General features: G+C 71.9%; 36 protein-coding genes, 1 tRNA gene and 1 pseudogene. 22 read left to right on the top strand and 16 right to left on the bottom strand.

What is annotated here, in order from left to right; all coding sequences use genetic code 11:
* Positions 1-45: 45 nt before the first annotated feature.
* Positions 46-5,079: an SdrD B-like domain-containing protein gene (locus tag ACWGPF_RS12805; protein WP_452333182.1), complete on the bottom strand. Its 5,034-nt coding sequence runs from the start codon at positions 5,077-5,079 to the stop codon at positions 46-48.
* A gap of 592 nt (positions 5,080-5,671) precedes the next feature.
* Between ACWGPF_RS12805 and ACWGPF_RS12800 the strand changes: the two genes are divergently transcribed.
* The gene (locus ACWGPF_RS12800; protein ID WP_452333181.1) at positions 5,672-6,922 is read left to right on the top strand and encodes a hypothetical protein; all 1,251 of its coding nucleotides are present in this window, start codon (positions 5,672-5,674) and stop codon (positions 6,920-6,922) included.
* 34 nt (positions 6,923-6,956) lie between these two features.
* On the opposite strand, the gene ACWGPF_RS12795 is transcribed toward ACWGPF_RS12800, so the two are convergent.
* Entirely contained in the window at positions 6,957-7,451 is a 495-nt protein-coding gene (locus ACWGPF_RS12795; RefSeq protein ID WP_452333180.1) for a MarR family winged helix-turn-helix transcriptional regulator, read from the bottom strand.
* Between the two features lie 94 nt (positions 7,452-7,545).
* On the opposite strand from ACWGPF_RS12795, the gene ACWGPF_RS12790 reads away from it, so the two are divergent.
* Positions 7,546-8,337, top strand: a complete 792-nt coding sequence (locus ACWGPF_RS12790; RefSeq protein ID WP_452333179.1) for an SDR family NAD(P)-dependent oxidoreductase — start codon at positions 7,546-7,548, stop codon at positions 8,335-8,337.
* A gap of 169 nt (positions 8,338-8,506) precedes the next feature.
* Positions 8,507-10,126 carry a glycosyl hydrolase family 28 protein gene (locus ACWGPF_RS12785; RefSeq protein ID WP_452333178.1) on the top strand — a complete coding sequence of 540 codons (1,620 nt, stop codon included), beginning with the start codon at positions 8,507-8,509 and terminating at the stop codon, positions 10,124-10,126.
* 68 nt (positions 10,127-10,194) lie between these two features.
* Here ACWGPF_RS12785 and ACWGPF_RS12780 read toward each other — a convergent pair whose 3' ends face one another.
* Genes ACWGPF_RS12780 through ACWGPF_RS12765 form a run of 4 tightly spaced genes read right to left on the bottom strand, consistent with a single transcriptional unit; the run spans position 10,195 to position 15,757 of the window.
* Positions 10,195-11,472 (bottom strand): ABC transporter substrate-binding protein, encoded by a 1,278-nt coding sequence (locus ACWGPF_RS12780; RefSeq protein ID WP_452333177.1) that lies wholly within the window; start codon positions 11,470-11,472, stop codon positions 10,195-10,197.
* Positions 11,473-11,527: 55 nt separating this feature from the next.
* On the bottom strand, positions 11,528-12,352 hold the full coding sequence (locus ACWGPF_RS12775; protein ID WP_452333176.1) for a carbohydrate ABC transporter permease: 825 nt from the start codon (positions 12,350-12,352) through the stop codon (positions 11,528-11,530).
* Complete coding sequence (locus tag ACWGPF_RS12770; protein ID WP_452333175.1) at positions 12,352-13,287, bottom strand: carbohydrate ABC transporter permease; 936 nt, start codon at positions 13,285-13,287, stop codon at positions 12,352-12,354. The genes ACWGPF_RS12775 and ACWGPF_RS12770 overlap by 1 nt, the downstream gene beginning before the upstream one ends.
* Positions 13,280-15,757 (bottom strand): hypothetical protein, encoded by a 2,478-nt coding sequence (locus ACWGPF_RS12765; protein ID WP_452333174.1) that lies wholly within the window; start codon positions 15,755-15,757, stop codon positions 13,280-13,282. The genes ACWGPF_RS12770 and ACWGPF_RS12765 overlap by 8 nt, the downstream gene beginning before the upstream one ends.
* A gap of 91 nt (positions 15,758-15,848) precedes the next feature.
* Between ACWGPF_RS12765 and ACWGPF_RS12760 the strand changes: the two genes are divergently transcribed.
* The gene (locus ACWGPF_RS12760) at positions 15,849-16,853 is read left to right on the top strand and encodes a LacI family DNA-binding transcriptional regulator (RefSeq protein WP_452333173.1); all 1,005 of its coding nucleotides are present in this window, start codon (positions 15,849-15,851) and stop codon (positions 16,851-16,853) included.
* Positions 16,854-16,860: 7 nt separating this feature from the next.
* Here the strand turns inward: ACWGPF_RS12760 and ACWGPF_RS12755 are convergent, their stop codons facing one another.
* Positions 16,861-17,850 carry a hypothetical protein gene (locus tag ACWGPF_RS12755; protein ID WP_452333172.1) on the bottom strand — a complete coding sequence of 330 codons (990 nt, stop codon included), beginning with the start codon at positions 17,848-17,850 and terminating at the stop codon, positions 16,861-16,863.
* Positions 17,850-19,076 carry an enolase C-terminal domain-like protein gene (locus tag ACWGPF_RS12750; RefSeq protein ID WP_452333171.1) on the bottom strand — a complete coding sequence of 409 codons (1,227 nt, stop codon included), beginning with the start codon at positions 19,074-19,076 and terminating at the stop codon, positions 17,850-17,852. Before ACWGPF_RS12750 ends, ACWGPF_RS12755 begins: the two co-directional genes overlap by 1 nt.
* A gap of 171 nt (positions 19,077-19,247) precedes the next feature.
* On the opposite strand from ACWGPF_RS12750, the gene ACWGPF_RS12745 reads away from it, so the two are divergent.
* A complete protein-coding gene (locus ACWGPF_RS12745) occupies positions 19,248-20,156 on the top strand; it encodes an NAD-dependent epimerase/dehydratase family protein (protein ID WP_452333170.1) in 909 nt (302 codons plus the stop codon).
* Positions 20,157-20,517: 361 nt separating this feature from the next.
* On the opposite strand, the pseudogene ACWGPF_RS12740 reads toward ACWGPF_RS12745, so the two are convergent.
* Positions 20,518-21,430, bottom strand: a pseudogene (locus tag ACWGPF_RS12740) (ISL3 family transposase); the annotation flags it as partial.
* Between the two features lie 384 nt (positions 21,431-21,814).
* Positions 21,815-21,888: transfer RNA gene (locus ACWGPF_RS12735), tRNA-Gly, on the bottom strand.
* A gap of 618 nt (positions 21,889-22,506) precedes the next feature.
* Here ACWGPF_RS12735 and ACWGPF_RS12730 point away from each other — a divergent pair.
* From ACWGPF_RS12730 to dcd, 4 genes are all read left to right on the top strand, one after another.
* Positions 22,507-22,833 (top strand): hypothetical protein, encoded by a 327-nt coding sequence (locus tag ACWGPF_RS12730; RefSeq protein WP_452333169.1) that lies wholly within the window; start codon positions 22,507-22,509, stop codon positions 22,831-22,833.
* Positions 22,834-22,861: 28 nt separating this feature from the next.
* Positions 22,862-23,947 (top strand): fatty acid desaturase family protein, encoded by a 1,086-nt coding sequence (locus ACWGPF_RS12725; RefSeq protein ID WP_452333168.1) that lies wholly within the window; start codon positions 22,862-22,864, stop codon positions 23,945-23,947.
* Between the two features lie 2 nt (positions 23,948-23,949).
* A complete protein-coding gene (locus ACWGPF_RS12720) occupies positions 23,950-24,120 on the top strand; it encodes a hypothetical protein (RefSeq protein ID WP_452333167.1) in 171 nt (56 codons plus the stop codon).
* Between the two features lie 457 nt (positions 24,121-24,577).
* Positions 24,578-25,183, top strand: coding sequence for a dCTP deaminase (dcd, locus tag ACWGPF_RS12715; RefSeq protein WP_345438250.1), 606 nt, complete (start codon positions 24,578-24,580; stop codon positions 25,181-25,183).
* Between the two features lie 4 nt (positions 25,184-25,187).
* Here dcd and ACWGPF_RS12710 read toward each other — a convergent pair whose 3' ends face one another.
* Positions 25,188-25,961: an SDR family NAD(P)-dependent oxidoreductase gene (locus tag ACWGPF_RS12710; RefSeq protein WP_452333166.1), complete on the bottom strand. Its 774-nt coding sequence runs from the start codon at positions 25,959-25,961 to the stop codon at positions 25,188-25,190.
* 74 nt (positions 25,962-26,035) lie between these two features.
* On the bottom strand, positions 26,036-26,575 hold the full coding sequence (locus tag ACWGPF_RS12705; protein WP_452333165.1) for an NUDIX domain-containing protein: 540 nt from the start codon (positions 26,573-26,575) through the stop codon (positions 26,036-26,038).
* A 28-nt stretch (positions 26,576-26,603) separates the two neighbouring features.
* On the opposite strand from ACWGPF_RS12705, the gene ACWGPF_RS12700 reads away from it, so the two are divergent.
* The gene (locus ACWGPF_RS12700; RefSeq protein ID WP_452333164.1) at positions 26,604-27,845 is read left to right on the top strand and encodes an MFS transporter; all 1,242 of its coding nucleotides are present in this window, start codon (positions 26,604-26,606) and stop codon (positions 27,843-27,845) included.
* 18 nt (positions 27,846-27,863) lie between these two features.
* On the opposite strand, the gene ACWGPF_RS12695 is transcribed toward ACWGPF_RS12700, so the two are convergent.
* Together ACWGPF_RS12695 and ACWGPF_RS12690 are read right to left on the bottom strand one after the other, a co-directional pair.
* Entirely contained in the window at positions 27,864-28,517 is a 654-nt protein-coding gene (locus ACWGPF_RS12695) for a biliverdin-producing heme oxygenase (protein ID WP_452333163.1), read from the bottom strand.
* 40 nt (positions 28,518-28,557) lie between these two features.
* A complete protein-coding gene (locus ACWGPF_RS12690; protein ID WP_452333162.1) occupies positions 28,558-28,863 on the bottom strand; it encodes a DUF2470 domain-containing protein in 306 nt (101 codons plus the stop codon).
* Positions 28,864-28,933: 70 nt separating this feature from the next.
* Between ACWGPF_RS12690 and ACWGPF_RS12685 the strand changes: the two genes are divergently transcribed.
* The 11 genes from ACWGPF_RS12685 (at position 28,934) to ACWGPF_RS12635 (ending at position 42,474) form a co-directional block, all read left to right on the top strand.
* Positions 28,934-30,031 carry a heme/hemin ABC transporter substrate-binding protein gene (locus ACWGPF_RS12685; RefSeq protein ID WP_452333161.1) on the top strand — a complete coding sequence of 366 codons (1,098 nt, stop codon included), beginning with the start codon at positions 28,934-28,936 and terminating at the stop codon, positions 30,029-30,031.
* Entirely contained in the window at positions 30,028-31,188 is a 1,161-nt protein-coding gene (locus ACWGPF_RS12680; RefSeq protein ID WP_452333160.1) for a FecCD family ABC transporter permease, read from the top strand. Before ACWGPF_RS12685 ends, ACWGPF_RS12680 begins: the two co-directional genes overlap by 4 nt.
* Positions 31,185-32,033: a heme ABC transporter ATP-binding protein gene (locus ACWGPF_RS12675; protein ID WP_452333159.1), complete on the top strand. Its 849-nt coding sequence runs from the start codon at positions 31,185-31,187 to the stop codon at positions 32,031-32,033. Before ACWGPF_RS12680 ends, ACWGPF_RS12675 begins: the two co-directional genes overlap by 4 nt.
* A complete protein-coding gene (locus tag ACWGPF_RS12670; RefSeq protein WP_452333158.1) occupies positions 32,030-33,190 on the top strand; it encodes a hypothetical protein in 1,161 nt (386 codons plus the stop codon). Before ACWGPF_RS12675 ends, ACWGPF_RS12670 begins: the two co-directional genes overlap by 4 nt.
* Positions 33,187-34,461: a hypothetical protein gene (locus ACWGPF_RS12665; protein WP_452333157.1), complete on the top strand. Its 1,275-nt coding sequence runs from the start codon at positions 33,187-33,189 to the stop codon at positions 34,459-34,461. Before ACWGPF_RS12670 ends, ACWGPF_RS12665 begins: the two co-directional genes overlap by 4 nt.
* Positions 34,462-34,547: 86 nt before the next feature.
* Positions 34,548-35,675: an HtaA domain-containing protein gene (locus ACWGPF_RS12660; protein WP_452333156.1), complete on the top strand. Its 1,128-nt coding sequence runs from the start codon at positions 34,548-34,550 to the stop codon at positions 35,673-35,675.
* A gap of 73 nt (positions 35,676-35,748) precedes the next feature.
* Positions 35,749-36,786 (top strand): WxL protein peptidoglycan domain-containing protein, encoded by a 1,038-nt coding sequence (locus ACWGPF_RS12655; RefSeq protein WP_452333155.1) that lies wholly within the window; start codon positions 35,749-35,751, stop codon positions 36,784-36,786.
* 203 nt (positions 36,787-36,989) lie between these two features.
* The gene (locus tag ACWGPF_RS12650) at positions 36,990-37,574 is read left to right on the top strand and encodes a hypothetical protein (RefSeq protein ID WP_452333154.1); all 585 of its coding nucleotides are present in this window, start codon (positions 36,990-36,992) and stop codon (positions 37,572-37,574) included.
* An 80-nt stretch (positions 37,575-37,654) separates the two neighbouring features.
* Positions 37,655-40,543, top strand: a complete 2,889-nt coding sequence (locus tag ACWGPF_RS12645) for an HtaA domain-containing protein (RefSeq protein ID WP_452333153.1) — start codon at positions 37,655-37,657, stop codon at positions 40,541-40,543.
* A gap of 341 nt (positions 40,544-40,884) precedes the next feature.
* The gene (locus ACWGPF_RS12640; RefSeq protein WP_452333152.1) at positions 40,885-41,646 is read left to right on the top strand and encodes a lytic transglycosylase domain-containing protein; all 762 of its coding nucleotides are present in this window, start codon (positions 40,885-40,887) and stop codon (positions 41,644-41,646) included.
* 33 nt (positions 41,647-41,679) lie between these two features.
* Positions 41,680-42,474 (top strand): hypothetical protein, encoded by a 795-nt coding sequence (locus ACWGPF_RS12635; RefSeq protein WP_452333151.1) that lies wholly within the window; start codon positions 41,680-41,682, stop codon positions 42,472-42,474.
* Here ACWGPF_RS12635 and ACWGPF_RS12630 read toward each other — a convergent pair.
* On the bottom strand, positions 42,447-42,815 hold the full coding sequence (locus tag ACWGPF_RS12630; RefSeq protein ID WP_452333150.1) for a YchJ family protein: 369 nt from the start codon (positions 42,813-42,815) through the stop codon (positions 42,447-42,449). The genes ACWGPF_RS12635 and ACWGPF_RS12630 overlap by 28 nt on opposite strands.
* 328 nt (positions 42,816-43,143) lie before the next feature.
* Complete coding sequence (locus tag ACWGPF_RS12625; protein ID WP_452333149.1) at positions 43,144-44,043, bottom strand: hypothetical protein; 900 nt, start codon at positions 44,041-44,043, stop codon at positions 43,144-43,146.
* A gap of 133 nt (positions 44,044-44,176) precedes the next feature.
* Here ACWGPF_RS12625 and ACWGPF_RS12620 point away from each other — a divergent pair, with 133 nt between their 5' ends.
* Entirely contained in the window at positions 44,177-44,746 is a 570-nt protein-coding gene (locus tag ACWGPF_RS12620) for a MarR family winged helix-turn-helix transcriptional regulator (protein WP_452333148.1), read from the top strand.
* Positions 44,747-44,948: the final 202 nt, after the last annotated feature.

Raw genomic sequence — 44,948 nt, 5'->3', positions numbered from 1 at the left:
CCGCAGATCTCTCTGCGGCGCCCACGTCTTCTCAAAGGGGACGGGTCAGCCGACCCTCTGGCGGCGGCCGAAGACGATCAGCACGCCCGCGATCGCGATCAGCAGACCGAGTCCGAGCAGCAGGGGCGCGATGGCGGCGCCCGTCGCCTGCAGTCCGTCGGTCGGGGCCGGTGTCGCCTCCGCCGTGGGGTCGTCCGCGGGTGCGGGCGCCTCGGCGGGCGTGGGCTCGTCCGTGGGCGCCGGGGTGGGCTCCTCGGTCGGGGCCGGCTCCTCCGTGGGCGCCGGGGTCGGCTCCTCGGTCGGGTCCGGCTCCTCGGTCGGGGCCGGGGTCGGCTCGTCCGTGGGTGCCGGGGCCGGCTCCTGGGTCGGGGCCGGGGTCGGCTCGTCCGTGGGCTCCGGTGTCGGCTCGTCCGTTGGTGCCGGGGCCGGCTCCTGGGTCGGTGCCGGCGTGGGGACCGGAGTCGGCTCGTCCGTGGGAGCGGGCGTCGGCTCGTCCGTGGGAGCGGGCGTGGGCTCGTCCGTGGGAACCGGGGTCGGCTCCGGTGTCGGCTCGACCGGAACGGGGGCGTAGCCGGCGTCGATGGTGGGGTCGTCGGCCTGGCCGGGCTCGGTGGAGTTGTCTCCGGTGTCGGGGGCGGTGAACGAGTACCGTCCGTCCGCTCCCGGGTTGGAGTCCGCGGCCGTGTCGTCGCCCGCGCCCTGCTGGGTGAGCGGGTAGGTGCGGCCGTCGACCTCGATCGTGGTGGGGAACGCGATCGTGTACTCCGCACCCGGGGTGAGGTCGGGGAACACGTAGTACCCGTCCTCGTCCGTCGTGGTGCGCGCGATCTCCTCGCCGTCGGCGTCGTAGAGGATCACCTCGACACCCGGAACGGGGGTTTCGCCCTCGTCCTGGATGCCGTCGCGGTCCTGGTCGATCCACACGTAGTCGCCCACCGACACCAGGTCCGGCACGAAACCGAAGTCCAGGGTGTCGTCACGGTCGCCGTCCTGCGTGAGGTCGGTCGACTCCGCCGAACCGTTCGAGGAGTCCTCGCCCGGCTCACCCTGACCGGGCGTGGTGGGGTCGTAGCCCGCGGGAGGCGTGACCGTGACCGTGTAGTGCTCACCCGCAGGAAGAGCCGGCAGGTTCTCGAACGAGTAGAACCCGTCCTCGTCCGTCACCACGGGCTCGACCGGGTTGCCGAACACGTCCGTCACCGGCTCACCATCCGGACCCGTCAGAGTCAGCGTCACACCCGGGATCCCCGGCTCGCCCTCCTCCTGCACACCATCACGATCCGAATCCAGCCACACGAAGTCACCCACCGACACCGACGCCAGACGCACACCTGCGTCCCACGTGGGGTCGATGCCCTCGGTCGCCGAGAGCTCGCGGTCGTACTCGGTGGTGAGAGCGGAGTTCGATCCGTCGAGCACGATGACCGTGGTGAGGCCCGTCGCCGGATCGGCGTCGGAGTCGGTCGCGTCATCGCCCGCGTTCGCGGAGGTGAACACGTAGGTCGCGGCCTGCTCGTCGGTCAGGGTGAACCGCACCCGGTACTCGCCGGCCGGCAGGCCGTCGAACAGGTAGCGGCCGGCGTCGTCGGTGGAGACGACGAGGGGCTCGCCCGTGCCGTCGAGAACGGGCGCGCCGTCGCCGTCGAGCAGCTCGACCGAGACACCCGCCAGGGGGGTCTCGTCGTCGCCCTGGAGACCGTCGCCGTCGGCGTCGATCCAGACGACGTCGCCGATCGCGTAGGTCTTGCGGACGACGCCCGCATCCCATGTCGGGTCGATGCCGTTCGTGGCCTTGACGACGGAGCCGTCGAGGTAGTCGGCGGCTCCGACGAGAGCGGCGTTCTCATCGTTCAGGACGATCGGACCGGTCTCGCCCGTCAGGCGGTCGGCGTCCGAGTCCACCGCGTCGGCGTCGCCGGCGTCGGCCGTCGTGAAGGTGTACTCGGACGACTGTTCCTCCGTGAGGACGAAGCGCACCGAGTAGACGCCCTCGAGGAGCAGATCGAAGAGGTACCGGCCATCGGCATCCGTCGTCGTCGTGTCGACGACCTCGCCGTTCTCGTCGAGCAGCTCGACCGTCACGCCCTCGAGCGGGGGCTCGCCCTCGCCCTGTACTCCATCGCGGTCGTCGTCGATCCACACCACGTCGCCGATCGCGTAGGTCGCGGCGGGGGTGTTGTAGAAGGTCGCGGCGTTCGACGTGCCGTCCTCGGCGATCGTGACGAAGACGGCCGCGTCGGAACGCTCGTAGCCGGCCGGCGCCTTCGTCTCCGTCACGGTGTACAGGCCGGCGGGGACGGCGTCGCCCTCGGCGGCTGGGACGACGATCGCGACGTCGGCACCGTCGGATCCCTCGACGACGAGCTGGCCGTCGACGACGTACGCCTCGTCGGTCACGATCGAGCCGTCGGGCGCCGTCACCGTGAAGCGGGCGTCGCGGTCGGTGATCACGACGTCGTCGTTCGTCGCGTCGGCCTTCGCGATGCTGAGGGGGTATCCGTCGGACGGCGTGATGGTCGCCGTCGCGCCTGCGATGGTGTTGCGGATGGGCACGTCCTGCGTGAACGTGTCGATGCGCACCTTGAAGTTCACGTACGGCGATGACGACGCGTTCACGCGTCCGCTCGCCTGCGTGATCGTGATCGTGCCGGCCTCGAAGTCGGCCGTCGCGCGCACGCCGCTGCCCATGTCGGCCGTCGTCGAGGCATGCGTGCTGCCGGACTCGAGGTCGTCGTCGCTCACGAAGCCGAGGAGCGTCGTGCCCTCGGGCAGCAGGTCGACCATGTCGAGGATCGACGTGTCGAAGCTGCCGTGCGGAAGCAGCTGCACGCGGTAGATGAACTCGTCGCGGACGAGGTCGCCGTTCTCGTCGAGCTCGACCCGGAGGTTCTTCGTCCACGAGCCGGAGCCGTTGTAGATCGTCTTGGCGACCTCGAGCTCGTCGCCGTACGACGTCGCCGTACCGGAGGTCTCGGACGTCCAGACCCAGTCCTGCTTGGTGGCGCCCTCGACGCGCGCGTTGTTGACGATGCTGATCGTCTGCTTGCCCTCGATCACGACGGTCGGAATCTGGACCGTGATCTGCAGACGTCCGGTGAGGGCCGCGCCCTCAGCGGGCTTCGCCCACGTGAGGTTCGATCCGAAGGTGTCGGATGTCGTGAAGACGAGCTCGCCGTCCTCGTTCAGAGCCAGGTCGAAGTCCGAGCCGCTCAGGCCGGTCTCCCAGGCGTACGAACCCGTGATCGACTCCCTGATCGCGTCGAGGTCGCTCACATCGAAGATCGTCTGGTCGATGTCGTCGATGATTCGCGACTGCGCGAGGTCGAGGACCGAGCCCTCGGCGATCGTGAAGGTGAAGGGCACGAGGTATGCCTCGCCCGTCGTCATCCGTCCGAGCGCGCCGATCGACTTGTCGAACGCTGCCGGGTCGTCGATCTCGCTGCCGGGCGCCTTCTGCGTCGTGAGCTTGTTCTCGGCGTTCTTGTCCCAGTTGCGGGTCTGGCCCGCCTGGTCGTATGTGAAACGCGCGGTGTTCTTCGCGGTGTAGACGGCGTCGATCTGCGGCTGGCTCTGCCCGGGCTGCGTGGAGGCCAGGCCGTCGACGCTCGAGATGACCGCACGCGCCGTGATCGCGACGTCCTGCGTCGTGTCGTGGCCGACGTTGATCGACAGGGTCTTGCCGTCGGCGGAGAGCCGGTAGAAGCCGATGTAGGCGTCGGTGCGGAAGTCGGTGTCGGAGACCGATGTCGGGGCCTGCTGCAGCACGAGGTCGCCCGCAGTGACAGCGAGGAAGTCGCCGTCCTGCCAGTCGATGCCCGCGACGAGGGTGTCGGTGACGATGACGTTCTGCGTGAGCTCGTAGGTCGTCCCGGCGAACTCGGCGAGCCTGGTCAACTCGGCACCGAGAGTGTACGTGACGTCGAGAGGCTCGGCGAGCTGCCCGTCGGCGTCGAGCACGACGGCCGTCGTGCCGGGCAGGCTCGACGACTTCTTGAACACCGAGCCGTAACCCGGCTGCGCCGCCGCGGCGACGCTGCCGCCGATCGAGATCGACCCCGTGCGCGTCGTGCCGTCGATCACAGCGGAGTTGCCGAGCGAGACCGAGTAGCTGCCGCCCGCGACGGGGTCGACGGCGTCGGCCTTCTGCTGCAGGGCGGCCTCGAGGGCGTCGACCTGGTCCGCGCGCACGTTCGCGGTGTAGGAGATGGCGAGCCGGCTGCCCGCGGGCACCTGGACGCCGTCGAGGGTGAAGGTCTGGCCGTCGATCGCCACGGCGGGCAGCGCGTAGGCCTCCGTCGTCTTGTTGAGCCCGTTGTCATCCCAGGTCGTGAGCGTCGCGGTGAAGCTGCCCTCGTCGTAGGCGAGGTAGTCGCTGAGCGTGTCGGACAGGGTGATCTCCCGCGCGTCGGCGGAGTCGATCGTGATCGTGTAGGGGATGTCGGTGTCGACGACGCCCGGTGCGAGAGTCACGACGCCGTCGGCCGAGCGCGTGACGGATGAGTTCAGCCGTGCACTTCCGACAGACTTCGAGAAGGTGTCGACGAGATCGGGTCGGAACTCGTCACCCGGCTTCTTGACGATGACCGTGGTCGTCGTCTCCTCGCCGTCGAGAGCCCAGGTCAGCTCGCGCTCCTCGGAGTGCTCGGCCGGCTCTTCCACGGTGAACGCGAAGCGGATGTAGCCCTGCGCGATGTTCTCCGGCTCGTCCTTGAAGGTGACGACGAGGTCCCCGTCACCGTTCACCTCGATCGACTCGACGACCGTGTTGCCCACGGGAACGCCGCTCGGGAACGTGACGCCGTCCGGAACCGTGACGATGACCGAGCCGCCGGGCGTGATCGCCGAGACGTCGTACTTCAGCTCGGCTTCGTAGGTCGTGCCGGGCGTGACGACCGTGGTGCCGTCGTACGCCGCGTCGCCGTAATCGACGGTCAGCGTCACTCCCGGCATCGCCGCGGCCGTGGCCGGGCCCGGCATTCCCAAGATCACGAGCAGCGCGGCGAGCAGCGCTGCGAGGGCCGCCCTCCACGTCGTCGTGCCGACGCGCGCCGTCTGCGGGCGCGCCTGTTCCCCGTGCATGTCTCCTCGATCCCCCGGCGGGCGCGACGAACGTCGCCCCGCCGACCCTTCGTGCAGGTTCCCGTTCCGGTCAGAGCGGGCGCGACCTCCCGCGCGAGTGCGGTCATCCGCACGCTCGCCGTTCGGGCGGCGTCGCGATGCGGGAGATCCGGAGACGACTGCGGACCCCCAGGTCCGCAGTCGTCGCCACCGTCGAACGTATCGAGGGGGTCGACGGCGGGCTGTGACGGGATGGGGGATTTCACACGCGATTTCACCCGGATGCGTCAGCGCGCGTCATCGAGGGAGCCGCGCCGGTCGACGCCGAGTTGGGGGTCCACGTCGACCGGCGCGAGAGCGACGGCGCACGTCCGCCGCTCGATGAGCTGACGATGTGCTGTGCTGTGAGCTCACGTCGGGCTCGCCGTGACGCTATCGGACCGGGCGGCATGCCCGCGGTGCTGCTGCCCCGCGGGCAAGCGACCGACAGCTCCGCCCCCGGAACGTCGGTGCCGACCGGCGCGCGCCGTCGCGAACTTCACCCTCGACATGGTGCGCGGAGCAGGCTCCAGACGCCCTGAATGCATCTTCAGTCATGCCGTAGCGTGAGGGGATGGCATCCTTCGGCACGCGCGGTCGCGCCGTGGCGCGCGCCCTCGTCGCCGCCTCCGTGCTGGCGGCGATGCTGCTGCCGGCGGGATGCCTCACGGGCGACGATGTGAGCGGAGGGCTCGCGCGGGACCTCGCCGACGACCCGGCCGTCGTCGCGACCGACCTCACGACGGCCGACGGCATGCCCTTCACGGGCGGTGCGGGCGGCACCGTCACGGTCGTCGACGATCTCGATGACGACCGCCTCGCGGCGATCTCCGAGCGCATCCGTTCGCACGACGAGGGCGCCGACGTGCGCGTCGACGTCCTCCTCGGCGGATGGCGCGTGCCCGTCCTGCGCGATGCGACGCGCAACGAGGAGGCGCTCGGAGTGCTCCGCGAGCTGCGGGCGGACGACACGCTGGTGTCGGGGTCGCTCGGGGCCGACGACGTGCACGAGCGCCTCGACGGGGTCTCGGTCGTGACGCGCGACCCGGAGCGCGCCATCGCATTCGTCGGAGGAGACGCGCCGGATGCACCCGCGACCCGCGCCGCCGAGGATGTCGACGGAGTCCTCTCCCTCAGGGGGCGCGCGGGCGAATGGGTGCACCGCGGGGCGGCGGCGTGGCGTGCCCTGACGGCCGAGGTCCCGCTGGTGTCCACGGAGATCGACGAGGATGGCTTCGATGTCCGCGTCCTCGAGGAGGGCGATGCCGCACGGGCGCAGGCGATCCTCGCGCACGCGCTCGACGGCTCGGGGATGGCCGTCTTCGTCTCGAGCGAGCTCGTCGTGCTCGCGCCCGGAGCGCAGGGCCACGCCGTGCGTGCACTCATCGCCTCGCTTCCGTCGCCGCCGATGTCGGCCTGGTCGGACGACCGGGCGGCGAGCCTGGAGTTCCCGACGGTGGACGACCTGCTGGCGGCGGCGCGGTCGGTCGGCGCCACGACGCTCGATCCGGTCACGCTCTCTGCTCCAGGGATCGAGGTGGGCGACGACCCTGCGCGTCTGGAGGCGCGGGTGGACGCCGCAGCAGAGATCCTCGCGCACGACGGCGTCTCGGTCATCCGTGTGAACCCGTCGACCGGGGTGACGCTGCACCTCGACGAGGGCGCCGCGCCGGCGGCCGACTACGCGCCGGCGCTCCGGGAGCTCGCTCGCACGGGCGAGCGGATCTGCGTCGAGCGGCCGGCGGAGGCGGTGCTGTGCGTCACGGCCGCCGATCGGATCGAGGGCGAGGGGTCGTTCGCGGACGCATGGAACGCAGCGCGATAGCCGGGTCGCGGCGCTCGCCTGCGGTTGCGGGTCGTCAGGCGGTGTGCGGTGCGCTCCAGGGGGCGGCGGGGTCCACGGCGCGGGCGATGCGCTCCGCGATCACGCCGAGCTGTCGCACCTGCGCCTCGGTGAGCGGCGCGAAGACGAGCTCTTCGACGAGCGCGTGGTGGGCGGGTGTCGAGTGCGCGAGCAGCGCCATCCCGGTGTCGGTCAGCGTGGCGAGTGTGACCCGGCCGTCGGACGGGTCGACGCTCCGACGTACGAGGTCCTTCCGCTCCAGCCGGGCGACGGCGCGCGAGAGACGGGAGAGCGTGCTGCTCGCGTAGCCCGCGAGGGTGCTCATCCGCAGGGTGCGCTCAGGGGCCGTCGACAGCGCGTACAGCACGCCGTGCTCGAAATGGGCCAGGCCGCTGTCGCGCTGCAGCTGCGCGTCGAGAGCGGCGGGGAGTCGCTCCATGAGCGTCGCGACGGACGCCCACACGGCGAGGTGCGCGGGGTCGAGCCCGGACGGAACGGTGTCGGCGGCCATGACCGGAGTCTATCCCATTCACTTGCTCAGGAAAGTCAATCGCGCTAGTATTGCTTGCTTGCGAAAGTGATTGAGAAATGAAGGAGGGGATCCCGTGGATCTTCAGCTGCAGGGCAGGACGGCGTTCGTGAGCGGATCGACGCAGGGGATCGGGTTCGCGATCGCCTCGGCGCTGGCAGCGGAGGGGGCCGCCGTTGTCGTGAACGGCCGGTCGGCCGACAGCGTCGACCGGGCGGTTGCGGCGCTCCGTGCCGCTCACCCCGGCGCCGCCCCTTGCGGGCTGGTCGCCGACTTCGCGCGGGTCGGCGAGGTCGACCGACTGCGCGAGGAACTCGGCGAGGTCGACATCCTCGTGAACAACGTGGGCCTGTTCGGGCTCGCGGAGTTCGCCGCCATCGACGACGACGAATGGGCGCGCTATCTCGAGGTGAACCTCATGAGCGCCGTGCGCCTTTCGCGCGGCTTGCTCCCCGGCATGCTCGAGCGCGGATGGGGTCGCGTGCTGCTCGTGAGCAGCGAGTCGGGCGTCAATGTGCCAGCCGACATGATCCACTACGGCGTCACGAAGGCGGGCATGATCGCGCTCGGCAACGGGCTCGCCAAGCTCACGCGCGGCACTGCCGTCACCGTCAACACGGTGCTCGGCGGCCCCACCTACTCCGACGGGGTGGCCGGCGCGGTCGCCGCGATCGCGGAGGCGCAGGGAGCTCCGGAGGGGGCCGTCAAGGCGGCCGTCATCGGGCAGAACGCGACGACCCTCCTCGAGCGGTTCATCGAGCCCCGCGAGATCGCCCACCTCGCCGCGTACCTCGCCAGCCCGCTGTCGTCGGCGACGAACGGGGCGGCCATCCGAGCCGACGGGGGCGTGCTCACGGCGATGCTGTGAGGGGGCGGGGTCTCGCAGTGGCCGGTTGACGCAGCCCTCCGCCCTCGATATCGTCGTCGCGATGGCTGTGGATCGATTCACCGCAGAATCGGACGCCGCCGTCGGGGTCGCGCGGCGCCAAGGCGGCCTCCCGTGCCGCCGGTCGGCGGCTCACGAGAGGATCCGTGCGATGCAGCACGCCACCACGACCATGCGCGCCCTCGGGGCGCTCCTCGCGACGCTCCTCGTCGCGACCTTCCTCGCCGTCGCGGGGCCGCCCGCGCCGGCGTCCGCAGCGCCCGCGCCGCTCGACATCTACCCGCTCGCGGGCGCGTACCCCGCCTCACCCGACTTCGTGCTGACCGTCAACGGACAGAGCGTCCCGGTGCAGGACTACGCCGGGTACGACATCGCGCAGTTCGCCATGGGCGACGGCGACGCCGTGATCGCCGTGACGAAGCGCAACAACACCGCCATCGGCGCGTACTCGATCAGCCCCCTGAAGCTCGGACTCACCGGCACGACGAGCGGTCCGACGCTCACCTTCACGGTCTCCGACGACGAGTACCTCATCGTGAAGATCGACGGCCGGCCGGAGCTCGTCATCGCGATCGATCCGCTCGAGACCGACCGCCCGGCGAGCTCGGGAGCGGGGATCTTCCACGTCGTGGACGACTACGGCGCGCAGCCCGGGGCGTCGGCGTACTCCACCACGGCGTTCCAGACCGCGCTGGACGACGCGGCCGCGTGGGGATCGGCGAACGGCGGCCAGGGCGTCGTCTACGTGCCGGCCGGCGTCTACCGGCTGGGAACCCTCTACCTGCGATCCGACGTCCATCTCTATCTGGAGCCGGGCGCCATCCTGACCTACACGGGCGAGCGCGCGCAGTACGACGTGCACTGGCGCAAGAACTCTCAGCAGCGCGACGTGACGTGGTTCCTCTCGACGCGGTACTCGTCCGACAACATCTCGATCACGGGACGGGGCATCATCGACGGCGACGGCATGGATTCGCTGCAGCCGGGCAACCTCGGCGTGAACCTCCTCGTGCCGATCTACACGACGGGCTTCGAGGTCGACGGCATCACCTTCCGGGAGTCGAGCAGCTGGGCCATCATGCCCACCCGGTCGAGCGACCTGCAGTTCCGCGACATCAAGATCTTCAACAGGTTCGACATGGGCGAGAACGACGGCATCGACGTCATGGAGTCGTCCGACGTCGTCGTGCGGGGTGCGATCGGGATCGGACTCGACGACCCCTTCAGCACCAAGACCTGGGCGAACCACATCGACCTCTTCGCGAACGTGCCGGGGTCGCCGAGACCGCTCGAGCGCGTCCTCTTCGAGGACCTCGTCAGCTGGACCTACTGCTACGGGCTCAAGGTCGGTCAGGGCGTGTTCCAGACGCAGCTCGACGTCACGTTCCGGGATGCCACGATCTACGACGCGGCGGTGGGCGTCGGCGTGCACCACAAGTACGGCACGGCCGGTGCCGCCAGCATCCAGTTCGAGGACATCGACATCGAGCGGCTGCGCCATTCGAACGACGGCAACAGGACCTGGATGGCGCTGTGGACGGGCAGCACGGCCGAGGGCATCGGGACCGTCGCGGACGTCGACCTCACGCGGTTCACGATCCGCGACGCCGGGACGACGCCGGCGCGCATCAACGGCGTTCCCGGTGCGTCCATCACCGACGTGCGGTTCGAGGCCATCCGGATGCCCGGCAGCGCGGCGACGGCGACGACTCTCGCGCAGATGAACGTCACCAACGTGAGCGACGCGTCGAACATCCAGATCGTCCCGTAGCTCCGCGACGCACGGAAGAGGGGGCGCCCGCCTCACGGCGGACACCCCCTCTTCCGTGCGTCCTGGGCTCAGCCCTCGGCGAAGGCGTCGTCCATCCGCTGCAGCAGCTCGTCGACCGTGATGCTGTCGGTGAAGAGCTCCTGGATGCCGGTCAGGTGCTCCTGCTGCACCTTGGTGTTGGGCCAGAACACGTCGGGGAACGGCCGGTCGCGTCCTTCCGCCTGGAACTCCGTGACGGGGCTCAGCACGGGGTTCGGCTCGAAGTCGTCCGAGGCGAGCGCCGGCGCCGCGCCCGCCGCCGTGGCATAGGCCGCCTGCCCCTCGCTCGAGGCGAGGAAGTCGATGAACTCGCGTGCCAGCTCCGCGTTGTCGGATGCGGCGTTGGCGGCGTACACGACGCCGACGGAGACGGGCAGGTACGTGTCGTCGGCGGAGTCCGTGGCCGGGAACGGCGTCATCGAGAAGGTCGTCCCCTCGTCGGCGTACTGCTGCGCGTTCTCGGCGGCCGAGGTGATGTGCACGGCGCCGAGTGCCTCCCCTCGACCCAGCATCGTCATCTGCTCGTCGTACCCGATCCCGACCGGGTCGTCGTTGAAGCACCCGGCGTCGCGCATCTCGAGGTACTTCTCCTCCGACGCCTTCCACTCCGAATCCGAGAACGAGGTCTCGCCGTCGAGCTGGGCCTGCGTGAACGCCGCATCCGGCCCGTAGACGGTCGACGCCGTGATCGCGTACGGGAGCAGCTGCGTGACCCACGCCGACTTCAGGCCGAGGGCGAACGCGACCCTGCCCGCGTCGCGCGCGTCGGCGCACAGCTGCAGAACCTCGCTCCAGGTGGTCGGCGCCGTGAGCTCGGTCTCCTCGAGCGCCTGATCGTTCCAGACCGCGCCGATGCCGACGACCGTCACCGGCACGCCGACGAGCGCCCCTTCGGCGTCCTCGGCGACGGGGCGCACGGCGTCGGAGACGTCGCCCGCCCACGGACGGTCCTCCAGCGACAGGAGCAGGCCGTCCTCGCTCAGCGGCGTGACGGCGGTGGCGTTGCCGTTGCCCGGCCAGACGCGGAACACATCGGGTGCCGTGCCCGCGGACAGCTGCGTGCGCAGGGTCTGCTGGTACGACTCGTCGTCGTTGGCGAACGAGGCCTCGACGGTGATGCCGGGGTGCGACGCCTCGAAGGCGTCGATCACGGCCTGGGCGGGGGCCTCGCCCGCCGCGCTGAGCGTGAGCACGGTGCCGTCGTCTCCCTGCGACGCGGTGCCGGGGTCGGTCGAGCACCCCGCGAGCGCGAGTGCGGCGACGGCCGCGACGGCGGCGCCGGTGCGCCGGGTGGTGGTGTTCTTCACAGTTCCTCCTTGAACGGATGATGCAGAGTGGGTGCGCCGCAGGGACAGCGGGTGTCTATCCCTTGAGTCCTCCCGCGAAGCCCTTGATGACGTACTTCTGCAGCGAGAAGTAGACGATCAGGATCGGGACGACGGTGATGACCAGTCCGGCGAAGACGAGCGGCCAGACGGTGACGTATTGGCTGACGAAGCCGTAGATCGCGACGGGGGCGGTGTCGTTCCCGCTGCCCGAGAGGTACAGCAGCGGCACGAAGAACTCGTTCCAGATGCCGACGAGGTTCAAGATGACGACCGTGCCCGTGGCGGGCCGGACGAGCGGGAACACCACGCGCAGGAAGGTCCGCACCGGCCCGCATCCGTCCAGGACCGCGGCCTCCTCGTATTCGAGCGGAAGGTCGCGCAGGAACGTCGTGTACAGGAAGACCGAGAACGGCATGGCCGTCCCGATGTTGATGAGGATGACCGACCAGAGCGATCCGAGCAGCCCGAGGTCGCGCATCGTCGAGTACAGCGGCAGGAGCGCGAGCTGCGCAGGGATGAGAAGCCCGCCGAGGAGTCCGAAGAAGGTCCACCGCGACCAGCGCCGCGTGACGCGCGCGAGCGGGTAGGAGGCGAGGGCGGAGACGGCGACGATCGCGACGATGCTCACGACCGCGACGACGGCGCTGTTCGCCAGGGCGGCGCCGAGGCTGGCCTCGGTCCACGCGCGGCCGTAGTTCTCGAAGGTCGGGGGCCACTCCGGCTCAAGCGCGTTCGTCTGCGCTCCGACCGGCTTGAGCGACACGTTCACGAGGGCGACGATCGGGATGAACCAGATGACGGCGACGGCGATGAGCACGATCTCGCGGACGAGCGTGCGGCCGGTGTAGCGCGTGGGCATCAGGACGCCTTCCTCAAGGTCAGCCGGTACTGGATGGCCGACAGGACGGCGATGAACACCGTCATGACGACGGCGAGCGCGACGGAGAACGGGTACTCGCCGAGCAGGAATGCGTTCTTGTAGATGAGCGTCGAGATGGTCTCGGTCGCGGTGCCGGGGCCGCCGCCCGTCATCGCGACGACCTGGTCGAACTGCTTGAGACCGCCGATGAGGCTCAGCATCACATTGATGACCACCGCGCCGTTGAGGAGCGGGAACGTGACGCTCCAGAACCGGCGCCAGGGCCCTGCGCCGTCGATCGTCGCGGCCTCGAGGATCTCCTCGGGCACGGCCTGGAGACCGGCGAGGAAGATGACCATGGAGTAGCCGGCGAACTGCCACACGATCGCGGCGACGACGGCGAACAGGGCGTAGTCGGGGTCGCCGAGCCAGTTCTGTGCGAGCGCGCCCAAGCCTGCGGACCGCAGCAGGTCGTTCGCGGTGCCGTTGGGCGAGAGCAGGTAGCTCCACACATACCCCGCGACGAGCGGAGTGAGGACGACGGGCGCGAAGAAGACCACCCTGAGCACGAAGCGGGACTTCACGAGCGAGTTCAGCCCGACGGCGAGTGCGAGGCCGACGGCGTTCTGGATCACCGTGCACAGCACCGCGAGGAGGACGGTGTTGCCGAGCGCGGCCTGCGCGGCGCGGTCCGTGAAGACGGAGGCGAAGTTCTCCAGCCCCACCCACTGCCATCCCGAGCCGAGCCCGTTCCAGTCGGTGGTCGAGAAAAACGCCCCGCGGAGGCTCGGCACGACCACGATGAAGGCGTAGACGGCGACGGCGGGGGCGACGAACCACCACGGTGCGATGATGCCGGCGCGACGCCGGCGGCGGGCGGCGGGCGGTGCGGGCATCGCCGACGCGGTGGGGGGAGCCTCGAGGGTGCTAGTCACGGTACGTCACTCCTTCGTGCGCGTGAATCGATTCACAGGTCAAAGATAGAGGTGTCAGAGCTCGCGTGTCAACGGCAGCGCCCCGGGGGACCGCGAAGAGGGAGGGGAGCGCGAGCGTGCGCACCCACCAGCCCGCCACGTGCGTGTGCAGCGGGGCGTCGTCGCGGTCGGCGTAGTTCCGATCGCCGCGCATCTGCGCGGGACTGACCGTCGTCGGGTCGCTCGCGTAATGGTGGTGCGGGCCGTAGCGGTTGAAGCTGCTCGGCACGACGCGCAGGCGCACGTGGACGTCCCCCGCGTGATCGACGGGGAGCGTCCAGGGGCCCTCGCCCCACAGCCAGCGGCCGGGGGCGTCGCCGATCCGCGCGAACACGGCATCCGCCCGGCATCCGTCGAGCACGAGAGCCCTCGTGCCGGGCGGGACCGTCACGACGGTCGCGACATCGATCGGCTCGAACGCGAACGGCAGGCCCTCGGCGGTCAGGTCGGTTCCGAGGGTCGCGCGGCCGGAGGCCAGCGCGAACGGGCCCGCGAGCGCGGTGAGCGGACCTTCGTCGCGGATGGCGGCAACTCGCACGCGGAACGGCCCCGCCGCCCAGACGCGCGGCACCGGGTGAGCTCGTCGCGCCTCGCCGAGATCGACGTGCCCCGTGCAGCCGGGGCGCACGTCGACGGACGCCGTCGCGCCGAGATCCGACGTCGACGTGATCGCGACGGCGTCGCCGTTCCATCGCGGGTCCTCGGGGGTGTCTGCGAAGCGCAGCTCGACAGAGCCGGCGAAGTCGACGGAGGCGAGCTCGCACACCCATCGGCCGCCGATCCGGCGCGGTTCGAGGGGCAGCTCGTTGCGGAGCGGCCCCTCTGGAGCCCATCCCGTCGCGAGCGGGATTCGCGCGGGCGGACCGTCGCCGAGCGAGGCGGATGCCGGTGCGCGGTCCGCGGGCGGGCCCGCGGACGGGACGTCCGCGGCGAACGGCGCGAGGATCGCGCGCGTGCCCTCATCGAGCACCGCGTCGGCGGGGACGATCGCGCTGCGGTAGCGCGCGCGGCCGATGCGGATTCCCTCGGCCTCGAGGCGGACCGCCGCTTCGACCGTGCGCTCGTCGGCGAAGTCGGCGGCGACGCCTGCCTCGTGGAGCGCCCCCGCGATCGCGAGGAAGCGGTCGTTGATCGCACCGGCCTCCGTCGCGGGGTAGTCGTGCGCGTCGTGCACGTTGGTGGCCGTGAACTCCCACGGCTCGAACCGCTCGGCGAGCGCGCGCTGCGGAACGACGACGAGCACGGCGTCTCCCGGCGCCGCCGCCCGCGCGAGGTCGGCGCGCACCGACGCGAGCACCTCGGCGTAGGCGCCTGCCCAGCTCACGTGCCGCGGATGGCTGGGTGGCCAGTCCTCGATCGCCTCGGAGTCGAGGCGGTACTGGCTCAGATGCAGGACGAAGTCGGTGACGCCGTGACGGCCCAGCCAGAGCAGGTAGCGCTCCAGATCGGCGGGGGAGGCGCCCCAGCCCGCGCCGCCGAACGCCTCGGCCATGACGCGGCCGTCGCCGAACTGCCGCGCCGTCGTCGCGACGAGGCGCGGGTAGAAGTCGTTGACGGGGAGTCGGCCGAGCGCGTCGAGCCCCGGCAGGCCGATCCCGCGCACGGCGGAGCCGAGAGATCCGGATGTGGGCAGCTGGAACAGCGGGTGCTCCTCGCCTTTGAGGTGCGCCGTGAACGTCAGCCCGCGCTCTCTGCACCAGTCGTCGAGACGAGCGAGATAGCGCTCCGCGAAGAGATCGCCGACGAGCTCCCAGAAGCGCGTGCGCACGGCGGCCGAGCGCTCGTCCGTCAGGAAGACCGACGGCAGGTCGTCGAGGAGGTCGCGGTCGTGCCGTGCCCGGTACTGCGCGGGGAGGTCCGGCGTCCACGGGACGGCGCCATGACGCGAGAGGAGGTGCTGGGCGTGCCCGAGCCCGAGTTCCGGCTCGTCGGAGAAGAATCCGGCCACGTGCGCCGACGCGTCGGGGTCGAGGCCCTGCATGTACCGGTCGTAGCAGAGATCGATGAACCGATCGCCGAGGTCGGGTGAGAGGTAGTCGACGCCCTCGCCGTGGCGTTCGACGACGGCCCATGCCCTCCCCGCTCGTCGGAAGCGCACGAGCGCGTCCTGCACGTCGTCCGGGACGAGGTCGAGCCAGCGCTGCCGCAGCGCCGGATGCCGTCTCAGCATCTCCCCGCCCACGGTGCCGCTCGGCCATCCGTTCTCGTCGTAGATCCAGAAGGCCAGCCCCCGGTCGCGGGCGTCTCGGACGACCTGCGACACGATCGCGAGGTAGTCGTCGCCGAGGTAGCGGGGGTCATCGGGGTAGCGACGCGGGTGGAAGACGACGCCGTCGAGTCCTGCCGCGGCGAAGTCGTCGAGCTGCCGCCGGAGCTCGACGACGTCGAGGGCGCCGTTGACCGCCCACAGCGTCGAGAACGTCGGTGTCATCGTCGGATCTGCTCCTTTGCGCGTGAATCGATTCACGATTTCCGCTACGCTAACCTACGAAGCCGTCCACGACAAGCCGCGAGGGAGCGACATGCCGAGCCAGAACCGCCCGTCGACCATCGGCATCAAGGACGTCGCCGAGCGGGCGGGAGTGTCGCGGGCGACCGCGTCGTACACGTTCACCCGTCCCGCTCGCGTCTCCGAAGAGCTCCGGCGCCGCGTGCTCGCGGCGGCCGACGAGCTGGGGTACGTGGGCAACGACGCGGCGCGTCGACTGCGCGTCGGCCACAGCCTCGCGATCGGGTTGCTCGTCTCCGATACGACCAACCCGGTCTATGCGGAGGTCGCCGCGGGGGCGGAGCGCGAGGCGGCGGCGCACGGCCGCTTCATCATCGTGGCGAACAGCGGCGACGACACGCAGCGCGAGCGCGACTACGTCGGCTTCTTCGAATCGCAGCAGGTGAGCGGGATCATCGCCGCTCCTGTCGCGACGGTGCCCGACGAGCTCGTCGAGCTGCGCCGTCGCGGTACCCCTTTCGTGCTCGTCGGGCTGGCGGAGGGCGCGCACGACTACCCCGCCATCTCAGGTGACAACGAGCAGGGCGGGTACCTCGCCACGCGGCACCTGCTCGACCAGGGCCGTCGCCGGCTGCTGTTCGCCGGGGGCCCCCACCCGCACGTCGACGCGCGCCTTGCGGGGGCGCGGCGCGCCGTCGGCGAGGTGTCGGATGCCGCGCTCCGCGTCGTGCGCACGGATGCGCAGAACGCCCGGGTGGGCGAGAGCGTGGCCGCCGACATCCTCGCGGGCGGCGACCGGCCGGATGGCGTCTTCGCGGGCAACGACCTGCTCGCCCTGGGGCTCCTGCACGGCCTGCTGTCGGCCGGCGTCGCCGTGCCGGGCGAGATGTCGCTCGTCGGCTATGACGACATCGAGTTCGCCGACTTCGCGATCGTGCCCCTCACGACCATCCGGCACCCGTCGGCGGCGCTCGGGGCGGCGGCCGTGCGGATCCTCCTCGACCTCGAGGGGGAGGAGGGCGCGGCGGCGCGCTTCGCTCCGGCCCTCGTCGTGCGCGACACGTCGCTGCCGCGCTGATGGCGGCTCAGGAGAACTGAGCCGCGGCCGCGACGGCGGCGGCCAGGCGCGCGGGCGACGCGAGTCCCGCGTGGTAGACGTGCAGCCGGTCGGCGCCGTGGGAGACGAGGGCGCGCCAGTGCGCGGCGAACCCCTCCCGAGGAGTCGAGAGGATGTCGAGGTAGGCCGTCCCGCCGCCGGCGCGGTCGAGGGCCGCGACCCCGCGCTCGGGCGTGCCCCAGCAGTCCACGAGGCGCTCGATCCTCGGATCGCCGTCGAGCCCGCCGGTCTGCTCGACGGCGACGCAGACCTCGCGCGCCCCGATGGCGAGGGCGTCGTCGACGAGCAGACGCGCGAACGCGTCGGCCGTCGCCGTCCGGGCCTCTCGCAGACGCGACACGACATCGCGGTCGCCCGCGCGGACGGCTGCGGCCGGGGCTTCGAGTCCCGCCGCGTCGGCGCATGCCGCGCACACGCACAGCGAGAGCAGCTCGGCCTCGACGGGGGAGAGGTCCGCTCCGTGGATCTTGTCGTGGAGCGAGCCGTGCGCGAGGCCCTGCCATCCGATCGCCTCGAGGTGGATGTTCTCGCCGACGGCCGCACGGGCCGCGGCGGCCGAGATCGCGCGCAGCGCCTCGCGCACGGCGACGTGCGAGAGGCAGGGGGCGTGCGGGAGCTCGTCGCCGAAGGCGTTCACGACCCGTGGGAGCTCACGGAGGGCGTCGTCGAGGTGGCCGATCACGGCCCATGTGCCGACCGCGATCCCCTCCGCCTCGAGCGCAGCTCGTGCCCGGGCGAACGAGGCCGTGCCGCGCGGCAGGCCGACGGCGTCGTCGAGGTAGCTCGCCGATGCGGGCAGCGTCAGGATGCGGTGCCGGGGGTGGTGCGGGGTGACGACGCGGGCCGCGTGATAGGTGGCCGCGAGCGACACGCGCTCCACGCCGGCGTCGCGCAGGCGCGCCGCCGCGGCGGGGTCGCCGTCGACGTCCCACGGGTACAGGCGGAACGTCGTGTGCATCAGAACCTCGGCAGCGTCGGATCGTAGTCGGGGTCGACGGTACGCGCATAGGCGGTGTCGTCGCGACCCGAGCGGCCGGAGGCGAGGCGGAGCCGGTGCAGGCGGTCGACGACGTCGCGTCTGATGTCGACGCCGAGGCCGGGGCCGTCGGGCACCTGCACGCGGCCGTCGCGGATGGTGATGGCACCCGGTTCGAGGATGTCGTCGGCGATGTTCCACGGGAGGTGCGTGTCGCACGCGCGGTCGAGCTCGGGGGTCGCCGCGGCGGCATGCGTCATCGCCGCGAGCGATACGCCGAGGTGCGAGTTGGAGTGCATCGCGAGGCCGATGCCCCGCTCTGCGCATGCGCGACCGAGCTCGCGGGTGGCCGCGAGGCCGCCCCAGTAGTGATGATCGGCCAGCACGACGTCGACGGCGCCCGCGTCGGCCGCGGGCGCGAGCGTCTCGGCCGAGACGACGACCATGTTCGTCGCGAGCGGCACGCCTCCCCGGCGGCGCACCTCGGCCATCCCCTCGATCCCCGGCGTCGGGTCTTCGAGGTACTCCACCGTCCCGGCGAGCGCGCGGGCGACCTCGACGGCCGTGTCGACGCTCCACGCCGCGTTGGGGTCGATGCGAAGCGGGACGCCGGGGAAGGCGGACGCGAGCGCCTTCAGGGTCGCGACCTCGACGTCGGGCGGGTGGACGCCCGCCTTGAGCTTGAGGGAGCGGAAGCCGAACCGCGCGATCATCCGCTTCGCGAGCCGGACCATGCCGGCGGGATCCTCGGCTGCACCCCACTCGTCGTCGGGTTGCCCGGGATGGCCCGCCCACTTGTAGAAGAGGTACCCCGCGTAGTCGATGCCGTCGCGGGCGCGGCCGCCGAGCAGGTCGACGACGCCGACGTCTTCGAGGTGTCCCAGCGCGTCGAGCGCGGCGACCTCGAACGGAGAAAAGGCCTTGCGCCGCTCGATCGCATCCACGTGCGGTCCGATGGCCTCGTCGACGGCGGCGCGCAGCGTCTCCGGGCGGTCGACGCGGAGGCCGACCAGACGTGCGGCGGCGCGCTCGAGGCGACCGAGCAGCGGCTGCTCTCCGCTTGTCTCGCCGAAGCCCGTCGTGCCGTCGTCGAGCGTGAGGACGACGAGGGTGCGGAGGGCGAGCGGTTCGTGGACGCCCCAGCTGTTGCGCAGCGGGGGATCGGGGAAGGCGAGGGGGAGGACCTCGACGGTGCGGATGCGGCTCATGGGCTCCTGCCTCGGCCCTGCGGGGCGGGAGGCGGCGCGCCCCCGCCCCGCAGAGGTCTTCTGCGCCGCCGTGTCGCGTGATGTCATGGAGACGCGCGCTACAGTGGGCGGACTCGGGGAATGTGAATGGATTCACACCCTGGCTTCCGACAGTAGACAGAGGAGAGGTCGATGTCAACGGAGATCATCGTCGTGACGGGGGCGGCGGGTCGGATCGGCCGGTCCGTCGTACCGCTGCTGAGGAGGGACGGACGGGCGTTGCGCCTCGTCGACCGGGCGGAGCCAGCGGGTGCGGGCGAGGGCGAGTGGATCGACGCGTCGATCGAGGACGCCGGGGCGATGACGGACGCGATGCGCGGGGCGGACGCGGTCATCCATCTCGCCGGGATCGCGACCGAGGCGCCGTGGGCCGACCTGCTGCGCGTCAACATCGATGGCACGCGCATCGTTCTCGAGTCTGCGCACGAGGCCGGCGTGCGCAGCGTGATGCTGGCGAGCTCGATCCACGCCGCGGGCTTCCGGCTGCCGGCCGAGGTGTCCGACCCGGCGGCCCGGGTGCCGCGCCCCGACAGCTACTACGGCGTGACGAAGGCCGCCATGGAGGCGCTCGGATCGCTGTACGCCGACCGTTTCGGCCTGACCGTCGTCAGCGCCCGGATCTGCACCTTCGAGGAGAGCCCCGGCGACGGCCGTACGATCGCGACGTGGCTGTCGGCGGGCGACGCCGCCCGGCTGTGCGAGGCGTCGATCGCCCTGGCCGACGGACGCCACCACGTCGTCTGGGGCGTCTCGCGCAATGCGCCGGACTGGTTCCCGCTCGCAGCGGGCGAGGCGATCGGGTACGTGCCGCAGGACGACGCGGGCGCCGAGCGGCGTCGCCGCGGCGAGGTCGTCTCCGGCGAGCCCGACCGGTCGGAGCCGATCGGCGGCGTGTTCACCCGCGCCGACCATCCGATCGGCGAACGGTGGGACGTCCCGCGGCGGCCGGGGGAGATATGGTGTCACTTCCAAAGCTATTCCGGGTGCTGCTGGATGTGCTCACCGTGGCTGCGGAGCAGGCATCGCGCGCTTTGGCGGTGACCCGAACAGCGTCACCGTCACCGGCCACAGCGCTGGCGGATTCTCCAGCCTCGCACTCCCATCCGCCCCAGCGCGGACGGCCTTTACCATCACCTCGCCGGATTCTCGGGCGGCGCATCCCGCGTCATCCCTGCCTGGTGGGCTGCAGAAATTGCCCACCAGTTCCTCACCAAGATCGGCGTCCAGCACGCCCCCGAGAAATTGCTCAGCATGGACGCGCTCCTTCTCGCGGAAACCCTCAACAAGGTCGGCCCCAGCGACCTCGGCCAACGGAACGGCATCGATAACAGGCTCTTCGGAATCAAGGGTGTAGGTGGGGTCTGAATCCTCCGGCTTCGAGCACGGATCTCGCGACATAGTTCGTGAGGTTGCGGAAGCCGGTGTGGAGCGTGCGGCGCGCCTTGTAGAGCGGGTCGCCAGCGCGGCCGCGATGCCCGAGCGTGTCCTGCTGCACCCGCTGCCGGCAGCGGTCGAGGGCGTCGCCGGCGAGGCGGACGACGTGGAACGGGTCCATCACCGGGACCGCGTCGGGGAGCTCTTCCGCGGCGGCGGTCTTGAACCCGCTGAATCCGTCCATCGCGACCACCTCGATCCCGTCCCGCCACTGCTTCGGGCGGCCCGCGAGCCACTGCTTGAAGGCGGCCTTGGAGCGTCCTTCAACCATGTCCAGCAGGCGCGCGGGGCCGGTCTTCTCGCAGGCGGGGGGGGGGGGGGAGGTCGATGATCACGGTGACGTACTTGTCGCCGAGGCGTGTGTGGCGCCAGACGTGCTCGTCGACGCCGATCGTGGTGACACCGTCGAACCGGGCCGCGTCGTCGATCAGTCGCCTTCGACCCTCGGCGATGATCGCGCTGTTCGCGGTATGCCATGACACTCCGAGACCGGCCGCCACGCGGGTCACCGTGAGGTGATCCACGACGATCGCTGTCAGCGCCCAGCCGAGCCCGCCACGAGAGATCTTCGCGCGCGGCGCGGCGGCCTTCGACGTGTCCTGCCGCCACGTGCGCCCGCAGTGCGCGCACCGGTAGCGGCGCACCCTCACCAGCAGGAGCGTGGGTCTGTGCCCGAACGGCTCATGCGCGAGCCGACGGACCACCGTGTCCCGCGGCACACCCTTTGCTCCGCACTTGCGGCACCACGGATCGTCGTCGACGACCCGGCACTCGATCACCGCCCGATCAGCCTTGAGATGCTGCCCGACGGCCTCGAGGCCGAGTTCGTCGAGGCGGCAGAACGTGGTGAGACAGGGCGCGGCGAAGGTAGCGTTGAACACGTCGAGGTCTTCCGGATGACGAGCGTAGGAACTTCCATCCTCGGGGGACCTCGACACCTATCCAGCCACCACCGCGCACACCCCGACTACACCCTCAACTGCGAAGAGCCCGTCTGGGTCCGGACTGGTCCTCGAACGGGGCGAAGAAACGGTGCGATTGCGCGCGTAGCGCTCTCGGCGAGTGCATCATCGACGATGCACGTCCGCTCCGGGTCCAACTGGACACTCCGATTCCCACTGCCCTTGAGCGACCAGGTCGCCTCGGTGGGCTAACTGTCATGGGCTGGCGGCAACCGGGTATGGGGCTGAACGTGCGCGGGATCGAAGTGGAACTTCAGTCTGAAGCAACTCCAGAAAGTCCGAGATAGCTTTGGAATTCACATATGGAGGGGCTGACGGGAATCGAACCCGCGCTGTCTGCTTGGGAAGCAGAAGTTCTGCCATTGAACTACAGCCCCGTACCCGATCTGCCGCGGAATCACGCGGCAGGAGCGAGTGAGTCGAGCCTACAGGTCGGGTACGTTTCCGGCAAATGGGACGCTTATGGGACGGAAACGCGCTCGCTGCCGTTCGGCGGGTACGCCCGTCGAATACGTGACACCCACGGGCAGCCAGCCCAAGACTGCCGAGGACGCCGTGACCCTCGTCAACTTCACCGCCCTCGAGACCATCCTCGGCGGCCACGGCCCCATCGCCGCCGGCACCATCAGCGCCGACTATTGGGCCGGCAAGACCTTCTACACCGCGACCGACGGCCACGAGGTCCACCTCTACGCCCCCATCAAGGTCGACAGCATCGGCGGTGCCCACTGGGCCGGGGCGGGAGCACGTCTTCCTCGTCGACGCAACCCCATGTGTCGCGCGCGCACCCGCCGTAGCGTCAGAACATGGACACCTATTCAGGCTCGACCGGAGGTGACCTCGCACCGCTCGGACTCTCCGCGGTACTCGTCAGTTCCCTGCCCCACACGCTGCTCACGGCAGACGCCCCCGCTCGATACACGGTGGAAGCCGTCTTCGATCGCCGCCCCGACGCGGAGGAGATCATCGCACTCCGCTCCGATGAGACGCACCGCATGATGATCGACCTCGGATACCCGGACGCCGCCATCGAGGTCTCGGACCGACGGCTCAGGATCTCCGGCACCAACCTCGAGGAACTGCGGGACGGTCTCGCGGCCGTGATCGCCAAACGCCTCGCCGACGTGAGCATCGCGCTCCGCTCGAAACGCGACGCCGACCGGGCGCTCCTGAGGGCGGCCGCTGGACGAGAGGAAGACCGCGCGGCGAAGGTCGCCGCGCTCGCCGAATCGGTGCGGTTCACCCCGCGCGCCCTGGCCGCCGTGCCGTCAGACGACGACCGCGTTTCGGACTGGTACGAGGAAGGCGGCTCGGCCCGCTGAAGGGTCGGAGCGACATGGGGTGATGGCGATGTCCGGCATCCGCGAGACTGTTTCCCGAGGGCCACGGTCGGAGCGACCCCGCGGTAGCGAGTTCACGGCGCTGGCTGACCAGATCCGCAGCCAGGGCCTGCTCAGACGGCGATACGGCTACTACTGGGTGCGGCTGATCCTGCTTCCGATCGCGCTCGTCGGGTGCGTCGTCGTGTTCATCCTCCTCGGCGACACCTGGTGGCAGCTTTTCACCGCGGTGGTGTTCGCGGCCGTTCTCACCCAGCTCGCCTTCCTCGGCCACGACGCGGCGCACCGGCAGATCTTCTCCTCCGGCCGCTGGAACGACTGGACAAGCATCGTGCTCGCCGACCTGCTGGTCGGGATGAGCTACAGCTGGTGGCAGCACAAGCACACACGGCACCACGCGAACCCAAACAAGGAGGGCTCCGACCCCGACATCGACCTGCCGGTGATCGCCCTCACCCGCGAGCAGCGAGCCGTTTCGCACGGCCCGATCCTCACCTGGCTGCGCGCTCACCAGGGAGCGTTCTTCTTCCCGCTGCTCCTGCTCGAGGGCCTCTCGCTCCACGCGTCTGGCGTGCGACGCGTAATCGCGCGCGAGCACGTGGACCGGCGCTGGATCGAGATCGCCTTCCTCGTCGTCCGTCTCGTCGGCTTCAACGCTCTCATCTTCCTCGTCCTCTCGCCCGGGATCGCCTTCGCGTTCCTCGGCGTGCAGCTCGGGCTGTTCGGGGTGTACATGGGGATGTCATTCGCGCCCAATCACAAGGGGATGCCCATCGTGCCGCACGACGTGAAGCTCGACTTCCTGCGCCGGCAGGTGCTCATGAGCCGGAACATCCGCGGCGGACGGTTCGTCGATGCCCTGATGGGCGGTCTGAACCACCAGATCGAGCACCACCTCTTCCCCTCGATGCCGCGACCGCACCTGCGCAAGGCCGCACCGATCGTCGCCGACTACTGCCGCACGCACGGCATCCCCTATGCGCAGACCAGCCTGGTCGCCTCGTACGCGATCGTGGTGCGCTACATCAACCGCGTCGGACTCGGGGAGCGCGACGTGTTCCGCTGTCCGATCGCCGCACAATACGGAAGGGACTGAACATGTGGACCGTGCTCGTCATCCTGCTCGTCGCCTGGCTCGTGCTCTCGATCGTGGGGTTCGCCTTCGAGGGTCTGCTCTGGCTGGCGATCATCGGGATCGTGTTGTTCATCGGGACCGTTGTATTCGGGTTCATCCGCCAACGCGCACGTCGCACCCGGGCCCCGCGCTGACAGACCACCAGCCGCGCGGGTGCGCGTGCAGCACCGTCCCGCAGGTCGGGCATGCGGGCTCGACGCCGTCGGCGAGGAAGTCCATGGCGAGAGGCTACGCGCAGACCCGTGCAATCGATGGCGCGTACTGGGCGGAAACGCGCCAAACTGGTCCGTGAGTCATGATGAACGCGAGTGAATGTAGATGAACTCTACTGGCCCGCGATGCCTTGTCCCGCATATCTGAAGCAGAAGTTCTGCCATTGAACTACAGCCCCGTACGCGTACGAGACGCGACCTCGCCGGCATAACAGCAGCGGCGTGCAGGGTAGCGTCGGCGGCATTGGGGAGAGACGAGCGCCACACCGCCCGTGATCGTCGATGCACGCGGGCGAGCCGCTCGCGGCGCCTCCGTCGTCGACGACGTCTCGCGATACGGGCAGTGAGGCGGATGGCCGCGTCCGACTACGCTGGCACCGTGCTGCTCTCGGATCGCGACATCAAGGCCCAGCTCGACGCCGACCGCATCGGGCTCGACCCCCTCGACCTCGCGATGGTGCAGCCCTCCAGTGTGGATGTTCGGCTCGACCGGTACTTCCGCCTCTTCGACAACCACAAGTACCCCTTCATCGACCCGGCAGAGGATCAGCCCGAGCTCACGCGCCTCATCGAGGTGAAGCCCGACGAGCCCTTCATCCTCCACCCCGGCGAGTTCGCGCTGGGCGCGACGTTCGAGCAGGTGACGCTGCCCGACGACATCGCCGCGCGTCTCGAGGGCAAGTCGTCGCTGGGTCGCCTCGGCCTCATCACGCATTCGACGGCCGGGTTCATCGACCCCGGCTTCACGGGGCACGTCACCCTCGAGCTCGCGAACGTCGCGACCCTGCCGATCAAGCTGTGGCCCGGCATGAAGATCGGCCAGCTCTGCTTCTTCCAGCTCACGTCGGCCGCGGAGAACGCGTACGGCTCCGGCCCCTACGGCAACCGCTACCAGGGTCAGCGCGGCCCGACCGCCTCCCGCTCGTTCCAGAACTTCCACCGCACCGACGTGTCGGTGACGGAAGCCGGGTCGACCGGGGCCTGAACCGTCACGCCCCGCGCAGCGCCTCCGACAGGATGGCCGAGGCGCCGGAGAGCCGCTGGCCCCCGTCGACGGAGAGCTCGGCGCCCGTGACATAGGCGGCGGCATCCGACAGGAGGAACGCGACGACCCGTGCGACCTCGTCGGCCTCGCCCGCGCGGCCGAGCGGAGCGAGACGCAGGTTCGCGTCGGCGAAGGCGGCGGGCGCGGAGGCGGTCATCTCGGTGCGGATGAACCCGGGGTGCACGATGTTGACGCGGATGCCCCTCGGGCCGAGCTCGGTGACGCACGAGTGGGTGAGGCCGCGCAGCGCCCACTTGCTCGTCGTATAGGCCGCCGTGTAGTGACCGGACACGGCGGCGGCGGACCCGATGTTGACGATCGAGGAGCCGGCGCCCATGAGCGGCAGCAACGCCTGGATGCCCAGCATCGCACCCGTCACGTTGATCGCGAGCACCCGATCCCACTCGGCGCGGTCGACCGCGCCGATGCGCACCCGGTGCGTGACGCCGGCGTTGTTGACGAGTCCCTTGACGGCCCTGCCATCGAGAGCCCCCGCGAGCTCGGCCCAGTCCCGCTCCGATGCGACGTCGAGACGCCGGTAGGTCACGCTGCCGGGCAGTCCGACCGCGGCGTCGAGCAGGTCCGTCGCGCCGTCGCGGATGTCCGTCGCCACGACGCGCGCACCGGCGCCGGCGAGCAGCAGCGCCTCTGCGGCACCCTGGCCGCCCGCCGCACCCGTGACGACCACCGTCTCTCCATCGAGTCCGGGGAAGCCCATGCCCCGACGCTACGGACCGGCCCGCGCGAGGGGAACCCGACTCCGTCGATGCAGGGCATCGGCGGCGTCGATGCTCAGAGCATCCGCAGCCGAACCGCGGCCATCCCGAGCGCGGCGATCGATTCCCCGTCGGTGATCCGCCCGTCGACGGTCATCCGAAGCGCCTCGTCGAGGGGCACCCACTGCGACGACGTGATGCCCTCCTCCGCCTGATGGGGCGCGGCGTCGGCGACGGCCCGCAGACCGCGCGCGATGAACACCGTCTCCGGCGCGACGCAGATGCCGTTGAGCGCGTTCATGCGCCCGACCTCGATCCACTCGTCAGCCTCGAGCCCCGACTCCTCGCGCAGCTCGCGCCGCGCGGCGACCTCGGCGGGCTCGCCGTCGCTGCCGCCCGCGACGACCTCCCACGACGGGCCGACCGTGTAGCGGTCGACCTCGACGAGCAGCACGCGGTCGTCGGGGTCGAGCGCCACGACGAACACGGCGGGATGCCGCAGCTCGACGACGCCGTAGACGCCCTCGCCGCCGTCGGGGCGGCCGACGGCATCCTCGCGCACGCGGATCCACGGGTTCTCGTACACGGTGCGGGAGCTGCGCGTCGACCAGGCCATGCCCGCCAGCGTAGTTCGGCCAGAATGGATGACCGTGGCATCACTGGGCGACCTCATCGCACCGCGGCGCATGGGTCCGGGGTTCCGCTGGCTGCTCGCTTCGGCGTGGACGAGCAACGTCGGCGACGGCGTCGCCCTCGCCGCAGGCCCGCTGCTCGTCGCCTCTCAGACCGACGCGCCCCTGCTCGTCGCCCTCGCCGCGATGCTGCAGTACCTGCCGTGGCTGCTGTTCGGCCTGCACGCCGGCGCGATCGCCGACCGCTTCGACCGCCGCCGACTCGTCATGGCCGCGAACGGCGTGCGCGCCGTCGTCGTCGGCGTGCTGTGCGTCTTCATCGCCACGGGGACGGTGTCGATCGCGGTCGTGCTCGCGGTCATGTTCCTCTACGGCGTCGCCGAGGTGTTCGCCGACTCGGCGTCGAGCACGGTGCTGCCGATGATCGTGCCGCCGGGCGACCTCGGACTCGCCAACGCGCGCATGCAGGGCGGCTACCTCGTCGCGAACCAGTTCGCGGGCCCGCCCGTCGGCGCCTTCCTCTTCGCCGCCGGGATGGTGTGGCCCTTCGCGGCGCAGGTCGTGTGCGTGTCTCTCGCCGTCGTCCTCGTCTCGCGCATCGCGCTGCCGCCCCTGCCGCCGCGCGAGGGAGGCCATCCGCCCGTGCGCCGCGACATCGCGGAGGGCCTGCGGTGGATCCTCCGCAACCCGCCCATGCGCACGCTCGCGCTCGTCATCCTCGTCTTCAACATCACGTGGGCGGCGCCGTGGGGCGTGCTCGTGCTCTACGCCACCGACCACCTCGGCATGGGGCCGGTCGGCTACGGCGCGCTCACGACGGCCTCGGCCCTCGGCGGCATCGTCGCCACGTTCGCATTCGGATGGCTCGAGCGGCGCGTCTCGTTCGCGACGCTCATGCGCGTGTGCCTCTCGCTCGAGGTGCTCATGCACCTCGCCTTCGCGCTGACGACGGAGGGATGGGTCGCGCTCGTCATCATGGCGGGCTTCGGCGCGTACGCGTTCGTGTGGCACACGATCTCGACGACGGTGCGCCAGCGCGTCGTCCCGACGGCCCTGCAGGGCCGCGTCGGCTCGCTCAACATGGTGTGCGTCTTCGGCGGGATGGTCGTCGGCCAGGGGCTCGGCGGCGCCATCGCGCAGGTGTGGGGCCTCACCGCACCGTGGTGGTTCGCGTTCGCCGGAGCGGGGATCACCCTGCTGCTCGTCTGGCGGCAGCTCGGCCACATCGCGGCGGCGAAGCACGCCGCCCCGTAGCCCGCCGCCGCGCGGCGGTCAGGCGATCGCGCTCCCGCGCTCGATGGCGAGCTCCTCGAAGACCTCGGTGTTGAAGCGGTAGGCGAGCAGCACCTCGTCGATCACGCGCTCCTTCTCGGCGTCATCCCACGGAGCCGCATCGAGCTCGTCGCGGTAGTGGTCCTTGAACGCCGTCGGGTCGGCGATGTCGCCGAAGAGGTAGAACCCGATGCCGTTGGTCTCGAACCCGAACTGGCGTCGGATGACCCGCCCGATGTGGAGTCCGCCCGACAGGTCGCCGAGGTACCGCGTGTAGTGGTGCGCGACGAACCCCCCGGCCCACGTCGCGCCGACCTGCTCGATGCGTGCGACGTAGCGTGCCGTCGCGGGGAGCGGTGCGATCCGCTCGCGCCATCCGCCGCCGAGCAGGAACGCGAGGTCGGCCTCGAGAGCGGGCAGCCGCGTGAGCTTGTCGCTGATGAAGCGCGCGGCGACCGGCTCGTCGCGCATGCGCTCGGTCGCGGCCTCGAGGGCCGAGTAGATGAAGTAGTGCTGCGCGACGAGCGAGATGTAGTCGTCGCGCGTGCGCTCGCCGCGCAGGAGGGACGACATGAAGCCGGCGCCCTCGCTCGACGAGTGCGCGGCCTGCGAGCGCGTGCGGATGGCGGCGGAGAGGGGGATCACGTTCGTCATGATGGCGGTCTTCCGGGCTCGGGGGAAGGGGGAGGAGGGGTCAGTGCGGCCGGGGCTCGAGGCCGAGCGCGGCGCACGCGGCGTCGTACAGGGCCACGACCTCGCGGCGCACCGCAGGGCGGTCGTCGATCGCGCCGCCGGGCCACGGGACGCGGACGGTCGACGTCGTGCCGTCGGCTGCCGTCGCCTCCCACTCGCCGCCGTCGCCGTCGAACCGGGTCATGACGGCCGAGGCCGCCGCAGGGTCGGCGAACGCGCGGACGATCAGGAGGTTGTCGTCGGTGTGGTCGCCGTTCATGTGCCGGAGCACCGCCGCGACCACCTCGTCGGGGAAGACGTGGGTCATGAAGGTAAGGCTAGCCTTGCTACGCTGACATTTCGTACTTAGGTATCCCTTACCCACCCGAGAGTCCTCCATGCGTCCCCGTTCCCTCCGCCGCGGCATCGCGGCCACCCTGCTCGTCGCGATCGTCGCCGCGCTGTCGGCCTGCACCGCCGCGGGCGGTACGACGGCCGCAGCGGGAGCCGTGACACCCCGCCTCGAGACCGTCGAGGTCGCCGCGGATCCCCACGCGCTCACCGGCCCCAGCACCGCCGTGTCGGCCGCCTCCGCGATCGACCCCGTGACCGACGGCGCCCAGACGCTGCCCGTCTCCGTCGTCGACAACCAGGGCACGCAGGTGACGGTGACCGACACGAGCCGCATCCTCACCCTCGACATCTACGGATCGCTCTCGCGCATCGTCTTCGAGCTCGGCCTCGGCGACAGCGTCGTCGGCCGCGACGTGTCGAGCGCGTTCCCCGAGATCTCCGACCGGCCCGTCGTCACCGAGAACGGCCACGATCTGAACGCGGAGGCCATCCTCGAGCTCGCCCCCACCGTCATCCTCACCGACACGAGCCTCGGCCCGTGGGACGTCATCCTGCAGATGCGCGACGCCGGCATCCCCGTCGTCGTCTTCGACTCCGCGCGGTCGACCGAGAACGTCGACGACCTCATCGGCGCCGTCGCGGCCTCCCTCGGCGTGACCGAGCGAGGCGAGGTGCTCGCGGCGCGCACGCAGTCGCTCATCGACGCGAAGATCGCCGAGATCGCCGCCGTCGCGCCGCAGGACGATGCCGACAAGCTGCGGATGGTCTTCCTCTACGTGCGCGGCAATGCGGGCGTGTACTACCTCTTCGGAGAGGGATCGGGCGCTCAGTCGCTCATCGACGCGCTCGGCGGCTACGACGTCGCGGCCGAGATCGGCTGGGAGGGGATGAAGCCCGTCACCGACGAGGGCATCATCGCCGCGGCGCCCGAGCTCGTGCTCGTCATGACTAAGGGCATCGAGTCGGCCGGCGGCGTCGACGGCCTCCTCGAGCAGCTGCCCGCCCTCGCGCAGACCCCCGCCGGCGAGAACCGCCGCTTCGTCGACATGGACGACACCGAGATCCTCAGCTTCGGCCCCGCGACGGCAGACGTGCTCGATGCCCTCGCCGTCGCCGTCTACGCCCCCGACGAGGCGCGGTGAGCGCCGTGACCGCGGTGGAGCCCGGCGTCCGCGCGGGTGACTCCGGGGGCGCGGCCGCCGCGCGCGCGAATCCGCGCGTCGGCCGGTCGCGCACCGTGCGCATCGCCACGTTCGCGGCGCTCGCGGCGGCCCTCGCCATCCTGCTCGTCGTGTCGGCGGGCACGGGACAGCTCCGCATCCCCCCGGGGGAGGTCGTCGGCTCGCTCGTGGGCCACTGGAACGCCGCCGTCCAGGGTGCCGGTGCCGGATGGCTCAGCCTCCCCGCGCTGCCCGGCCCGGCTCATCCGCAGGGCGACGCGACGCTCTGGGCCGTCCGCTTCCCCCGCGTGGTGCTCGCCGCGCTCGTCGGCGCAGGCCTCGCCATTTCCGGAGCCGTCATGCAGGGCGTCTTCGGCAACCCGCTCGCCGAGCCCGCCGTCGTCGGCGTCTCGAGCGGCGCCGCCATCGGGGCGTGCCTCGTCATCGTCTTCGGCTTCTCCTTCCTCGGCAGCTTCACGGCGCTCGCGTTCGCCTTCGCCACGGGGGTGCTCACGACCCTCCTCGTCTACCTCTCCTCGCGGTCGGGTGGGCGCACCGAGGTGGTCACGATCGTGCTCACGGGCGTCGCGGTCAACGCGCTCGGCGGCGCCGTCATCGCGCTCCTCGTGTTCCTCGGCGACACGCAGCAGCGCGAGCAGATCGTCTTCTGGCAGATGGGCTCGCTCAACGGGACCCGCTGGCAGGACGTGGCCGTCGCCGCGCCCTTCCTCGTGCTTGGCACGGCGGCCTGCCTGCTGCTCGCCCGGCGCCTCGACCTGCTCGCGCTCGGCGAGCGCCAGGCGCGCCATCTCGGGGTCGACGTCGAGCGGCTGCGCATGATCGCCATCGCCCTCGTGGCGCTCCTCACGGCGGTGGGTGTGGCGACCTGCGGCATCATCGCGTTCGTCGGCCTCGTGGTGCCCCACGTCTTCCGGATGATCCTCGGGCCCGGTCACCGGCTCCTGCTGCCCGCGAGCGCGCTCGGCGGCGCCGTGCTGCTGAGCGCGGCCGACCTCGCCGCGCGCACGCTCGTGCCCTACGCCGAGCTGCCGATCGGGATGATCACGGCGCTCGTGGGCGGCCCCTTCTTCTTCTGGCTGCTCCGACGGGCGCGCCGACGGTCGGGGGGATGGGCATGACCGCGCTCATCGAGGCCCGCAGGCTGCGGGTGCGCCTCGGCGGACGCCTGCTGCTCGACGGCATCGACATCGACCTGCGCCGCGGCGAGGTGCTCGTGCTCGTGGGCCCCAACGGCGCTGGCAAGTCGACGCTCCTCGCGGCGCTCGTCGGCGACGTCGCCCTCGACGGCGGCGACGTGCGGCTGCTCGGCGAGCCGATCGCGCGGACGGGACGGCGGGAGCTCGCCCGCACGAGGGCGGTGCTGCTGCAGGCGAACGAGGTGTCGTTCCCCTTCACCGTGGCCGAGGTCGTCGAGATGGGGCGCACGCCGTGGCGCGGCCATCCCCTCGCGGACGACGACGACGCCGTGATCGCCGCGTCGATCGCCGATGCCGAGGTCGCGCACCTCGCGGCGCGGCGCACGACGGAGCTCTCCGGCGGAGAGCGGTCGCGGGCGGCCCTGGCGCGCACGCTCGCCCAGGCGGCGCCCGTCCTCGTGCTCGACGAGCCGACGGCGGCGCTCGACATCCGGCACCAGGAGCGCGTGCTGCTCCGTGCCCGCGCGCACGCGGCGGCCGGCGGCGCGGCGCTCATCGTGCTGCACGACCTCAACCTCGCGGCCGCGCACGCCGACCGCATCGCGGTGCTCCACGACGGGCGGCTGCGGGTGGTCGACAGCCCCGCCCGCGCGCTCGACGCCGCGCTCCTGAGCGATGTCTACGGCCACCCGGTGCGCGTGATCGCGCCGTTCCCCGGCGAGCCCCCGCTCGTCGTCCCCGATCGAGGCGCGGCGCCTCCCGCCCTCTCCGACGTCGTCCGCACGGGCATCGCGCACGTGCTCCCACCCGAAGGGACCGACCCATGACCACTCCGCCAGTCGCGACCGCCCGTCGCGCCGTCCGCCGGGTCCGCGCCGCCGCGGCCGCGGCGCTCATCGCGCTGGGGGCGGCGCTCCTCGCCCCCGCGACGGCGGCGCACGCGGCAGCCGGCGTCTCCGTGACGAGCACGCTCGGCGACGGCCGCGTCGACGCCGAGTACGCGACGGCGATCACGGTGTCCGGCTCCGGATTCCAGTCCGTGCAGGGCGGCTTCGGCGGCATCTACGTGCTCTTCGGATGGGTCGACCCGGCCGGCTGGAAGCCCAGTGAGGGCGGCGTCGTCGGCGACGACTACCTCTACATCCCCGACAGCGAGTCGAAGGACAATCAGGGCTACCAGCGCTTCGTCTCGTTCCCCGGCAGCGAGACGGAGGCGTCGGCGCAGGCCGTCATCGACGCGTCCGGCTCGTGGTCGGTGCAGATGACCGTGCCCGGTCCGCAGTTCCAGGCGCTCGACCGCAGCGGCAACGCCACGACGGTCGACTGCCTGTCGGTGCAGTGCGGCGTCATCACGTTCGGCGCTCATGGTGTGAAGAACGCCGCCAACGAGACCTTCACGCCCGTCGAGTTCGTCGTGCCGGAGGCGGGAGCGGAAGCACCGGCGACCGAGGCGGCGACGGGATCCGACGCGTCGGCCGCCTCGGGAGATGCCGCGGACTCCGCAGACGCCGCCCCGGGGGCGACGGCGCAGGAAGCGGTCGCGATCGGGGATCTCCGCCTCGGCATCGGCACCGGGACCCTCACCGCCGGCGACGTGCTCTCGTTCACGGCGCGCGGGTTCGCGGCCGGCGAGCAGGTCGTCGCGACCCTCGACGGTGGCGTCTCCGCGGTCGGGCCGCTCGCGGCGGGTGCCGCAGGCGAGGTCGCGGGCGTCCTCCAGCTGCCCGCCGACCTCGCGGCGGGCACGCATCTCGTCACCGTGACGGGCGCCGCGACGGAGGGCGTCGTCGAGACCGAGATCACCGTGGCGGCGAACGCCGTCGCCGGCGCGGCGGCCGCCACCGAGAGCGGAGCGCCCGCCTGGGTCATCACCGTCATGCTCGTGGCCGTCGCCCTCGCGGCCGTCCTCGTCGTCGCGAACGTCGTCACCGCGATCGTGCGCGCCGCGAGAGCGCGCCGCGCCCGCACGGCGGTGACGGCGTGAAGGCCGTCGCGGCCGCGGGCATCGTGCTCGGCCTGATCGTCGCGCCGCTCGCGGGCATCGCATCGGCGTCGGCGGAGGACGGCGACGGCTCCGACCTCACCGTCACCATCCCCGACGCCGCATCCGGCGGCGGCGATGCGGGCGAGGGGGAGATCGCGAACGCGGAGCTGCGCTGGGGAGTGAGCGACGAGGCGAACAGCGGCGCGTTCGCCGGGGGATGCAACTTCCTCTCCGCCGGCGTCGCCGGCGATGCGGGCGGCGCCCGCGAGTGGACGGCCTCGGACGGCTTCTACGCATCGGAGAGCGGCAATGTCTCGATCGTGAAGGCGACGTCGACGGGTGGATGGGCCCCCGCGACCTGGGAGACGAAGTGCCTGGACCGCGACGGGGTGCCCGTCTCGTCGACCTCGCTCACGAGCCGCACCGAGTCGCAGGTCGTCGTCTCGGGTGGCGTGGGGGAGGCCTCCGCCGAGGGCGTGGAGATCCAGTGGACGGGCTCATTCACCGTCGCGTTCTACGGCGGCATGTCGTACTGGAGCGCGAGCGACCCGAGGCTCGTCATGGATGCCGACGGCGACGGCGTCGTCACGGCCGATCTCAGCGGCTACGCCAGCTCGCGCGACGACATGTCGAAGTGGGCGCCGATCTCGGCCGATGACGTCGTGATCGCGGAGATCCACGACGCGCAGCTCTCCTCCGGCGGGTTCGCGGAGATCCCCGCCTACGTCGGCGTGGCGTCCGCCATCGACGGCCAGGCAGCCAAGACGCTCGACAACGCGGCGTACTGGGGGGCGTTCCCGGCGACGTTCCTGCAGTTCCAGGAGCGGCTCGGGCAGGCCGGCTACTGGATGACGACGAACGGGCAGCGCGACAGCGTGAAGCCGCCCACGACGCTGTACGTCAGCTACGATGCCGCCGTCCCGGTGTCGTCGGACCCGCCCGTGCAGTCGCCCGCGCAGGGCACGGGGCAGGTGCTGCAGCCGAGCCTCGGAGCGCGCACGACCACGGCGGCGCCCGCGGCGCCCACCGCCGCGGCGCCCGTCACGACCACGACGGCTGCGGCCGCCGCGGCGCCGACCACCGCGACGGCGAGCCTCGTCCGGACGGATGGCACCGGGCTCATCCCCGACGCGGGGGACTGGTTCTCGCGTTTCTCGCTCCCGGGGCTCGTCGCGATGCTCGCGGGTCTCGTCGCGGCGCTCGCCGCCATGCACCTCGCGGGGATCCCGATCCTCCCGTGGATGAAGCCGCCTTCTCGACTTGTAAGGTGAGGCTCACCTAAGTTAGGTTTACCTTGGTTCAACCCGTCCCGTTCGGCGCGTGCCGAACGGGTGGATCACACAGCGAAAGGACGAACGTGGACTCCACGATCACCAGGCGGCTCGGCCGCGGCACCGCCGCGACCCTCGCCGCCGCAGCCCTCACCCTGGCGGGCGTCGCCTTCGCCGCACCGGCGAACGCGGCGGAGAACGACGTCGTCGCCGACAGCGGCGACCTCGACTGGGGCTACAAGGCGAGCTTCCGCAACTACGTCTCCAGCGGCGGTCAGATCACTGCCGCCGACGGCGCCGAGCGCAACGGCACGGCGGCGAACGCGGGCTTCCTGTTCCCCGTCGCGGGCGGTCACGTCGTCGACGCCGACACCGTCACGATCGACACCGCGGGCAAGGCGCAGTTCACCTACACGGCGCACTTCTTCGACGTCGCGCTCTCGAACATCTCGATCGTCGTCGACGGCGCCGAGGCGAGCATCGTCGCCGACACCTACGTGAAGGCCGACATCGCCTTCGGCTCGTTCCCGCAGGGCACCTTCAACGAGACCGACGTCGTCCTCGCCGACATCGGCTCGCCCGTCGTCACGATCGACGGCGACCAGGTCACCGTGACCGGCACGAACGTCGTCGTCACGGAGGAGGGCGCCGGCGCCAACCCGCTGTACGCGGCGGGCACCGTGCTCGACGACTTCTCGGTCACGGCCACGATCGAGGGCGCGGGCGAGACGCCCGTCGAGCCGGCGGGCGAGGACGAGATCACCGTCACCGTGCCCGAGACGACGACCCCGACCGAGCCCAGCGGGGCGTTCTCGTGGGCATGGGGCAGCGGTGACGCCGCGAGCCTCGGCACCGCGGTCGAGCAGAACGGCAGCTTCGTCGCGTCGGGTGCGCTCAACACGATCGTCGTCACCGACACGCGCACCGGCGGATCGGAGCCGTATGACTGGTCGATCTCGGCGAGCGTGAGCGACTTCACGTCGGGCGCCGGCTCGTTCGGGGCCGAGAACCTCAGCTGGACGCCGTCGGTCACCTCCGCGAGCTCGGCCGTCACCCCGGGAGCGGCCGCGAGCGACCTCAGCTCGTCGACCGTGCTCGCCTCGTCGACCGCCGCCGCGAGCGCCGAGGTCGACGCGGAGCTCTCGCTGTCGGTCCCCAACGACACTCCGGCCGGCGACTACGCCGCCACCGTCACGGTCACGGCCCTGAGCTGACGCCGACCATCGCCTCCCCCGGCGCGGAAGAGGACTTCCGCGCCGGGGGGACACCCCGCCTGGACCCGGAGCCATGACCCGAACCCGCTCCGCGACCGCCGCGCTCGCCGCCGCCGTCGCCCTCCTGCTCGCCGTCGCCGCACCGGCGGCGGCCGCACCTGCCGCCGAGACGGCATCCGCTTCCCCCGTCGTGGCGTCCGCTTCCCCCGTCGCGGCGGCATCCGCATCCGAGGGCGTCGCCTGGGGCGTCGAACCCGGCGGCGACGCAGACCGCGCCAACTTCGACTACGAGGTCGACCCCGGTGCCGTCGTCGAGGACGCGATGGTGGTGCGCAACACGGGGACCGAGTCGCTCGCGCTCGGCGTGTACGCCGCCGACGCCTACACGACGGCCGAGGGGGTGCTCGACCTGCGCCTCGCCGACGAGCCGCTCGACGACTCCGGCGCCTGGATCGCCCTCGACGTCTCCGAGATCGTGCTCGCGCCGGGGGAGTCCGCCGAGGTGCCCTTCACCGTCACGGTGCCCGCGGACGCGTCTCCCGGCGACCATCCCGCCGGCGTGGTCACCTCGCTCGTCACCCGGACGGACGGCGAGCCGCTCGCCGTCGACCGCCGTCTCGGCATCCGCCTCAACCTGCGTGTGTCGGGAGAGCTGACGCCCTCGGCCGAGATCGTCGACGCGAACGCGGTGTTCGCCCCCTCCTGGAACCCGTTCGCCGGCGGCTCGGTCACCGTCACCTACCGACTCGAGAACACCGGAAACACGCGCGTGCTCGCCGACGACGCCGTCGCCCTCGCGGGACCGCTCGGCGTGGGCGCCGTGGCGCTCGGAGCCCAGACGACACCCGAGGTGGTGCCGGGCTCGACCATCGTCGTCGAGCGCGTGCTCGCCGACGTGCCCGCCATCGGGTGGTTGACGGGAGCCGTGACGCTCGCCCCCGCCGCGGTGGGGCTCGGAGCGCAGCCCCTCGCCGCCGTCACCGTCGAGCTCTCGACGCCCGCCGTCTCGTGGACGCTGTGCGGACTCCTCGTCCTCGTCGTCGCCGGGGTCGTGCTCGCCCTTGTCCTGCTCCGCCGCTCTCGGGCACGCCGAGAGGAGCCGCGGATGTGAGACCTCGGCTCCGCGTCCGCGCGGAGCCGTCCGTCGCTCGACGACGTCGGCCGCGCCCCGGAAGGGGTGCCGGGGCGAGCTCAGTGGAAAGGGACTCGCCCCGGCGCGCCGGCGGCCTCGAGAACGGCGCCGTGAGAACGGCGCCGCGCTGGAAGAGAGCGCCGACCGGCGTTCTCCCGACGATACCGAAAGGCATCAGGGAAATGACTGTCATCACCCCGCGCGCGAAGCGCGCACTCCAGGCGGCAGCGGCCACGGGCGCGACGCTCGCGCTCCTCGCCGTCGCACCGCTGAGCGCGTCGGCGGCGACCGTGCCGCTGCACATCGACAACGGCGCCGGGTCGTCGGCGGCCGCCATCTACACCGGCGGCTCCGGAAGCCACACGATCGAGATCTCGGGCGAGGGCTTCGACTACAACCCCGCCTGGGCGGGATGGCTGTTCTCCGACGCCGGCATCTACGTCGCCTTCGGGCCCGACGTCGAGATCGAGGACGTCTACCTCGAGGCGAGCACGTTCGCGTCGCACGCGGGCGGCCAGTTCTGGGTGCACAACGGCGCCGACGCGACGGCCTCGGACGAGTGGGAGCTCACGACCGCGGGCGACTTCGACGGTCTGCCCCTCACCGTGCAGTCGACGTTCTCCGATGGAGACGCGAACTCGTTCACCTGCACGAGCGGTCCGTCCGACACGACCGCGGGCCGCGTCGACTGCTTCGTCTACACGCTGAGCGCCCACGGCTCGTGGGATCGCGGCAACGACAACAAGATCCCCGTCTACTTCGGCTGAACGTCCAGGGGAGGGCGCCCCACGGCGCCCTCCCTCCCTTCCTTCCCTCGCGCTCCACCCGACCAGAGAGCATCCGCCCCATGGCCATCCGCCGTCGCCCGCGCCGCCTGCTCGCGGCCCTCGTCGTCCCTCTCCTCGCCCTCGGCGCCGTCGTCGGCATCTCGAGTCTCGCGTCCGCACAGGGCGGCGCCTTCGTCGACTGGGGGATCAAGGCGAGCTTCCGCACCTACATCACCGGCACCGCGCACGGCAGCGCGACGCTCGAGGGCGGGGTGACGCAGAACGCCGACGGCACCTACCGCTGGCCCTCGTCGAACGCGTCGTACGACGCCTCCTCGGGGGAGGTCGTGGTCGCGACCACGGGCGCCGTGCACTTCACGGGGCACGACGGCGTGCTCGACCTGCGCATTGCCGACCTCGAGGCGCGCATCGCGGCCGACGGCTCGGCGACGCTGCGCGCCGACGTGACGAGCAACAAGACCACGGGGGAGACCGTCGACTACGGGCGCGTCGACCTCGCGACGCTCGACGCGACCCGCGGCGACCGTGTCGTCGGAGCGGGCACGCTCGACTGGACCGGCATCCCTGCCACCCTCACGGCGACCGGGGCCGCCGCCTTCGGAGGGTTCTACGGGGCGGGCACCGTGCTCGACCCCGTCTCGTTGAGTCTCACGGGCGACTGGGAGGCGGACGGCGAAGGCGAGGACTGGGCAGAACCCGGCGCCGCATCACTGACGCCCGCCGGCGAGGTCGAGGGCGGCGTGAAGCCCGTGCACGTCGTCGCCGACGAGGCGCGCGGCACCGTGACGATCATCGCCACGGGCTACAGCCCCTCCGTCTACACGCAGTGCCGCGCCCACAATGTCGGCGTCTACGCCGACTGCATCGCGGCGACCACGCGCATCCCCCACCCCGACCAGGGCGAGGTCACCGCGACGATCGTCGAGGCGGCGACGGGAGACGTCCGCGCGCACTTCGACCTCACCCAGGGGCGCACCGCATCGGTCGGGGCGAACCCCGCCTACATGCTCTACACCGCGGCCCTCGACACCGCGACGGGCGAGGTGTTCGCGCACATCGCGAACCACGGGCTCGTCGTGATCCCGCCGACGGCCGACGGCGCGGTGCAGGTGCTGACGGGGATGTCGGCATCGCCCTCGTATGCGACCGTCGATGTCGACCCGTCCGGCGGACGCCTGTTCTTCCTCGACGCGGCGAAGGGCCTCTTCACGTTCACGCGCGTCGGCGGCGCCTGGACGCAGGAGCATCTGCTGTCCGAGCTCACCGGGGTCGGGGCCCGCTACCTCTCGGTCGAGCAGACGACGGGCGACGCGTGGATCTACGACGCCGGGTCGACCGCGGGCACTCGCGCGCTCTACCCGGTCACGGGCCTGCGCGCGGGGGCACCCGTCGTGCATCGCGATCGCGCCGTGACCCTCACGACGACAGCCGCCGACGCCGACAGGGCGGCCGGCATCGTGCGGGATGCGGAGACCGGCACCGTGCACGCGATCGTCAACGAGTCGCTCACCGCCAGCGGCAGCTGGATCGCCACGATCGAGGGCGGCGCCGTCGTGGCGCGCACCCCGCTTCCCGCCTACGCCACGGCGCTCTCGATCGACGGTGCCGGCCGCGTGTACGTCGTGAACTCGGCGTCGAAGCTCGTGCAGGCGTTCGACGGCCGAGACACGGCCGACGGCGTGCTGCCCCTGCTCGCCGAGCTCGTCGTCGGCGAGGGCGTCGGCGTGCCGACCTCGGTCGCGGCCGTCGGCGACCGCGTCTTCATCACGGTGCCGTCGCCGGCCGGCACCTCGTACCCGACGGCCATCACGAACGCCAACCTCCTCACCGTCGAGCAGTACGTCGCGCAGAAGACGTATCGGACCGCGTACGTCTACGACTGGCAGGCAGCCCCGACGTTCGCGACGCAGCCGACGTCGCAGACGGCCGTCCTCACCGCGACCGGCTATCTCGACGACGGCTCCCCCGGCCCTGCCGAGCCCGCCGCCGTCATGTTCTCCGCCGAGGTCGAGGGCGCCGACGCGCTGCAGTGGCAGACGTCGACGGCGTCGGGATGGCGCGACGTCGCCGACGACGGCACGCACGCGGGCGCGACGACGTCGAGGCTGACGGTGCAGGCGGGCGAGGCGCTCGCGGGCGCCCGCTACCGGCTCATCGCGCGCAGCGATGCGGGTGACGTCGTGTCGGATGCGGTCGAGCTCGCCGTCGAGGTGGTCGCCGCGCCGCGGGTCACGGCGCATCCGCAGCCGCAGGCCGTCGCGGCCGGGGCGACGGCGGTCTTCTCGGTGTCGGCGCTCGGTGCGCCAGAGCCCGCGGTGACCTGGCAGCGTGCCGAAGGCGGCGGATGGGTCGACATCGTCGACTCGGACGTCTACACCGTGGACGGCGCGACGCTGCGGGTCACCGAAGGCGCCGACGGCTCGCAGTTCCGCGCCCGGCTCGTCAACGTCGCAGGCGAGGCGTTCACCGAGCCCGCCGCGCTCACGGTGGGCGCGCCGTCGGCGGGTCAGGTCGTCGTGACGCTCCCCGACGGGGCGACTCCGGGCGGCTCGTTCTCGTGGTCGTGGTCACCCGGCCAGGGCGCGCACCTCGGCACGGCGACACGGGAGGGGGACTCGTTCACGGCATCCGGGTCGCTCAACACGGTCGTCGTCGACGACACCCGCACGACGGCGGCGGGATGGGCCGTGTCGGCGCGCGTGGGCGATTTCGCGTCGGGCGCCGCCTCGTTCTCCGCCGACGGCCTCTCGTGGACCCCCACGGCCGTGTCGGAGAGCGCGGCGGTCGTCGCAGGCCCGGCAGCCTCGGGGCTCGCCGAGTCGCGCACGCTCGCCGTGTCGACAGGGCCCGCGAGCGCCGCGCTCGGCGCGGCTCTCGCGCTGCGGATCGACGACGACGTGCCGGCCGGAGATTACCGCGCCCTCGTCACCGTCACGGCGGTGAGCTGACCCCCGGCTGGGCGGGCGGGAGGCGGACACCGCGCAGGAGGTTGAGCCTGTGCAGGCGGTGGATCCTGGCGGGCGGTGGACACAGTGCAGGAGGTGGAGCCTGTGCAGGTGGTGGAGCCCGTGCGGAGGTGGACACAGTGCAGGAGATCCTGAGCCCCGGCCCGCGGCCTCTGCCCGGATGGTGCGGGCGCCTGTCGCGGGGGTGTGCGGATGTCCTGCGCTGTGTCCGGCGTGCCCGCCTCGGGGGTGTGTGGATCTCCTGCGCTGTGTCCTCCGTGCCCTCCGCGGGGCAGACGGTCAGGCGCATCGGGCAGGCTGAGCGGATGGCACGGAGGAGGCGGATGGCGCGGCGGAACGGCGCGCAGATCGCCGTCTCGGCCGTGAGCGGCGTGGTCGCGCTCGGCGTCATCGGCGGGCTCGTCGCCCTTGCGCTGCAGCCGGGGCAGCCGCCCGCCCCGCCGAGCCCGGCGGTCACCGCAGCCGAGCCCGCCGCACCGCTCTCCGCCGAGGAGACCCCCACCTCGGCGGACACCGCGACGGCCGCCGCCGTGGTCGACGCCGACTGGGTCGTGCGCGTGGCCGCCGCCACGGGCATCCCCGAGCGCGCGCTCTCGGCATACGCGGCCGCCGACCTGGCCGCGCGGACGCGCTACGGCTGCGCCGTCGGCTGGAACACGCTCGCGGGCATCGGATGGGTCGAGAGCCATCACGGCACCCTGCTCGGCGGCGCGATCGACGCCGACGGCGTTGCGCGCCCGGGGATCGTCGGCATCCCGCTGGACGGGACGAACGAGACCATGGCCATCCCCGACACCGACGGGGGTTCGCTCGACGGCGACACGATGTGGGACCGAGCCGTCGGGCCCATGCAGTTCATCCCCGAGACGTGGTCGCTGTGGGCGGTCGACGCCGACGGCGACGGTGTCGTCGACCCTCACGACATCGACGACGTCGCGCTCACGGCCGCCCGGTACCTCTGCCAGGCGCGCGGCACGCTCGAGGGATCGGACGCGTGGATCGCGGCCATCCGCTCGTACAACGACACCGACGACTACCAGCTGCAGGTCGCCGAGGCGGCCACGCGCTACGCCGCCGCCGGCTGACGGCATGTCGGCGCCCCGCGCTAGCGTCGGGGCGTGCCCGAATCGCTGCCTTCTGCGCCGCACCGGCGCCCCGACATCGACGACGACTTCGCAGATGGGCCCGACCCGGCGCTGTGGATCGCGCACTACCTGCCGCACTGGACGACGCCCGAGCGCTCGGGCGCGCGGCACGATGTCGTCGCGGGAGGGCTGCGCCTGCGGATCGATGCGGATCAGCTCGACTGGCGCCCCGAGGACGCGCCGCTGCGGGTGTCGAACCTGCAGACCGCCGCGCACTCGGGCCCGCTCGGCTCGGCCGTCGGAACGCACCGGCACCGGCCCGACGGGCTCGCCGTGCGCACGCCCACGCCGACGCGGCTGCTGTGGGCTCCGGCGTCGGGGCGCATCGACATCACGGTGAGCGCGAGCGCCGACCCCGGGTGCATGCTCGCGGCGTGGCTCGTGGGCGTCGAACACGAGAGCGCCGACGACGCCGGCGAGATCTGCGTGTTCGAGATCGACGCCGAGGCGATCGGGCCGCAGAGCACGGCGCGGGTCGGTGTGAAGGCGCACGGCGATCGGCGGCTGCGCACCGACATGGCCGAGGTCGAGCTGCCGTTCGACGCCGCGCGGCCGCACACGTGGACGGTCGTGTGGGGCGGCGGCGAGACGATCGTCGGGTGCGAGGGCGTGCTCGTGCGCCGCATCGCGCAGGCGCCCGGCTACCCGCTCATGCTGCTCGTCGACCTCTTCGAGGTCGCGGCGCCCGCGGGCGCCTACCCGAAGAGCGCCGTCGTACACCGCGTGCGCGGGTGGGATGGTCAGTCGGCGACGTCGCCGTCGACATAGACCCAGCGGCCTCCGCGCTGGGCGAAGCGCGATCGCTCAGCGAGCCGGCCGGGGCCATCCGCCGTCGTGAAATGCGCGACGAAGGAGACCTCGTCACCGCTCGCCTCGACGATCTCGAGGCCCGTCCACACGGGGTTGTCGTGCAGGTCGAGGTGGGCGGGCCGGGTGCGCGGATGCCACGTGCGCGCGAGGTAGTCGGCGTCACCTCGGGCGAAGGCGGCGTACCGGGAGCGCATGAGCTCCTCCGGCGTCTCGGCGAGCCGCGCGCCGCTGTGGAGCGCGCCGCAGCAGCTCGGATAGGGGCGGGCGCTGCCGCACGGGCACCTCTCGGCGAAGCTCACGGGCCGAGCCTACGGCGTGCGTTCGAATGCCCGCAGCGCATACGCCTCCCGGGCTTCTCCCCAGCCTGTGGATAACCATGTGGAGAAGGTGTGCAGAGCCCTGTGCGCAGTGTGGAGACGCTGTGGAGAGGCGCGACGGGAGGCCCGTGATCGCGCGGGCGGAGGCTGTGCACAGACCATGGCGCCGGAGGTATGCACCGCGCGGAATCTCTGGAGGGATGTGCGAATGCCCGGCGCCGTCGTTCGAACGTCGACGCCGGGCATGGAGGGTGCTCCCTGTCGCACGGCCCGCTGCTCGGGAGGCAGGTCGTGCGACGCGAGCGGGTGGTCACGCGGCGTCGTCGCGGCGGTGGGGCCGTCCGAAGCCGTGGCGGCGGTGGTCGCCCTGGCCCATGCCGGCGCCATGCCGGAGGTCGGGGCCGAAACAGCGGTCGTGGTTCTGGTGCGGGTCGAACCCGTGGCGGCGTCGCCCTCCCCGGTCGTGGCCGTGGCCTCGGTGCGGGTCGAACCCGTGGCGGTCATCCGGCCCGAAGCCGTGGCCAGGTCCGTGGCCGTCCGGGCGGAACCCGTGCCCGAAGCCGCGCCCGTGGGCCGGTTCGAATCTGTGTCCGTGCCCGAAGCCGTGGCCGTGGCCCGGCCCGATTCCGTGCTCCGGTCCGAACCCGTGGCCGCGCCCCGGCCAGGCACCGTGAGCATCCGGCTGGCCGCCGCGGCGTCGGCCGCGGGGCTCGGCTCGCCCGGCGCGATCGCCCCGCCCCGCGCGCTTCGCGCGGCGGGGGAGCGGTGCGCCCTCCTCCCATCCGAGCGCGCGTGCGATCGCCTCGAGCGAGGCGATCGTCGTGTCGAGGTCGTCGGCGGGCACGGCCGCCGCGACGCGCTCGCGCACGGCGGCGACAGCCGTCGTCATGCGGTCGAGGGCGGCGCGTCCGTCTTCGGTGAGCGTCCACTCGCCGTCCTCGAGCGCGGTCCATCCGCGGTCGGCGAGACGCGCGACCCGATGCGGCTTGCGCGCGAGGCGGTCGTGGAGACCCGGGGCGTCGACGGTTCCGGCGAGCGCGTTCAGCAGACGCCAGTCGCGGCGGTCGACGTGCTCGGACGCGAGGGCGTCGTCGATCTCCCGGGCGAGCACGGCGTCGGCGGCTGTGAGCCAGAACCCGAGCGGCCGGCGCCCGGCGCGGTCGCGGTCGGAGATGTCAGGGATGTCGGGTGTGTTCATGTCGGTGGTCATGGTGATCCTCTCGTCGCGGATCGGTGGCGCCCTGTCGGCGCCGGCGGATCGATCCGCTTCACATGTCAGATGACATGTATGCATGATGACATGCAAGCTCAGTGCATGTCAACTGTCATGTATTTTGGATTGCATGTCCGACGCGCCCGCCGCCCGCATCGCCGCCGCCCTCGCCCGCCTGCGTCTCGGGCGCCGAGGAGGCGAGGGCCCGTTCGGGCGGCCCCCGGGCTTCGAAGGGCGCCGGCCGGATGGCGCGGCTCCGTTCCCCGGAGCCGATGGACGCGGCCCGTTCGCGCGCGGGCACGGTCATCCCCACGGGCCCCACGGCGACCATCCGCATGGGCCGTTCGGCCGCTCTGTCGCGCGGATGCGGTTGCTCGAGGTGCTCGTGTCGGCGGATGCGCCGCTGTCGGTCGGGCAGATCGCCGAGCGCCTCGGCGTCGACCAGCCGCGGGCGAGCCGCCTCGTGCAGGCCGTCGTGGAGACGGGGCATGCCCGCCGCGAGGCCGATCCCGACGACGCCCGTCGCACGCTCATCGTCCTCACGGACGAGGGGAAGACGCTCGCCACCCGTACCCGCGGCGCCCGCGCCGACGCGGTGGAGGAGGCGCTCGGGGGGTTCACCGACGCCGAGCGCGAGCAGCTCGCCATGCTGCTGACGCGCCTCGCGGATGCGTGGCCGCAGCGCCCGCCGACTCCCTGAGCAGGGCCGCCCCCGGCGACCCGTCGCCCCGTCCCGCGGACACAGCGCAAGAGATCCCGCCATCGCACAGGGCGCCATCCGCAGTATCACGCGGCAGACCGGCTGCGCCGAGCGCGGATCTCCTGCGGTGTGCGCGCCCGTGCCGTCCGCCCGCGCCCCCATCCCCCGCGCAACGAGGAGCGAGGCGGTCGTGGAGACCCGG

The organism is Microbacterium sp. NPDC055683, from assembly GCF_053617895.1.
The sequence above is the reverse complement of the archived record's forward strand: the minus strand, read 5'-3'. Positions and strand labels throughout refer to the sequence as shown.

Coding starts and splice junctions, on each gene's coding strand:
- ACWGPF_RS12805 (WP_452333182.1), bottom strand. CDS start 5,079: ATGCACGGGGAACAGGCGCGCCCGCAGACGGCGCGCGTCGGCACGACG.
- ACWGPF_RS12800 (WP_452333181.1), top strand. CDS start 5,672: ATGGCATCCTTCGGCACGCGCGGTCGCGCCGTGGCGCGCGCCCTCGTC.
- ACWGPF_RS12795 (WP_452333180.1), bottom strand. CDS start 7,451: ATGGCCGCCGACACCGTTCCGTCCGGGCTCGACCCCGCGCACCTCGCC.
- ACWGPF_RS12785 (WP_452333178.1), top strand. CDS start 8,507: ATGCAGCACGCCACCACGACCATGCGCGCCCTCGGGGCGCTCCTCGCG.
- ACWGPF_RS12775 (WP_452333176.1), bottom strand. CDS start 12,352: ATGCCCACGCGCTACACCGGCCGCACGCTCGTCCGCGAGATCGTGCTC.
- ACWGPF_RS12765 (WP_452333174.1), bottom strand. CDS start 15,757: ATGACACCGACGTTCTCGACGCTGTGGGCGGTCAACGGCGCCCTCGAC.
- ACWGPF_RS12760 (WP_452333173.1), top strand. CDS start 15,849: ATGCCGAGCCAGAACCGCCCGTCGACCATCGGCATCAAGGACGTCGCC.
- ACWGPF_RS12755 (WP_452333172.1), bottom strand. CDS start 17,850: ATGCACACGACGTTCCGCCTGTACCCGTGGGACGTCGACGGCGACCCC.
- ACWGPF_RS12750 (WP_452333171.1), bottom strand. CDS start 19,076: ATGAGCCGCATCCGCACCGTCGAGGTCCTCCCCCTCGCCTTCCCCGAT.
- ACWGPF_RS12745 (WP_452333170.1), top strand. CDS start 19,248: ATGTCAACGGAGATCATCGTCGTGACGGGGGCGGCGGGTCGGATCGGC.
- ACWGPF_RS12730 (WP_452333169.1), top strand. CDS start 22,507: ATGATGATCGACCTCGGATACCCGGACGCCGCCATCGAGGTCTCGGAC.
- ACWGPF_RS12725 (WP_452333168.1), top strand. CDS start 22,862: ATGTCCGGCATCCGCGAGACTGTTTCCCGAGGGCCACGGTCGGAGCGA.
- ACWGPF_RS12720 (WP_452333167.1), top strand. CDS start 23,950: ATGTGGACCGTGCTCGTCATCCTGCTCGTCGCCTGGCTCGTGCTCTCG.
- ACWGPF_RS12710 (WP_452333166.1), bottom strand. CDS start 25,961: ATGGGCTTCCCCGGACTCGATGGAGAGACGGTGGTCGTCACGGGTGCG.
- ACWGPF_RS12705 (WP_452333165.1), bottom strand. CDS start 26,575: ATGGCCTGGTCGACGCGCAGCTCCCGCACCGTGTACGAGAACCCGTGG.
- ACWGPF_RS12700 (WP_452333164.1), top strand. CDS start 26,604: ATGACCGTGGCATCACTGGGCGACCTCATCGCACCGCGGCGCATGGGT.
- ACWGPF_RS12695 (WP_452333163.1), bottom strand. CDS start 28,517: ATGACGAACGTGATCCCCCTCTCCGCCGCCATCCGCACGCGCTCGCAG.
- ACWGPF_RS12690 (WP_452333162.1), bottom strand. CDS start 28,863: ATGACCCACGTCTTCCCCGACGAGGTGGTCGCGGCGGTGCTCCGGCAC.
- ACWGPF_RS12685 (WP_452333161.1), top strand. CDS start 28,934: ATGCGTCCCCGTTCCCTCCGCCGCGGCATCGCGGCCACCCTGCTCGTC.
- ACWGPF_RS12675 (WP_452333159.1), top strand. CDS start 31,185: ATGACCGCGCTCATCGAGGCCCGCAGGCTGCGGGTGCGCCTCGGCGGA.
- ACWGPF_RS12670 (WP_452333158.1), top strand. CDS start 32,030: ATGACCACTCCGCCAGTCGCGACCGCCCGTCGCGCCGTCCGCCGGGTC.
- ACWGPF_RS12655 (WP_452333155.1), top strand. CDS start 35,749: ATGACCCGAACCCGCTCCGCGACCGCCGCGCTCGCCGCCGCCGTCGCC.
- ACWGPF_RS12650 (WP_452333154.1), top strand. CDS start 36,990: ATGACTGTCATCACCCCGCGCGCGAAGCGCGCACTCCAGGCGGCAGCG.
- ACWGPF_RS12645 (WP_452333153.1), top strand. CDS start 37,655: ATGGCCATCCGCCGTCGCCCGCGCCGCCTGCTCGCGGCCCTCGTCGTC.
- ACWGPF_RS12640 (WP_452333152.1), top strand. CDS start 40,885: ATGGCGCGGCGGAACGGCGCGCAGATCGCCGTCTCGGCCGTGAGCGGC.
- ACWGPF_RS12625 (WP_452333149.1), bottom strand. CDS start 44,043: ATGACCACCGACATGAACACACCCGACATCCCTGACATCTCCGACCGC.
- ACWGPF_RS12620 (WP_452333148.1), top strand. CDS start 44,177: ATGTCCGACGCGCCCGCCGCCCGCATCGCCGCCGCCCTCGCCCGCCTG.